Below are 57,617 nucleotides of genomic sequence, written 5' to 3'. Positions count from 1 at the left end.
GGCTCCTACATCTATGGTTACCCCCTTTTCTGCAATACTGTATTTGATGCGTGTTTGGCTTGCTTTCATCTATCCGGCGTCTGAGTGGGGGTGTCGCCCCGCGCCTCGATGAGAATCGATGCCCAACGACCCTAATTAGTTGAACGGCCTTACAGCCGTGTAGGAGCCCAGGGTTGTCGTCAGGCCGGTTGGCCGTTCACGTCATCAGTTATCCAGCATCGCAAAACCAGGTGGGTGGTGCTCGGGTGACAGCGGGGTCAGGCGTTCATCGCGGCTGGCCCCGCATCGAATTCAGTGTGGTGTGCGGCTATCGCCCAGGCGATTCTTGCCAGCTTGTTGGCCAGTGCGCAGACCACGAGATTGGAGTGATGGCGGGAAGCTAATAGTTGGCGGACCCAGTCCGCCAAGGCGCCTTTCTGTCGTTCCAGTTGTATCAAGTACACACGGGCGCACTGGATGAGCAGGCGCCTCTGATTTCGATCGCCGCGTTTACTGATGCCGAGCAACACGGTTTTGTCGCCCGTACCGTGCTGTTTGGGTACCAGCCCGATCGACGCCGCATAGCCTCGGCCGCATTTGAACTGTTTGCCATCGCCCAACTCGGCAGCCAAGGCGCTGGAGGTGATCGGGCCGACACACGGCATGGTCATCAAACGAGCCGCCAGATCATCTTCAGCTGCTTGGCATTCCACCTCCTTGTCCAGCGCTTTGACCTTCCCATCCAGATAGTTGAAGTGCTCATGCAACCCCATCAGAATTTTTTTGATGGAGCCGGAAAATGAACTCATCTCAAGCAATGCTGGAAGCTCTTTGATGGATTTGAAGCCGGGAGCCAGGCTGATACCCACCTCCAGCAGGGCTGCGTGAATCCGATTGACGGTGGCGGTACGGTCTTTGATGAACGACTCACGAACCGAATTGAGCATCGCCAGCGCCTGCTGAGCCTGGGTTTTGGGGTGCACGAAGCGCATTGTGGGCCGGGTCGCCGCCTCGCAGATCGCTTCGGCATCAGCGAAGTCGTTTTTGTTGCTCTTCACGTAAGGGCGTACCAGATGTGGCGCAATAAGCTTGGGCGTATGCCCCAGCTTGGCGACTTCCTGCGCCATGAAATGGGCGCCGCCACAGGCTTCCATCACGACGGTGCAGGGTTCCAGTTTCGCCAGATATTGGGTGAGTGCTGCGCGCGTAAACTTTCTGCGGTGAACCTCGTGGCCGCGATCATCTTGAGCATGAAGATGAAAGGAATGTTTTCCGAGGTCGATGGCGGCAATAGCTACGTTGTTCATGGCAATGATCTCCGATGAGCCCTCTGTGAAAGCTTAGTGGGCGATCACAGGGGGCAGCGGGGGGGTAGCCATTTCATTAGGAGACATACCCAAACCAGTGAAAGCCGCACAAAAAAGCCGACATCGCTGTCGGCTTTTTGTCGGTCACGGCTTGGGCGGTTCACCCGGTTTGGCTGGCTCACCTGGTTTCGGTGCCGGGTCGTCGAACAGGTTCAGACGTTCACGAAGCTCGTGGGCCGGCAGCGGTTCCTTGTCCGCCGGCAACGCGTTCGGGTCGATCGGTGTAGCAGCCGGTGCGGCTCCCGGAGCAGCCGAACCTTGCGGCGCATCAGGAGCAGGCTCCGCGCCTTGCGAACCTTCGATTGCACGCTGTGCTTTCTTGGTCAGTACGACGATGTCGATACGACGGTTCACCGGATTGAACGGATGCTCGCGATCGAACAGGGCCGACGAGGCATAACCGACCACGCGTGCCACCTGCGCATCCGGATAGCTGCCCGCCACCAGCGCACGACGCGCGGCGTTGGCACGGTTGGCCGAAAGTTCCCAGTTACCGAAATCACCGGTGCCGGTGTACGGCTTGGCATCGGTGTGGCCGCTGATGCTGATCTTGTTCGGCACCGCCTTGATGGTGTCGGCCATGGCCAGCAGGATGTCTTCGAAATACGGTTTCAGACGGGCCGAACCCGAGTCGAACATCGGGCGGTTTTCCGCATCCATGATCTGGATACGCAGGCCATCCGGGGTGATTTCGAACAGGATCTGGTCCTTGAATTTCTGCAGTTGCGGGTTCTCGTCAACCTTGCTCTGCAGTTCTTGCAGCAACAGTTCGAGGCGTTCCTTTTCGACCTGCTCGGCCATGCCTTCGACCTGATCGGTATCGACGGTAACCTTGTCCGGCTGCGGCTGGAACTTGACCTCGGGGTTGAGGGTGTTTTCCGGCGCCATGGTCGGCGTACCGCCCAGATCGATGATGTACGGCGTGCCGCTTTCGGAAAAGCCGATCGGGTCCTTGAAGTAACCGGCGATGGCGATCTTCTGTTCCGGCGTGGCGGTGGACAGCAGCCACAACACCAGGAAGAACGCCATCATCGCCGTGGCGAAGTCGGCGAAGGCGATTTTCCATGCGCCCCCGTGATGCCCGCCGGCGTAGCGCTTGACGCGCTTGATGATTATCGGCTGGTTATTTTCCATAACTTAACGACCGCGAACCGCTTGTTCCAGCTCAGAGAAGCTTGGACGGTGCGCCGGGTACAGCACCTTGCGCCCGAACTCCACAGCCAGCGATGGCGGCATGCCGGAAGCCGAAGCCACCAGGGAGGCCTTGATGGCTTCGTAGACGTTCAGCTCTTCCTTGGCATCGTGGGCCAGGGAATGGGCCAGCGGGCCAAAGAAGCCGTAGGCGGCGAGAATACCGAAGAAGGTACCGACCAGCGCCGCACCCACGTGCAGGCCGATGGACTTCTGGTCGCCCTCACCCAGCGAAGCCATGGTCACCACGATACCCAGTACCGCCGCGACGATACCGAAACCGGGCATGGCGTCGGCGATGCCGTTCACCGCGTGTGACGGATGCTCCAGGTCTTCCTTGAGGCTGAACAATTCCATGTCGAACAGGCCTTCCAGCTCGTGCGGGGCCATATTGCCGGAAGACATGATGCGCAGGTAATCGCAGATGAACGCGGTCATGCGCTCGTCCTTGAGGACCGTCGGGTACTTGGCGAAGATCGGGCTCGCGGCGGCATCTTCAATGTCGCCTTCGATGGCCATCATGCCTTCGCGGCGGCTCTTGTTGAGAATCTCGTAGATCAGGCCCAGCACTTCAAGGTAGAAGCCGTGGTTGAAACGCGAACTGAACATGCTCAGGGACTTCTTGAGCACGTGCATCGTCATGTAGCCGGGGTTGGCCTGCAAGAATGCGCCGAGGGCAGCACCGCCGATAATCATGACCTCGAAAGGCTGGATCAGGGCGGCAATCTTGCCGTGAGAAAGCACGTATCCGCCGAGCACGCTCGCGAATACGACGATGATGCCGATAATTTTAGCCATAGGTTAGGAGAACACTTACTGAGTCGGGTTCAAGGTCATATTCGGAAGTTAAAAAATCTCTTCTTCTACTTATCGGCAAAACTGCGCCAGACTATAGCCAGTTCAGGCGAAAAGCTAATTTGACCCAATACGGGCACAGGTAATGTTGACAATGATCGCCTCCCACCATGGTTAACGAAACGAACGCTCCAACACCAAAACCGACGACGCTCGAAGGCTGGGTCAAGCTGCTCGATGGCGTACGCCTTCCCGTTCCGTTAGCCAGCCATGACCGTGTCTGCAAGGCCATCCGCAACAATCGCAGCTCGCTGCGCGATATCGCCGACCTCATGCAAGGCAGCCCCGCCCTGGCCTTGAGCGTGATTCGCGAAGCCAACCGGCACACCCATGGCGGCATGACCGAGCCCGCGGAAAACCTCGAGATCGCGATCAATCGCCTCGGCCTCAAGCGCACAGAAGAATTGCTCGCGCGCCTGCCCGCCGAACCCCAGTCCGAAATACCCAAAGCCCTGCGTCAGCTGCAAATGATCAGCCAGCACGCCACGCAACAGGCCAATGGTTTTTTTGCCAGTCGCCTGGCGCGCCTGTGGCAGGACATCCATTGGGGCAGCCTGCTGTTTCTTTCGCCCTTGTGGCCTTTGGCGCTGACCCATCCAAAATTGCTCGAAGAGTGGGAGCTGCGGGTCATCCATAAAGGTGAGTCGGCACGTAAAGTCGAAAAGCAATTGTTTGGCGTACGCCTGCTGGACATCGGCCAGGCGCTGGTGGAGATCTGGCGCTTGCCGATCTGGGTGCAGCAGGGTTATCGCCTGTTGCTCACCGAGCAGCGTGAGCTGGTGAAAGTCCTGCGCATCGCCCGTGATAGTGAGCACCCGCTGCGCCAGCAGAACCGCCTCGATGACGATCCGACCCTGCGCCGCTGGCTCAATCAACCGGCCAATACGGTGCTGCTGGCCAACGGTCTGGCGCTGTCGGCACAACACGCCTGGGACAGTCCGCACAGTGAACGCTGGCAGTACCTGACCAGCCTTTACCTGCAAATGCCGATGGACGACGTGCAACAACAACTGCACCAGCAAGCCGCCAACAGCGCGCGCCATCACGCCATGCCCGACCTCTGGCACCCGGCCGAATCGCTGATCTGGCCGTGGGGTACGAACCGTATCCACGCCGGACTGCTGCCCGCCGCGGCACCGACCGCCGAAGATCTGGCGAAATGGCGCAAGCAATGTGCCGAGCTGCTGGTCGAGCCGAGCCGTTTCACCAACGCCATGCACTTGACCATCGCTGCCCGTGACGCCCTCGTGGCCTGCGGCATGCGTCGCGTGATGATCCTGATGGCCGACCGCACCCACGCCAACCTGCGCGTGCACCAGACGGCCGGATTGTCGAAGGAAGCGGCCGGGCTAAACTTCGTGGTCAGCCAGAGCAACGTGTTGCAACGGCTACTCGCGCAACAGGCTCAGGTGCGCCTGACGCCTGCCAACAACGCGCAATTCTCGGCCCTGCTGCCCAACAGCCTGCGCTCGCAGTTCAGCGGCGAACACTTGCTGCTGCGCTCGCTGATCAACAACGGCCGGGTGATCATGATCGTCGTGGCGGATCAGGGCGGCGGGCCGTTTTCGGAAATTTCCGTTCAGGCCTTCGGCAAAACCGCGCAATGCATCGAAAAAGCCCTGCACAGCTTTAGCCACCGAGGCCAATAAGCTGCGCTACAATCGCCCTCTTTTGTGCTCTGGAGACCTCACATGTCTGACTTCTCTGGCTTGCCGCTGGTGATCGAGCCGAGCGACTTGCTCCCTCGCCTCGACGCCCGCGAACTGATTCTGGTGGACTTGACCAGCGCCGCCCGCTACACCGAAGGGCACATTCCCGGCGCGCGTTTTGTCGATCCGAAGCGCACGCAACTCGGCCAGCCCCCCGCCCCGGGACTGATGCCCCCGCAGGCAGCACTCGAAACGCTGTTTGGCGAGCTGGGACACACCCCCGATGCGGTCTACGTGGTGTATGACGACGAAGGCGGAGGTTGGGCCGGACGCTTCATCTGGCTTCTGGATGTCATCGGCCACAGCAAATACCACTATATCGACGGCGGCCTGCCGGCCTGGCTGGCAGAAGGCTTGCCCATGTCGATCCAGATCCCGCCATCCGTGGGCGGCCCGGTTTCACTGACCTTGCATGATGAACCGACCGCCACCCGCGAATACCTGCAAAGCCGTCTCGGCGCCGCCGACCTAGCGATCTGGGATGCACGCGGACCGCTGGAGTACTCCGGCGAGAAAGTCCTGGCAGCAAAAGGCGGGCACATCCCCGGCGCGGTCAATTTCGAATGGACCGCCGGCATGGACCAGGCACGCCAGCTGCGCATCCGCACCGACATGCCGCAGATCCTCGAACAACTCGGGATCAGCAAAGACAAAGAAGTAATTACCCACTGCCAGACCCACCATCGTTCTGGCTTCACCTATCTGGTGGCCAAGTCTCTCGGTTATCCGCGGGTCAAAGGCTACGCCGGCTCCTGGGGCGAATGGGGTAACCATCCCGACACGCCCGTAGAGATCTAAGGTTTTTAAGGACAGTTAATGAACAAGCGTCTATTTATCCTCAGCCAGTACCTGCTGCCCCACAATTTGCTCTCGCGACTGGCCGGCTGCATCGCCGAATGCCGCGTGCGCTGGTTCAAGAACGCCTTTACCGCCTGGTTCGCCAAGCGTTATCAGGTGGACATGTCCCAGGCGCTGGTCGAAGACCTGACCGCCTACGAGCACTTCAACGCGTTCTTCACCCGAGCGCTGAAAGACGGTGCCCGTCCGCTGGACGAGACCCCGGGCGCGATCCTCAGCCCGGCCGACGGCGCGATCAGCCAACTCGGCCCGATCGAACACGGCCGCGTGTTCCAGGCCAAGGGGCACAGTTTCAGCGTGCTGGAGTTGTTGGGCGGCGATGCGGCAAACGCTGCGCCGTTCATGGGTGGCGACTTCGCGACCATCTACCTGTCGCCGAAGGACTACCACCGCGTGCACATGCCACTGGCCGGCACCCTGCGCGAGATGGTCTACATTCCGGGTCGTCTGTTCTCCGTCAACCAGACCACTGCTGAAAACGTTCCGGAACTGTTCGCCCGCAACGAGCGCGTGGCGTGCATTTTCGACACCGAGCGCGGGCCGATGGCCGTGGTACTGGTGGGCGCGATGATCGTGGCCTCGATTGAAACTGTCTGGGCCGGCCTGGTGACCCCGCCGAAGCGCGAGCTGAAAACCTTCCGTTACGACGAAGCCGCACGTGCGCCGATCCACCTGGAAAAAGGTGCGGAACTGGGTCGCTTCAAGCTGGGTTCGACCGCTGTCGTGCTGTTCGGGCCGGATCAGGTGAAGTGGGCTGAAGAGATGACTGCCGGTACGGCAGTGCAGATGGGTCAAGGCATGGGCTCACCAAAAGCCTGATAAAGACCGCCACTGTAGGAGCGAGCCCGCTCGCGATGAACCATAGAGCGACGCGGGCATTCAGAAAGCCCGCGTCTTCGTTGACGACCATCGCGAGCGGGCTCGCTCCTACAGTAGTTTTGCGGCGCTACAGCTGCCCGTCGCGATCGCGGAAGCCCAGCAGATACAGCACGCCATCCAGCCCCAGGGTGGAAATCGCTTGCTTGGCCGACTGTTTCACCAGCGGCTTGGCGCGGAATGCCACGCCCAACCCGGCAATCGCCAGCATCGGCAAGTCATTGGCGCCATCGCCGACGGCAATGGTCTGCTCCAGGCGCAAGCCTTCCTTGTGTGCCAGCTCCTTCAGCAAATCAGCCTTTCGCTGCGCATCGACAATCGGCTCAACCGCCACGCCGGTAACTTTGCCGTCGACCACTTCCAGTTCGTTGGCAAACACGTAGTCGATACCCAGCTTGGCCTGCAATTGCTTGGCAAAGTAGGTGAAGCCACCCGACAGAATCGCGGTCTTGTAGCCCAGGCGCTTGAGTTCGGCGAACAGGGTTTCGGCACCTTCGGTCAAGCGCAGCGACGCGCCGATGGAGTCCAGCACATTAACGTCCAGGCCTTTGAGCAAGGCCAAACGCTCTTTGAAACTGGCGCGGAAGTCCAACTCACCGGCCATGGCCCGCTCGGTGATTTCCGAGACCTTGTCACCCACGCCGGCCGCCTTGGCCAGTTCGTCGATCACTTCAGCTTCGATCAGCGTTGAATCCATGTCGAATACCGCCAGACGACGGTTGCGACGGAACAGCGAATCTTCCTGGAAGGCGATGTCGACGTTCAATTCCTGGGCGACGCTGAGGAATTCGGCCCGCAGTGCCTGCGGATCAGCCGCCTCGCCACGCACGGAGAACTCGATGCAACCCTTGCCCTTGTCGGCCGGCGTATCCAGCGGCATGCGCCCGGACAGACGATCGATGTGGTCGATGTTGAGGCCATATTTGGCGGTGATCGAACTCACGGCCTGCAACTGCCCGGCTGTCACCTTGCGGGTCAACAGGGTCACGATGTGGCGTTTTTTGCCCTGGTTGCCGACCCACTGCTGGTAATCCTGTTCGGACACCGGCGTGAAACGCACCTGTTGATCGAGCTCATAGCCCTTGAACAGGATGTCCTTGAGCACGGACTTGCCTTGCTCGGTGTCGGGAATTTCAACCAGGATGCCGAACGACAAGGTGTCGTGGATCACCGCCTGACCGATGTCGAGAATGTTCACACCACCCTGGGCCAGAACGCCGGTAATGGCCGCAGTCAGACCCGGACGGTCGACTCCCGTGATGTTTATCAGGACGATTTCGCGCAAGGCGCACCCCCGCAGGTGGAAAAAAACCGCATTCTACCCACTTTCAGTGACCATCGGGCACCGTGAGCGCTTTGACGGTCTAGGGCCTGTCGCTATACTGCGCGTCAACTTCACGGACAAAAGAGCCGAGCTCAAGTGAACCGGCCCACGCCAGTAAAAACCGATAACTTCTTCCTGCTGATCTTCCGGGCACTGCGCCACCGCCGTGTACCGATTGCATTGCGCATTGCCAGCCATAACGTGATCCTGGTCGCCCTGGCCCTGGTCATCTATGCCGGTGTAATGGGCTTGCAGTTCAAGCAGGCCATGCACGAGCAGGCGGATGCGCTGGGCGAAAGCCTGACCACGCAGACGGCCACCTCGGCCACCGAGCTGTTGGTGTCCAACGACATCCTCAGCCTCAATGTGCTGCTCAATAACCTGACCAAGAACAAGCTGGTGGCCCACGCCGCCATCTACAGCCCGGACAACCGCATCCTCGCCGAATCCGGCCAGCGCCCCAAACATGGCCTGTTGGGTGAAGCCGAGGGTATGTACCAGAGCAAGATCACCTTCCAGGACGTGACGGCCGGGCAATTGCGCATCAGCCTGGACATGGACCAGTTCCAACAGCCGATGACCATCAGCCTGCAAAGCATGGGCATCCTGAGCGCCATCCTGCTGGCCCTGTCCCTGGCTTTGAGCCTGCGCATGGGGCGCTATCTCTCGACGCCGCTGCTGCAATTGCGGGTGTGGCTGCGCAATATCGATGAATACACCCCGGCTACCGACCGCCAGGACGAAATCGGCGACCTGGCGCGTCAACTGCACGCCAACTTCGCCCCGGAACCGGCTCCGGTGCCTGAACCGGAACCGGAATTCGACGACGTCGATGACGAGGCCGATCCGGCCTTCGAAGTCCGCAACCTGCGCGACCCGAGCTTCGACGAGAGCCGCCCGGTAGCAGCGCTCAAGCCAGCGCCTCGACAGATCGTCAGCACCGTCGAAGACGACGATGACGAAGACCCGTTCGCCGACCTGCGCGACGAGTCCCTGGTCAGCAACCCGCAACCGGTCGTTCGCCAGGCCACGCCGAGCGTGCCGCAACACAGTGCAGTGCTGGCGGTGCAACTGGGTTCCCAGGAGCAACTGCGACGCCTGCCACGGGCACGCTTGGAAGAACTGCTCGAACGCTATGGCGACTGCCTCGACCAGGCCGCGTCGCTGTATCAAGGCGAAGTGGAGACCTTGAACGATGGCAGCACGTTGATGCTGTTCCACACCGAAGACTGCGGCGACGATTACCTGACCAACGCCATTTGCTGTGGCGAATTGCTGCGGGCCCTGGGGCACCAGTTGCAGATCGAAGTCGCGGACAGCGGCATCACCCTGCAATTGCAGCTGGGCTTGACTCTGGGCGACGAACTGTTCGGCCTGAGCCAGATCGACCTGCTGCTGACCGACTCCGCCCAGGACGCCCTGGCCTTGTCGCAACACAGCCGCAACCTGCTGCTGGTAGAGCGCAAGATCAGTGACGACGCGTTGATTCGCCAACGCGCGCGTATCCGCCCTATCGCCAGCCCTGAGGGCGCTTGCTGCGTGGAGCGGTTGATGGAGCCGTATCCGTCGATGCTGGAACGGCAACTGGCGCGGATGCATGAGCGTCGCGCTTAAGCCTTGACCCCGATGTGAAGAAGCCCGCAGATGAGTGATCGCCTGCGGGCTTTTTTGTTGCCTGCACGGACGCCTTCGCTGGCAAGCCAGCTCCTACAGTGGATCGGTGTGGACCCGCGATTTTGTGAACAACGCAAAACCTGTAGGAGCTGGCTGGCAGCGAAGAGGCCAGAACAGGCCCTGAATATCTCCCAGCCGCAGAAACAACAAAGCCCACACAAGGCGGGCTTTGTTTGAAATCCATCCAGGCTTAGAAGCGGAACACTTCCATATCCGTACGAATAGGCGCGGCCATCGGGATCTTCGGCTGTTTTTCCTGTTCTACCGCAGGTGCTGCCGCCTTGGCTGCCGGCTTGCGCGGGACTTCGGCGATCGGCGGCTGATTGGCCAGCGGCTTCAGCGCAACCGACAGTTGCTCGGCCAGACGTTGCAGCAACACACCCTGAGCCTGGACCTGAGCCGCCGTAGTACCGGCATGCTGTTCCTGCAGATGGATGATGCGGTTGTCGCGGACCTGCCCGCGACGGTCTATCAAGCGCCATTGCGCATCGAGGATCGCCGGTTGTTTTTCCCCCGAATCCAGGCGCGTGATAGTCAGCAGCACCTGAACGTCCGGGGTGAAACCCACTGTCGCCGGGGCCAACACTACGCGCTGGCTGTCCAGGCGACCTGCGACCTGACGCAGCAGCAGTTGATCGATATCCGACGAAAGGCTACCGGCCCAACGACCGTCGGTCGAGGCTTGCAAGCTGCCGTCCGGCTGACGCTGCAACAGGGTTTCGCGTTGCAGGTAGTCGGCCACGGTGACCGGCCCCAACAATACCGCCATGCCCGCATTCTGTGCAGGTTGAACCGGACTTCCAGCGTCAAGCTGATACAGCGACACCGGCTGGTGAACGCTGCAACCCGCCAGGCCAAGAACGCCAGCGAGCATAAGAATAAAAGGAAGGCGCAGAGCAGTCATCGTCCCATCCAGGTGATCGTTAAAAGGCTGATCACAGTGAAAATACTCAATAAATATGAAGAACGCGCGGCAATGCCGGCGCTTGAAAGGCCATATCATCCGTGAATATGCGTTCCGACTCCAGCGCAAAGCGCCGAACTACGGGTTAAATCGTAGATCGGCACCTCTAACTCACGCTCTTCGGTCAATTGATCGAGTTTTCGACGAGCAGCGCATCGACCCTCTGGAAGCCACGCGGCAATTTGTTGCCCCGACGGCCACGTTCACCCTTGTAGTGTTCGAGGTCGTCCGCTTTCAGTGACAAGGTACGTTTCCCGGCCTGCAACACCAGTGTTGCACCGTCCGGCAATACGGCGATGTCCGTCACATACTCTTCGCGACTGGCCACTCGCTCACCGGGAATCCCGATGATCTTGTTGCCTTTGCCCTTACCTAATTGTGGCAGGTCGCTGATCTTGAATATCAGCAGGCGACCTTCGGTCGTCACCGACGCCAGCCAGTTCTGCTCACGATCGGCCACAGGGCGCGGCAGCATGACCTTGGCGTTGTTCGGCAGGCTCAACAGAGCCTTGCCCGCCTTGTTCTTGGCCTGCAGGTCTTCACCCTTGACCACGAAACCGTAGCCGGCGTCGGAGGCGATCACGTACAGCGCATCGTCTTCGGGCATCAGCACGCATTCGAAACTCGCCCCCGGTGGCGGCGTCAGGCGACCGGTCAACGGTTCGCCCTGGCCACGGGCCGACGGCAAGGTGTGGGCGGCCACCGAATAACTACGGCCAGTGGAGTCGATAAACACGGCAAACTGGTTGGAGCGCCCGGCTGCCAGCGCCTTGAAACCGTCCCCGGCCTTGTAGGAGAGACCGGTGGCATCGATCTCGTGGCCTTTGGCGGAGCGAATCCAGCCTTTTTCCGACAGCACGACCGTCACTTTTTCGTTCGGCAGCAGATCGTGCTCGGTCAGGGCCTTGGCCTCGGCGCGCTCGACGATTGGCGAACGACGGTCATCACCGTAGGTTTCCGCGTCCTTGATCAGCTCGCTGCGCACCAGCTTTTTCAATTTGGCTTCGCTGCTCAGCAAGGCTTGCAGCTTGGCTTGCTCTTTGAGCAGCTCATCCTGCTCAGCTCGCAGTTTCATCTCTTCCAGTCGCGCCAACTGACGCAGACGGGTGTCGAGGATGTAGTCGGCCTGGATTTCGCTGAGGGCGAAGCGCTCGATCAGCGCGGCTTTCGGGTATTCCTCGGTACGGATGATGTGAATCACTTCATCCAGGTTGAGGTAGGCGATCAACAAACCGTCCAACAGGTGCAGGCGACGCTCGACCTTGTCGAGGCGGAATTGCAGGCGACGACGCACGGTCTGCACCCGGAACTCCAGCCATTCGACCAGCAGCGCCCGCAGGTTTTTCAGCTGCGGCTTGCCGTCCAGGCCGATGATGTTGATGTTGACCCGGTAGCTCGATTCCAGCTCGGTGCTGGCGAACAGGTGCTGCATCAGCGCATCGTGGTCGAAATTTTTCCGGGCACCCGGAATGATCACGATCCGGCACGGGTTTTCGTGGTCGGATTCGTCACGCAGGTCGGCAATTTGCGGCGCCTTGGACGGCTTGGCCTGCATCATCGCGGCGATCTGTTCCAGCACCTTGGCGCCCGAAACCTGGTGCGGCAGCGCGGTGACGATGATGTCGCCGTCTTCGATGTGATACACGGCGCGCATGCGCACCGAACCGCGGCCGGTTTCGTAGATTTTCAGCAGGTCGGCGCGCGGCGTGATGATTTCCGCTTCGGTCGGGTAGTCCGGGCCCTGGATGTGTTCACAGAGCTGTTCGACCGTGGCCTTGGGCTCGTCGAGCAAGCGCACGCAGGCGGTGGCGACTTCGCGCAGGTTGTGCGGCGGAACGTCGGTGGCCATGCCCACGGCGATACCGGTGGTGCCGTTGAGCAGAATGTTCGGCAGACGGGCTGGCAAGACCAGCGGCTCGTCCAGTGTGCCGTCGAAGTTCGGCCCCCAGTCCGCCGTGCCCTGGCCCAGCTCGCTGAGCAGCACTTCGGAATAACGCGACAAGCGCGCTTCGGTGTAACGCATGGCGGCGAAGGACTTGGGATCATCCGGCGCACCCCAGTTACCCTGGCCGTCGACCAGCGTGTAGCGATAGCTGAACGGCTGGGCCATCAGCACCATGGCTTCGTAGCAGGCCGAGTCGCCGTGGGGGTGGAATTTACCGAGCACGTCACCGACGGTACGCGCCGATTTCTTGTGCTTGGAATCGGCGTCCAGCCCCAGCTCGCTCATGGCGTAGACGATACGCCGCTGTACCGGCTTCAGACCGTCGCCGATATGCGGCAAGGCACGGTCCATGATCACGTACATGGAGTAGTTGAGGTAGGCATTTTCGGTGAAGTCAACCAGTGACCGGCGTTCTACACCGTCCAGGCTGAGATCAAGGGAGTCGCTCATGCGGGCCTCATCGGTTCGTTGTCTGGCGCAGCAGCATGGTGCCACCGCGCTGGGTAAATTCAAGTTTGTTCAGTGCGCTCATGCCGAGCAACACCTGATCGCCATGCAGCCCCGGGGCCACCAGTGCACGTACGTCGTGCAACACGATGTCGCCCAGTTGCAGGCGTTCGATACGGGTGCGATAGCCCTGGCTCAGGCCATTGGCCGTGCTCAGGGTTACGCCGAAACCTTCTTCGAGCTTCAAGCGCTTGGCCACGTCCGCCGGGATCGACACATCGGTTGCCCCGGTGTCGAGCATGAAGTCCACCGGCTGGCCGTTGATCTGGCCGCTGGCGACGAAATGCCCCTGCACGTTGCTGACCAGCTTCACTTCAATGAAACCTGCGCCTTGCTCCGAACTGACCACCACATTCGGGTTTTGCTGTCGTGCTTCCCACTGGCCGAAAAACCGCGTGGCCAGGAACAACGCGGCACACCAGGCCAGCACCATGAGCACCCGCCCGATGCGCTGACCCGGGGTTTGTTTGCTCACGACTTGGCACTCCAGCCACCTTTCGGCGCGGCAAAACGCCAGACCACCGGACGCAGCTCGCCATCCGCGCGCGCGCCGAAATTATTGTCGACACCGATCCAGGCGCCATCGGCATCTACGATCAATGCTTCTTCCAGCCCGTAATTCTGTGGATAACGACGGTTTTCCTGCAACAACTCGGCGGCGTACGACCAGCAGCGCTCGACCTTGGCCGTCTGTGGATCCCGGCGACAGATCTGGTAGGCGTTACGTTCAAGGGTGAAGAGCTTGCCGTTGAACAGGGACAAATCGGAAAAATCCCGCGAAACGGCTCTTGCATGAGGGAACTGCTCTGGCTGCATCTCCATGCCCGCCTCGCTCAGCAGCACGCAGCCACCGTCGCAATCCCACAACGTCTGCTTGCGCTTGATCATCAGCAGTCCGCGGCCCTGACGCTCGGCGGCGAACCACATCTGATCGCCCGCCGGATTGACCGCCACCCCTTCGAACAACGCATTGAATTGCAATAGCAGGCCTCTGGCCCGTGCCTCGCGAACCAGCATCGGCGAAATTTTCAACCAGGCAGCGGGCCCCGTTGGTGGCACCTGCAAGACAGCAGCATGGCCTTCGCTGACGATGTAGCGATTGCCGGCGCTGTCGCAGGTGATGCCTTCGAAGTCCAGATCGCCGCCACGCACGAACGAAGCCCCCCAGACGCTAGATTTCAGCCCCCAGGGCAAACCGCTGTCGGGCACCGGAGGCACATCAATGTGCACCGTTTCGGCCTGCCAGGCTGGTTCGCGGGTATCGAGGCGATAGATCTGATCATCGTCGCGGTCGGAAACCGCCCACAGATCTTTGCCACACAGCGCCAGCCCGGACAGGTTGCCACCGCGCATGCCGTTGACGACATGCCCGGACAACAGGCGCAACTCTGGCGCCGGCTCGGCGCAAACCGTCATCGACGTCAGCAGCAACCCACAAGCCAGGGCAAAGCCCAGACGCATCAGCCCAACACCTCGGCCAGGTTGCCCTTGGACTCCAGCCAGGTCTTGCGGTCACCGGCGCGTTTCTTCGCCAGCAGCATGTCCATCATTTCCGAGGTAGCCTCGAAATCATCCAGCGTCAGTTGCACCAGGCGCCGGGTGTTCGGGTCCATGGTGGTCTCGCGCAGCTGCGGCGGGTTCATTTCGCCCAGACCCTTGAATCGCGTGACCTGCGGCTTGCCACGCTTCTTCTCGGCCACCAGGCGATCGAGGATGCCATCGCGCTCGGCTTCATCGAGGGCGTAGTAGATTTCCTTGCCCAGGTCGATGCGATACAGCGGCGGCATGGCCACGTAGACGTGACCGGCATCCACCAGCGCGCGGAAATGCTGGACGAACAACGCGCACAACAACGTAGCGATGTGCAGACCGTCGGAGTCGGCGTCGGCGAGGATGCAGATCTTGCCGTAGCGCAGCTGGCTCATGTCCGCCGCGCCCGGATCGACACCGATGGCCACGGCAATGTTGTGCACTTCCTGGCTGGCCAGCACTTCGCTGCCGTCGACTTCCCAGGTATTGAGGATCTTGCCGCGCAACGGCAGGATCGCCTGGAACTCTTTGTCCCGCGCTTGTTTGGCAGAACCGCCGGCGGAATCACCTTCCACCAGGAACAGTTCGGAGCGCATCGGATCCTGCCCGGCGCAATCCGCCAGTTTGCCCGGCAGTGCCGGGCCTTGGGTGACGCGCTTACGCTCGACCTTCTTGCTGGCCTTGAGGCGACGGCCGGCGTTGTTGATCGCCAGTTCCGCCAGCAACATGCCGGTTTCCGGGTTGGCGTTGAGCCACAGGCTGAATGCATCCTTGACCACACCGGAGACGAACGCCGCCGCTTCACGGGACGACAGACGCTCTTTGGTCTGGCCGGAGAATTGCGGCTCCTGCATCTTCATCGACAACACGAAGGCAATGCGTTCCCAGACGTCTTCCGGCGCCAGCTTCACGCCGCGTGGCAACAGGCTGCGGAATTCGCAGAATTCGCGCATGGCGTCGAGCAGGCCCTGACGCAAACCGTTGACGTGAGTACCGCCCTGGGCAGTCGGGATCAGGTTGACGTAGCTTTCCTGCACCGCGTCGCCACCTTCCGGCAGCCACAGCAGCGCCCAGTCGACCGCTTCCTTATTACCGGCGAAGGCGCCGCAGAACGGCTCGTCCGGCAGGCGCTCGAATTCGCTGACCGCATCCACCAGGTAGGAACGCAGGCCGTCTTCGTAATGCCATTCGACTTTCTCGCCGGTGGCCTTGTCTTCAAAGCTGACCAACAACCCAGGGCACAATACGGCCTTGGCCTTGAGCACGTGCTTGAGGCGGCTGATGGAGAATTTCGGGGAGTCGAAGTATTTCGGATCCGGCGCGAAGAATACGCTGGTGCCGGTGTTGCGCTTGCCGACAGTACCGACGATTTCCAGCTCGGTGGCCTTGTAGCCATCCTTGAAGGTCATCTGGTATTCGTTGCCATCACGCTTGACCCGCACCCGCACTTCGGTGGACAAGGCGTTGACCACCGAAATACCCACCCCGTGCAGACCGCCGGAGAACTGGTAGTTCTTGTTGGAAAACTTGCCGCCCGCATGAAGCTTGGTGAGGATCAACTCGACGCCCGACACGCCTTCTTCAGGGTGAATGTCCACCGGCATGCCACGGCCGTCATCGCTGACTTCCAGGGAATGGTCGGCATGCAGGATGACCTGCACCGACTTGGCATGCCCGGCCAAGGCTTCGTCGACGCTGTTGTCGATGACTTCCTGGGCAAGGTGGTTCGGCCGACTGGTGTCGGTGTACATGCCGGGGCGTTTGCGCACCGGGTCGAGGCCCGAGAGGACTTCGATGGCGTCTGCGTTATAAGAGCTAGCGCTGGGAGTGGCCATGGGTTCTCGTCGTCAATGTTCGGTGAAAAAAGAATTCATGGGGCTATCGCTCACAATGCGGTGAAATCGATTGCCTGATACAAATCGGCGCCAATGCCGGCAAAACTCAACATAGCCGGCAGTCGCGAGGCAAAACCCTGGAAGCTGTGGTCGCCGCCGGCCTGGATACGCAAGGCGCATGCCCGGTAATACTGCTGGGCGAGGCGATAGTCCAGCGTTTCGTCAGCTGTCTGCAACCATACCTGATAACGCTGCGGCTCCTGGGGAGCCGGCACTTCCAGTTCAGCCAGGGCCGTCACGTGGTCGTGGGTCATTTCCCAAGTCTCTTCGGTATACAGGTTTTTCTGCGTCCCCAGAAAGCCATCGAACATCCGGTGCGGGCTGACGGCAGGGTTGATCAACAGGGCGTTCAAGCCATGGCGCTCGGCCAGGTGAGTGGCATAGTAGCCGCCGAGTGAGCTGCCGACCAGCAATGGCCGCCCCAGCTCGGCAATCGCCTGCTCAAGCTGCGCGATTGCCTGGCGCGGGTGATGGTGCAATGCCGGAACGCGCAAGTGTTCGCTCAGGCCCAGGCGCTCCATCACCGCGATCAACTGACAGGCCTTCTTCGACAACGGCGAGCTGTTGAAGCCGTGGATATAAAGGATCGAACCGGACATTTGAGCCCCTTGCGCGTCGGCTAAAGAGGCGGAGTTTACTGTAGGAGCGAGCTTGCTCGCGATGGTCGTCAACGATAACGGTGAAAACCTGGCGCCCCGCGGCGCTCTCAGGTTAATCGCGAGCAAGCTCGCGCCTACAAGGGGGGGTGTTTCAGTAACCGTTGGAACCGTAATCCACCGTGAAATCAAACCCGGTAACCCGCTCCACCCCGGTTTCCAGCCGCCCGTCGGGCAGCAGTCGCAACCAGCGATAGCCCGGCGCCTGCTCCCCGACCTTGAAATCTTCGCTGCCCGGTTCGAACTGGATGCAGGTCGAGGGCGATGCAATCAGACGCACGCCGTTACGTAATTGATCGATTTCCTGATGCACATGCCCCCACAACACGGCACGCACCTGTGGAAAACGATCCAGCACTTCAAAAAACGCCTCGGGATTACGCAGGCCGATAGGCTCCATCCACGCACAACCAATCGACACCGGATGATGGTGGAAACACACCAGATGATGGCGTTCCGGCGCTTCACTCAACGAGCGGGCGAGCAACTGCAATTGTTCGTCCTGCAAATACCCCGGCACCGAACCCGGCACCGCCGAATCGAGCAACGTGACCCGCCAGTTGCCGATATCCACCACCGGTTCGAGCAAGGCGCTCTGCACCGCCGCCTCGGCCATGATCTGCGGTTCGTCGTGATTGCCGGGAATCCAGCGCGCCGGCGCATCGAGCTGGCGCGTCATGTCGCGAAATTGCCGGTAGGACTCCAGCGTCCCGTCCTGGGACAAATCACCCGTGGCCAGGATCAAATCGATCCGCGGCTGTTGTGCGTGCACCAGTTCGATGACCTTTTGCAGGCTGTCGCGGGTGTTCATGCCCAGCAACGTGCCGTCCGCTTCGGCAAACAGATGACTGTCGGAGAGTTGCACCAGCAACGCCGGATCGGCGGTGGTCAATGTGGATACGCTCGGCAAGGCGTTCTCCCAGGGCGTGATCACGGGGATAGGTAAGTGCGCCAATTATGCTGGGGGATGATCGAAAGGGGAAACCTGTGAACCTGACGCAGTTCACAACTGCGGTTCACAGTTAACGTACTACTTCGTACTCATGCCCCAGTGCCAGGCAATGGCTCAACCATTCGCCCAGAAACATGTTCAGTTGAGCCTTCTCGTCCGGCTGGTGCATCGAGGCGTTCGGGTAAGGATAGATGCCGCGAAAGCGTCGTGCATGCTCGGCGCTGACCACTTCGGCCATGCGCGCGTCGTGATAGACCTGCACTTCCAGTTGCGGCACCGGCAGCCACGGCAGGCTGTGTTCCTGACGCACTTGCAGGGTCGTGGTGTAAGGACAGGTCAGCAGCACTTCGAGCGCCAGCACGCCGAGCATCTGGTCGCCATGGGTCACGGCGATGCGCCGCGCGGCGGGCTCGCCGCGCATGTCCGGCAGCAGTCGCATCAGGCGCGCGTAGTTCGCCTCGCAAGACGCTTGCAGCCCCACCAGGTCCACCCGATAGCGATCGCGCAGCTTGTTTACGACCATAACCCCCTCACTTCAACGCGGTTCAAAGCCAGCCATTGCAAGGCAATGATGCTCGCCGCGTTGGCAATACGCCCGTCGCGTACGGCTTGCAGGGCATCTTCAAAAGCCCAGACCGTGACGCGGATATCTTCTGCCTCTTCCTCCAGCCCATGCAGGCCGCCAACCCCGGTACTGTTGCAACGCCCCAAGTACAGGTGCACGAATTCGTTGCTGCCGCCCGGCGATGGAAAGTATTTGAGCATCGGCCAGAGCGCCCCGATTTCCAGCCCAGCTTCCTCCTGCGCCTCGCGGTGAGCAACTGCTTCCGGCACTTCTTCCTTGTCGATCAGACCAGCGACCAGTTCGATCAGCCACGGGTTGTCGGTCTTGCCCATGGCACCGACGCGAAACTGCTCGATCAGCACCACTTCATCGCGCTGCGGGTCGTAAGGCAGCATGCAGACCGCGTCATGGCGAACGAACACTTCTCGATTGATCTCACGGCTCATGCCCCCGGCGAACAATTCGTGGCGCAAGTGCACGCGTTCGAGTTTGTAGAAGCCCTCGTAGCACTTTTCGCGCCGCACGATATCAACGGCGGTCGGAATGGCGTTGGCAAAATCCGTCATGACTATCCTCGTTACTGCAAATCCTCAACGAGGCTCCCACCTCGACTTCGCGCCATCCTAACGCGCCCGTGACGTTTGATGCAGCCCCTTTCCCGTCAGCGGGATGGACGGTGAGGGCGAAACCCACTCTAATTAGCTTAGTGGCGAACTGACTGCTTTGTTGAGAGTCGAAGCCGGTAACTTTTTGCCTTCCCCTGTTTCAGAAAGGACGCCCATGTCGCTTTTCAAAATCGCCTCCGTGGCCGCTATTGCCCTGACCCTGGGCGCTTGCGCGAGCCTGTTCCAGCCCAACTACCGGACGCCGCTGGAAACCACCCGCGACGCCTCTGAACAGCTCAAACCCGGTTGCAGCAACCCGGATTGCCCGCTGGTCAACATCGACACGTTGCACTTCCCGGCCGAACCGCAATTGGACGGCATCATCGAAAAACGCCTGCTGCAAATGACCCGCACCTCGCCCGAAGCCCCAGTGGCACCGACCCTGGCGGCCTATCGCGAAGAGTTTTTGCGCACCGCCGGCCCGCGCAACAGCAGCTATCTGCAGGCGAAGGTACGTGAACAGCATGACGGCTTGGTGATCATCGAACTCTCCAGCTACCTGGACACCGGCGGTGCCCATGGCACGCCGGGCCGAGGTTTCATCAACTATTCGCGCCAGCAGCACAAAGTGCTGACACTGTCGGACATGCTGGTGCCGGGCCAGGAAGACGCTTTCTGGAAAGCGGCGCAAGTCGCACATAACAGCTGGCTGATCAGCACCAAGCTCGATCAGGAAGCGGAGTTCGTGAAGAGCTGGCCGTTCCAGAAAACCCAGAACGTGGCGCTGACCTACGGCGGGGTGATCCTCAAGTACGAAACCAGCACCATCGCGCCTTACGCGCTGGGCCATGTCGAACTGAAGATCCCCTACCCTCGCCTGAACGGCATCATCAAACCCGAGCTGTTTCCCGGCCGTAACTGAAGGCCCGGCCCAGCACAAACTGCAGCAGCCCTGCCAGGACCAGCGCCGGCAGGGTGGCGCCGACATCCGGGTACAGATTGGCCAGCAAATGATAGGTGCTGACCCCGCCCAGCCAGGCGAGTAGCGCCGGCCAGCGCAGCGCGGCCGAGGCCACCTGGCCGCTACGTTTGCGCAGGATGAAGTGGTCCACCAGCACCACGCCGAACAACGGCGCGAATACCGAACCGATCAGCAGCAGGAAGTTCTGGTACTGGGCCAGGGGCGCCAGCAGGGCAATCAGCGTGCAGATGACGCCAATGGCCAGGGCCAGGTGCTCGACTTTGGCACGCAACAGAATCCCGCTGGACACCGCCGCCGAGTGAATATCGGCAAAGGCGTTTTCCGATTCATCCAGCAGAATCAGCAGCAGCGGAATCCCCAGGCCGGCACCGGCCAGCGCCAGCAGCAAGGCATTGACTTCCCCGCTCGGCGCAAACGCCAGGGTGTAGGCCACGCCCAGGCTCATCAGCCAGAAATTACCGATAAAGAAACCGATGGCGGTGCCACCGAAGACGTTTTTCGCCCGCTTGCCGAAGCGCGAGTAGTCGGCGATCAGCGGCAGCCACGACAGCGGCATGGCAATGGCGATGTCGAAACCCACGGCAAACGGCATCGAACCGTCACCGGCCTGGGCCCACAATGCAGCCAGATCGGCCTTGGCAAACAGGTTCCAGGTCAGCCAGGTGCAAGCGGCCAGCAGCAGCCAGATACCCCATTTGCGCAGGATCTGTCGCACGAAAGTCAGCGGACCGCTGACCGCCAGCAAGGTCGCCAGGGCGCCGAAAAACAGGGTCCAGAGTACGGGATTGGACATCAGGCTGCCTTCACTGACGGCTTTGGCGCCCAACAGGCTGGCAGCATCGCGCATGACGATGATTTCGAACGACCCCCAGCCGATCAATTGCAGCAGGTTCAGTACCGCCGGCAGGCTCGCACCTTTGGTGCCGAGGCTGAGCTTGAGTGCGGCCATCGACGACAGGCCGGTGTCACTGCCAATCACCCCGACCGCCGCCAGCAGCAGAACGCCGACCAGGGTGCCGAGAAAAATCGCCAGCAACGAACCGGACAGGCCCAGGCCCGGTGCGAGCAATGCACCGGTTTGCAACACCATCAGGCCGATGCCGAGGGAGAACCACAGGGAAAACAGATCACGGCCGCCGAAGACACGTTTGTCGGTCGGCACCGCGATATCGGGGGAGTAAGTGCTGGGTTGAATGCTCAAGGGTGTTATCTCAGAGGGACATTTGTTGTTTTCTTGATTGCCTTCGCGAGCAGGCTCGCTCCCACATTGGGTTTGCGTCGTTCACAAATCCCCTGTGGGAGCGAGCCTGCTCGCGAAGACGGCGGTGCGTACACCGCCGATCTATCAGATCAAACTTTCTGATACAGCTGACTGCCTTCCTGCTTGAAGCGCTCGGCCTGTTCGGCCATGCCCTGGGCGACATCCACGTCGACCGCTTCGATCCGCTGGTTGGCCGCGTACTCGCGGACTTCCTGGGTGATTTTCATCGAGCAGAATTTCGGCCCGCACATCGAGCAGAAATGCGCGACCTTGGCCGAATCCTTCGGCAGGGTTTCGTCGTGATACGAACGCGCGGTATCCGGATCCAGGCCCAGGTTGAACTGGTCTTCCCAACGGAACTCGAAACGCGCCTTGCTCAAGGCATTGTCGCGGATCTGTGCGCCCGGATGACCCTTCGCCAGATCGGCGGCGTGCGCGGCGATCTTGTAGGTGATGATGCCGGTCTTCACGTCATCCTTGTTCGGCAGGCCCAAGTGCTCTTTCGGCGTCACGTAGCAGAGCATGGCGCAACCGAACCAGCCAATCATCGCCGCACCGATACCGGAGGTGATGTGGTCGTAGCCCGGCGCGATGTCGGTGGTCAGCGGGCCGAGGGTATAGAACGGTGCCTCGTCGCAGCACTCCAGCTGCTTGTCCATGTTCTCCTTGATCAACTGCATCGGCACGTGGCCCGGGCCTTCGATCATGCACTGCACGTCGTGTTTCCAGGCAATCTTGGTCAGCTCGCCGAGGGTTTCCAGCTCGCCGAACTGTGCTTCGTCGTTGGCGTCGGCAATCGAGCCCGGACGCAGGCCATCGCCCAGCGAGAAGCTGACGTCGTAGGCCTTCATGATTTCGCAGATGTCTTCGAAATGGGTGTAGAGGAAGTTCTCTTTGTGGTGCGCCAGGCACCACTTGGCCATGATCGAACCACCACGGGAGACAATGCCGGTGACGCGCTTGGCGGTCATCGGCACGTAGCGCAACAGCACGCCGGCGTGGATGGTGAAGTAATCGACGCCCTGCTCGGCCTGTTCGATCAGCGTGTCGCGGAACAACTCCCAAGTCAGGTCTTCGGCCACGCCGCCGACTTTTTCCAGGGCCTGGTAGATCGGCACGGTACCGATCGGCACCGGCGAGTTGCGGATGATCCACTCGCGGGTTTCGTGAATGTGTTTGCCGGTGGACAGGTCCATGACCGTGTCCGAACCCCAGCGAATGCCCCAGGTCAGTTTCGCCACTTCTTCTTCGATGGACGAACCCAGGGCGCTGTTGCCGATGTTGCCGTTGATCTTCACCAAGAAGTTACGGCCGATGATCATCGGTTCCAGTTCGGTGTGGTTGATGTTGGCCGGAATGATCGCGCGGCCACGGGCGATTTCGTCACGGACAAACTCAGGGGTGATGATTTTCGGCACGCTGGCGCCGAAGCTGTGGCCGGCGTGTTGCTGGTCCAGCAAGCCGGCGGCGCGGGCCACTTCCAGTTTCATGTTTTCGCGGATGGCGACGTATTCCATCTCGGCGGTAATGATGCCTTTGCGCGCGTAGTGCATCTGGCTGACGTTGGCACCCGGCTTGGCGCGGCGCGGGTTGTTGACGTGAGCGAAGCGCAGCTTGGTCAGCTCCGGATCGGCAAGGCGCTCCTGGCCAAAATTCGAGCTCAGGCCGCTCAGGCGCTCGGTATCGCCACGGGATTCAATCCACGGCGAACGCACGTCGGCCAGGCCTTTGCGCACGTCGATGATGACATTGGGATCGGTGTACGGGCCCGAGGTGTCGTACACCACCACCGGCGCGTTGATCTCGCCGCCGAAGTCGGTCGGCGTCACGTCGAGGCTGATTTCGCGCATCGGCACGAGGATGTCCGGGCGAGTGCCCTGAACATAGATTTTTTGCGAGCGGGTAAACGGCTGAACCGATTGCTGATCGACCTTGGCCGAGTCACTCAGGTTGGTGGCGATTTTTGCTTTTGTAGTCATCACGGGCTCTCCAGACAGCATCCAGGCAGTGGATTTTTGTCGGAGCGAACCTGTAAACGAATGGACGCACGGGCGCTGGGAAAACCAGCTGTGCTGTGCTCAGTGCTCGAGGGGTGTTCGATTGTCGAACAACATCCCGGACGAAGCACAAGAGGACTCGCCGGGTGACGAGAAATCTTGTTCCCTACGCAGGCGCTAACCTGATCAGGTTCAACGGGATCCGAAATTATTCGATCTCAGCCTCATAGCAAGGCACCCCGACAAGAACCCGGCCAGTCTAGACACAACTGGCAAAGAACGCCAACCCCACTGCAAATACCATGATGAATGGCGTTATTACACGCAGTATCAGGATTGTTGCCACCTGAATGCACAACTACACTCGCTACGCTGAGCCGCGCATTGACGCTGTCAAAGCAGGGCCTTAGCCTTGGCGCTCAAATTACCTGTGTAATATCAATTCTAGGGATCGTCTATGCTGCGCAAACTTTCACTGGCCCTTGCCGTGTCTTGTGCGTCCAACGGAATGGCCTGGGCAGCAGATGCGCCCTTATCGAACAAGACGGACCTCGTCAGCGTTTATCAGGAAGCCGTAAACAACAACTCCGATCTGGCCGCTGCCATCGCCCAATACGGCGCGCAGAAGGAAGTTGTGCCACAGGCCCGCGCCGGGTTGCTGCCGAACCTCTCGGGCGGCGCCAATGTTGCCGAGGTGCGCACGTCGCTCGATCAACCTTCGGGCACGAACAACCGTGATGCTCACTCTTACCAGGCCACGTTGGCGCAGCCACTGTTCCGCGCCGATCGCTGGTTCCAGTTCCAGGCCGCCAAGGAAGTCAACGAACAGGCTGCCCTGCAGCTCTCGGCGACCGAGCAGAACCTGATCCTGCAAACCGCTGACAGCTATTTCAACGTGCTGCGCAGCCAGGACAACCTGGCCTCGACCAAGGCCGAAGAAGCGGCGTTCAAACGCCAGCTCGATCAATCCAACGAGCGTTTCGATGTCGGCCTTTCGGACAAGACGGACGTATTGAACTCACAAGCCAGCTACGACACCGCACGCGCCAACCGCATCGTTGCGCAGCGCCAGGTGGACGACGCCTTTGAAGCTTTGATCACCCTGACCAACCGTCAGTACAACTCGATCTGGGGCATCAGCCATAACCTGCCGATCCTGCCGCCAGTTCCGAACGACGCCAAGGCCTGGGTCGAAACGGCGGGCAGGCAGAACCTCAATCTGTTGGCCAGCAACTATGCCGTCAGCGCCGCCGAGCAAACCCTCAAGCAACGCAAGTCCGGGCACTTGCCAACGGTTGATGCGATCGCCAAGTACGAGAAGGGTGACAACGACGCCCTGGGCTTCAGCAACCCGAACAACCTGCCCCAGGCGTACGGCGGCAACGTCGAGCAAACGACCGTGGGCCTGCAACTGAACATCCCGATCTACAGCGGTGGCTTGATCAACTCCCAAGTGCGCCAGTCGTATGCACAACTGGACCAGACCGAGCAGCAACGCGAATCCCTGCGCCGCAGCATCGTGGAAAACACCCGCGACCTGCACCGCGCGGTGAACACCGATGTCGAGCAGGTACAGGCGCGCAAGCAATCGATCATCTCCAACCAGAGCGCGGTGGAAGCGACTGAAATCGGTTATCAGGTGGGTACGCGAAACATCGTCGACGTGCTGGATGCGCAGCGTCAGCTCTACAGCTCGGTGCGCGACTACAACAACACCCGCTATGACTACATCCTCGACAACCTGCGCTTGAAGCAACAGGCCGGCACGTTGAGTCCGGGGGATCTGCAAAACCTGGCACGCTGGCTCAATCCGAACTACAACCCGGACAAGGACTTCCTGCCACCGGACCTGGCCAAGGCGGCAGAGGAGCAGTTAAAAGCGCGCCCTGATCAGTAAAAGCAAAAGCTTCGCGAGCAGGCTCGCTCCCACAGTGTTTCGAATATGGGAGCGAGCCTGCTCGCGAATGGATACAGCGTGGTCTAGCGGTCGATCAACCGCCCCAACCCATCCAGCAACCGCTGCAACGCCCCCTGATTGGTGCGCATCACTTTCAACCCGGCCTCTGCCATGCGCTGCGCATCACGGGGCAGTTCGAACAGTCTCTGCACCGCCACCGCCAGCCCTTCGGCATCCTCCACTTCCTGCAACGCCCCGGCACTGCGCAACTGCGCGGCGATTTCGAGGAAGTTGAAAAGATGCGGCCCGCTCAGCACCGGTTTCGCCAGGGCCGCCGGCTCCAGCAGGTTATGCCCGCCATTGGGCACCAGGCTACCGCCGACGAATGCACTGTCAGCCAGGGCGTAGAGAAACAGCAACTCGCCCATGGTGTCGCCCAGCAGCACCGACGTATTGGCACTGACCGCATCGCCGCTGGAACGGCGGACCGTGGCAAACCCTTGTTGCTGGCACAACCCGTACACCGAATTGAAGCGCTCCGGATGACGCGGCACCAGAATCAGCAAGGCATCGGGGTGACTGGCCAGTAACTGACGATGGGCCGCCAGCACCACCTCGTCCTCGCCGTCATGGGTACTGGCGGCGATCCACACCGGTCGCTCCAGCGCTTGCCATTGCCCGCGCAATTGGTTGGCGCGCTCAAGCAGTTGCGGGTCGATGGTCAGGTCGAACTTGATCGAACCGGTCACTTCGACGGTTTCCGCCCGTGCGCCGAGATTCCGGAAACGTTGGGCTTCGGCTTCGGTCTGCACCGCGAACAGGCTCATCTCGGCCAGCATCGGCTGGGTCAGCTTGCGGAACCGGCCGTAGCCCCTGGCCGACCGCTCGGACAGTCGCGCATTGGCCAACGCCACGGGGATCCCGCGCTTGGCACATTGATGGATATGGTTGGGCCACAGTTCGGTTTCCATGATCACCGCCAGTTTCGGCTGGACCCGATCGAGGAAGCGCCGTGCCGCGCAAGGCAGGTCGTAAGGCAGATAACAGTGCTGGATGCGCGGCTCATTGGCGAACAGTGCCAGGATGCGTTCCGAACCGGTCGGCGTCATGCAGGTCACGGTGATCGGCAGATTCGGATAACGCGCCAACAAGGCGCGGATCATCGGTGCGGCAGCAATGCTTTCGCCCACCGAGACCGCATGCACCCAGATGCCGCCCGGTTTCATCGCCGGCATTGCGTAGGAAAAGCGCTCGCCGATGCGCCTGGCATACGCCGGCGCCTTGCGCGCGCGCAGCCAAAGCCGAATCGCTACCAATGGCAGCCCCAGATAAAACAGCGCGGTGTAGAGAGTTCTATTCATGGCGGCGGAGTTTATCGGCTTTTTTCGCCTATCGTCTGCAAGTGCACGGCAAAACGTTCGGCGAGCCAGCGCGCGGCCGGACCGAGCGGTTCGTCCCGGCGCCATACCAGTTCCACCACCAGGGCCGGCGGAGTCCATTCGCTGACCAGTTCGACCATCTGATTCTGATACGTCGGGTACTGCACCACGTGGCGCGGCAACCAGGCCCAGCCGAGGCCGCGCACCAGCCATTCGGCCATCACATAGAAACTGTCGGCGCGCCAGACTTGCGGGCTGGCGGGATCACTGCCGGGATAAATGCTCGACTCCGTGGACATCAGCAACTGCCGATGTAGCGCCAGTTGTTGGCCGTCCACCGAGCCTTTGCCCGCCAACGGATGATCCTTGCCACACACCGTGACCATTTCCACGCTGCCCAGCACCCGCCGCTCAAGCGCCTCGGGAATCTGATCGTGAAAGAACAGCAACCCCAGATCAGCACGCCGCTCCACCAGTTTGCGCGCGACATCGCCCTGGGCGGCGCTGGTCAGTTGCACTTCAAGGCTGGGGAATTTTTCCGCCAGGGCCTCGAAGCTTTCGATGATTGGCTGATAAGGCATCGCTTCATCCTGCGCCACACGCAGTCGTGCCTCCTGGCCGCGCATCATCGCCAATGCCCGACCGTTGAGTCGTTCGCATTGGCGCAGCACTTCCCGCGCTTCATCCAGCAAAGCCGTGCCAGCTTCAGTGAGGTTCGGCTGACGGCCGCTGCTGCGGTCGAACAGGCTGACGCCCAAGTCTTCTTCCAGCAACGCGATCGAACTGCTGACCGCCGACTGCGCCTTGCGCTGATCCCGCGCCACGGCAGAAAACGAGCGCTGCTCCGCTACGCTGACAAACAACCGCAACTGCTCCAGATTCCATTGCATGCTCATGGCCAACCCATCTCTAAAACAGATAGGTAATGACTTTACCGCATCTGGCGAATCACTAGAATGCCGACCTCAGAGAGCAACACTTCACACGAGGATTGACCCATGACCGCTTACTACTACCTGGCCATTGCCATCTGCGCCGAAGTGATTGCCACTGTTTCGATGAAAGCGGTCAAAGGCTTTAGCACCCCGCTGCCACTGGTGCTGGTCATCGTCGGTTACGGGATCGCCTTCTGGATGCTGACCCTGGTGGTGCGCAGCGTTCCGGTGGGTGTGGCGTATGCCGTGTGGGCCGGCATGGGCATCGTGATGGTCAGCGTCGCGGCGCTGTTTATCTATGGGCAGAAGCTGGACGTGCCGGCGATGCTGGGGATGGCACTGATTGTGCTGGGCGTTGTGGTCATCCAGCTCTTCTCCAAAACGGCCGGCCATTAAGAACCTGTAGGAGCCGGCTTGCTGGCGATCAAGCCCTCGCGGTGTGCCAGACACACCGCTTTCGCTGGCAAGCCAGCTCCTACAAACATCTAGCTCGCCTCCCTTGTATACTGCGCCCTCGTCTTGAACACAGAGGTCGCTGCATGCCATCCGTTATTTCCACCGACGTTCTGATTGTCGGCGCTGGTGTCGCCGGCCTCTGGCTGAACGCGCGCCTGCGCCGCCAGGGTTTTTCGACCGTGCTGGTGGAAAGCGCCAGCCTCGGCGGCGGGCAAAGCGTGAAGTCCCAGGGCATCATCCACGGCGGTGCCAAATACGCGCTGCACGGCGCCCTGACCGGCGCCTCGGAAGCCATCGCCGACATGCCCCGCCGCTGGCGCGAAGCCCTGGCCGGTGACGGCGAGCTGGACCTGTCCGGCGTGCGCCTGCTGTCCGAAGCCCACTACCTCTGGTCCCCCGGCACCCTCGCCGGCAACCTCACCAGTTTCTTTGCCAGCAAGGCCGTGCGCGGTCGCGTCGATCAGGTCAAGGGCGAGCAATTGCCGCCAGCCCTGCAAGACAAGCGTTTCAAGGGCAAGGTCTATCGCCTGGCGGAACTGGTGATCGATGTGCCGAGCCTGATCCAGCGCCTGGCCGATCTGGCGGGGGATGGCTTGCTCGCCGGGCAGAAGATCGAGCCACTGCTGGAAGGCGGGGTGCTGGTCGGCTTGAAAGTCGATGAACGCGAGATCCGCGCCCAGCGCATCGTACTCAGCGCCGGTGCCGGAACCGCGGCATTGCTTGAAACGCTGGGCCTGAGCCAGCCGGCCATGCAGCGCCGGCCGTTGCACATGATCATCGCCAAAGGGCCGAGCCTCAAACCGCTGTACGCCCACTGCCTGGGCGGCGGCACCAAACCGCGCATCACCGTGACCACGCACCCGGCTGCGGATGGCCAATGGGTCTGGTACCTGGGCGGCGACATCGCGGAATCCGAAGGCGTAGCCCGTGAGCCCGCCGAGCAGATCGCCACCGCCCAGAAAGAGCTCGGCCAATTGCTGCCATGGGTCGACCTGAGCACGGTGCAATGGGCGACCTTGCGCGTGGATCGCGCCGAACCGCTGCAATCAGGCCTGACCCGTCCCGACAACGCCTTTGTCGCCGAGGAAGGCCGATTGCTAGTGGGCTGGCCAACCAAACTCGCTCTGGCGCCAGACTTCGCCGACCGCGTGATCGCCAGCCTGAACCGCGACGGTATCCAGCCAAGCCACCCGGCAGCGCTGCCTGAGCTGCCGAAGCCGCCGATGGGCGTACCTGCCTGGGAGCAACTGCTGCCATGAGCCAACCGACCCTGCACGATCTGCATCGCCCTCTGGGCAGTACCGGCCTGCTGGTTTCACCCCTGGGTCTGGGCACGGTGAAACTGGGCCGCGACCAAGGGGTGAAGTATCCCAACGGCTTCCGGATTCCCGATGACGATGAAGCGCGCATGCTGCTCAAGCTCGCCCGCGACCTGGGCATCAACCTGATCGACACCGCCCCGGCCTATGGTCGCAGCGAAGAGCGCCTCGGTCCGCTGCTGCGCGGCCAGCGTCAGGATTGGGTGATTGTCAGCAAGGTGGGTGAAGAGTTTGCCGACGGCCAGTCCCGTCACGACTTCAGCGCCGCACACACGCGAATGTCGGTGGAACGCAGCCTGCAACGCCTGGAAACGGACTTCATCGATCTGGTGCTGGTGCACTCCGACGGCAACGACCTGGCCATCCTCAATGACTGCGAAGTCTACGACACCCTCGCCGGGCTCAAGGCCGAAGGCAAGATTCGCGGCTTCGGCTTTTCCGGCAAAACCGTCGACGGCGGCCTGAAGGCACTCGAGCAAGGCGACTGCGCAATGGTCACCTACAATCTGAACGAACAAAACGAGAAGGCCGTCATTGACTATGCTGCTGCACACGGCAAAGCCATTCTGGTCAAAAAAGCCCTCGCCAGTGGTCATGTCTGCCTGAGTCCGGGCATGGATCCGGTGCGCGCCAGTTTCGAGTTGTTGTTTGAACATCCGGGTGTTGCCAGTGCTATTGTCGGGACCATCAATCCGCTGCACCTCGCCCACAATGTCGCGACCGTTGCCCAGGTCCTACGTAGCCACTGACGCCGCCCACGCGGCCTTAAGCAGGAGCCGACATGTCGCGTACGCTCATCAGAAAGAACCCGAGCAACTTCAAGACCCTGCCGTTATTCGTCGAAGCGACCCCCGAAGGCCTGGCTTATCAGAGCGTCGGCAGGCCGCTGAATTTCTCCCAGACCCTGCAACGTCGTCGCCCGGTGACGGTCGGCGACAGCGAACGGTTTGCACTCGAACTGGCCAATCTCGGGGTTTCGGTGCGCCTGACCCTGCACTGGCAGAATCGTGACTATTGGGTGCTGGTACGCCAACGTCGGCAGGACCGTGGCGATGTGGTGCTCAAGCTGATCTCCGGCTACGTGCCCGCCCATGAACTGAACCTGCCCTTGCACACGGCGATCCAGGAGATTGCCGAAGAGTGCCTGCTGGAAACTCCCGAAGGCTGGCTCAGTGGGCGCTTCAACGACACCTGGCTGCCAGCGCCCTACTCGGCCGCGCTGCATTACCGCGAAGCCTTGCCGTTTCGCTTGTCGCCATTGTCCGGCTCGGCGCGACCGGTACGCTGCGCCAATCTGATGCTGATGGAGCGCCCGCGGGCTTATGTGCATTTGCCAACGGCGTCACTGCAACTGATTTACGACTTGCGCCTGGACGTTCCCAAGGAAGCCAAGTCCCTGAGCCTGTTCCATGTCGATGAAAGACTGGAAGGCGATCAACTCGTCGCCCGCCTCGACCGCAAACGCCCCGACCTGTACTTGATGCCCTTGCAGGACGGCCATCCGATGGCTGAGCTCTACACCTTGAAAAAGGATCAGCTGTACCCGGCCAGTACGCGCGGCCTGTACCTGGCCGAGAGTTTTGCCCGACAAGAAGGCTGGCTGGTGCGCGATGAGCGAATTCGCTGGAAGGACTGGGTGAGGCAGCAGGGTCTGACCCCGCCGGGGAAGGATTCCGGATTAGCAAGGTTGCGCGGGAAGGCCAAGTTGCTGCTGAAGAAGATCGTGCCGCGCAGGGCAGCACGATAGGAAGGACAAAGAGGGCTTTTGTGGTTATAGGGCTTGTGTGGCGAGGGGGCTTGCCCCCGCTGGATCGCGAAGCGGCCCTAAAACCTGCAACCGTGATGTACCTGATACACCGCAGAGCATGGTTCTACGACTGCTTCGCAGCCGAACGGGGGCAAGCCCCCTCGCCACAGCAAGCCCACGCCTTGATCAGGACTTGCGAATCTTCTCGACAATCGCCGTGGTCGAGCTGTTTTCCACCAGCCCCAGCACTTTCACGGCGCCACCGTAGGCCGTCACGATGTCCGCGCCGACCACCTGGTCGATCCCGTAGTCGCCACCCTTGACCAGCACGTCCGGCTTGACCGCGCTCAGCAGGTTTTCCGGTGTGCCTTCAGAGAAGCTGATCACCCAATCCACCGCGCCCAAGCCGGCCAGTACCGCCATGCGCCGGTCGACGCTGTTGATCGGACGGCCCGGCCCTTTCAGGCGGCTGACCGATGCATCGTCGTTGATCGCCACGATCAGGCGATCGCCTTGGGCCCGCGCCTGTTCCAGATAGGTCACGTGACCGGCGTGCAGGATGTCGAAGCAACCGTTGGTGAACACGATCCGCTCGTTGTGCGCGCGGGCATCATCGACCGCCAGCAACAACTGTTCAAGACCCAGCACACCACGCTCGGAACCCTCTTCGCGCTGAATCGCACGACGCAGTTCCGGCGCGCTGATGGCCGCCGTACCGAGCTTGCCGACCACGATACCGGCCGCCAGGTTGGCCAGGGCCACCGCGTGAGGTAGCTCTTCTCCAGCGGCAATCGCGGCCGCCAGAGTGGAAATCACAGTATCGCCGGCACCGGTCACGTCGAACACTTCACGGGCACGGGCCGGCAAGTGCAGCGCCGGATGATCCGGACGCAGCAAGGTCATGCCGTGCTCGCCACGGGTCACCAGCAAGGCACCGAGGTCCAGGTCGTGCATCAATTGCGCGCCCTTGTTGACCAACTCGTGCTCATCGGCGCAACCACCGACGATGGTTTCGAATTCGTTGAGGTTTGGCGTGATCAGGCTCGCACCGCGGTAGATCGAGAAGTCCTTGCCCTTGGGATCGGCCAACACTGGAATGCCACGGGCACGGGCAGCCTGGATCAGCGCCTGATGGTTTTTCAGCGCGCCTTTGCCGTAGTCGGACAGCACCAGCACCTTGATGCCTTCGAGCAACTCATCGACCTGCGCGGCCAGCGCCAGCGCGTCAGTGGCAAAGGGTTCTTCGAAGTCAATACGCAGCAATTGCTGGTGACGGCTCATGACCCGCAGCTTGACGATGGTCGGCTGGTGCGCAATGCGCTGGAAAATGGCCTGCACGCCGGCGCCCTTGAGGCTGTTGACCAGGCTGTTGGCGGCTTCATCGTCACCTGTTACACCGACCAGCGAGGCGGGAGCCCCCAGGGCGGCAATGTTCAAGGCAACGTTGGCAGCGCCGCCCGGGCGGTCCTCGATGTGATCGACCTTGACCACCGGCACCGGAGCCTCAGGAGAAATCCGTGAGGTACCACCATGCCAGTAACGGTCGAGCATGACATCGCCGACCACCAAGACAGGGGCTTGATCGAATCGCGGCATGGACAACTTCATGGTGCAACCCACATACAGAATGAACAGGGGCGCGATATTAACACAGGCTTGGTGTCGGCTTGTGCGGTGGCTGCAACAGGATGATTTACCGGGTTTTATTGCTCATTTTTTGAGCAGAAAAGCCCGTTGCCACCGGGCGCATTGCACGCCGGGTGTGCGAAAGGGCGAGCCTGGCTCGCCCTTTCCGGGTCAGGCGATGTCTTCGGCCGGGGCGTCGAGGCCCATCGCGTTGAGGCGCGCGTAGTAGCCGTTTTGCGCCAGCAGTTGCTCGTGAGTGCCGCGCTCGACGATTTTCCCTTGATCCATGACCAGGATCAGATCGGCCTTCTCGATGGTCGACAGGCGGTGCGCGATCACCAGTGTGGTGCGACCTTTCATGACCTGATCCAGGGCTGCCTGAATGTGCCGCTCGGACTCGGTATCGAGTGCCGAAGTCGCCTCGTCGAGAATCAACAGCGGAGCATTCTTCAACAGCGCCCGGGCAATCGCCAGGCGCTGGCGCTGACCACCGGACAGCAGCACGCCGTTTTCCCCGACCTGGGTGTCCAGGCCTTCAGGCAATTGAGCAATGAAGTCCATCGCATAGGCGTCTTTGGCCGCTTTTTCAATGTCTTCACGGGGTGCGCCGGCCAGGTCGCCATAGGCGATGTTGTTGGCCACGGTGTCGCTGAACAGGGTCACGTGCTGAGTCACCTGGGCGATGTGCTTGCGCAGATTCAACAGTTTGTACTGTTCCACTTCGACGCCATCGATGAGGATCTCGCCCTTGTCGTGGTGATAGAAGCGTGGAATGAGGTTCGCCAGGGTCGACTTGCCGCTACCCGAACGCCCCACCAATGCCACCATTTGCCCGGGCTCAACCGAGAAACTGATGTCATTGAGCACCTGACGTTCGGTGTCAGGATAGGTGAAGCTAAGATTGCGCACGTCCAGGCGGCCGCTGACGACGTCACGCTCAACGGTACCGGTATCGACTTCGGGCTGGACATCCAGTTGCTCGAAGATACTTTCGGCACCGGCCACACCCTTCTGGATGGTCGAACTGACTTCGGACAGCTGGCGAATCGGCTTGGGCAGCAGGCCGGCCAGGGTGATGTAGGCCACCATGTCGCCGGCGGACGCATCGCCACGCAGGAACAGCACGAGGAACATCAGCACGGCCATGGCGGTGTAGATCACCAGTTGCAGCAGCGGTGTGTAGATGGCGCCGGTGCGAGTCATGCGCAGTTGTTTGTCGGTGTTGCCCTGGCTGGCATCGAAAAAGCGTTTCTCTTCGTACTTTTCACCGCCGAAGCTGCGCACCACGCGATAGCCCTGGATCGTTTCGGACGCCACATGCGTCACGTCCCCCATGGCCAGCTGGATTTTCTTGCTCTGCTTGCGGAATTTCTTGCTGGCCGTGCGCACCATGATGGCAATCAGCGGCAGGATGGCGACCATGACCAGCGTCAGGCGCCAGTTCATGAACAACAGCGAGGCAAACAGGAAGATCACTGTCATGCCTTCACGAATTACGACCTTGATCGCATCTGTTGCCGCCCCCGTGACCATGGTCACGTTGAAGGTGATACGTGAAATCAGGTGCCCCGAGTTATGCTTGTCGAAATACCGGTTCGGCAACACCAGCAAGTTGTTGAACAACTGAACCCGCAAGTCATGGACCAGACCAAGGGAAACCTTGGCCAGGAAATAGTTGCCCAGGTACGACCCCAAGCCCTGCCACGCGGCGATCAGGATGATCAACAACGGCACCGCCTGCAGCAGTTGCAGGTCCCGCAGGTAGGGCACTGTTGGAAACAGCGCCGCTTCAGGGTTGGATAGACCGTCGACAAAGTACTTGAGGATGTAGCCCAGCATTGGCTGCGTCGAAGCGAAAATCAGAAATCCGACGATGCTGATCAGGAACAGACTGATGTACGGCCGGACATAGCCGAGCAGACGGAAATAGATTTTCAAGCTCGATGGGCTTGCGGAGAGACTGGAGTCGGTCATATCACGCGAATGTCGATGAAAAGGACGCTGACTTTATCACAGCTTCCCCCAGGGTTCTGGCAATCGCATACAGTCTGTGTATTGTGGCGCGTCAAAAATAGCCACCAGATGTCCCTGCCTTGGTACGGTCGCTCAATTCAGGAATAAGTTACTCAGCATGCAATTAAACGCTTTGAACAGCACGTCCAATAGAATCTTCGACTTCATTTGCTTGTGGATCCTTCCGCTCGGTTACTTATTGTTGCTTTGCGCACTGTTTTTCCTGCCGGGGCGCAGTGTGCATCACAAGCTTTACTATGGCCTGTTCAGCATTCCGGCACTGATTGCACTGTGCTTGCGTCCGCGGCTCGCCAAGGAACTGTTACACGAACCGATCGTCGTTGCAGTCCTGCTGTTTTTGGCGTGGGCGTTGCTCAGCCTGAACTGGGGGCCGGAAAATGATGTCCCGACCGGTCAGTTCAAACCGCCACTGCATACCCTGATGCTGTTCGTTGGCTGCTACCTGCTGGTGCGCTATCGCAGCGAAATCATTCAGCCCCTGCTGTTCTGCGCCGCGACGGTGGCGTTGATCATCTCTGCCTACAACCTGTACAGGTTCGGCCTGATTTACCAGCCGGAAATGCGTCTGATCGGTGTCGGCGCGTTCGACAATCCACTGCTCAGCTCCCACGTCTTCGGCTTTTTCTGTACCTATTGGCTGAGCCTGAGCATGACCTGCAAACGACGCCAGGTCCTTTGGTTGAGCATACCGGCGATGGCGATCATGTTCGCCACGGTGCTGGCCACCGGTTCCAGGACTCCACTGGTGGCTCTGACGATCGCTGCGCTGTGGCTGTGCTTCATCTGCCGGAATCGTCGCTCGGTCCTCCTGCTTGCCTCGATGTTTATCGCCGGAGCGGCGACTTTCGCGCTATTTGCCGACAAGATCCTCGAAAGAGGCAGCTCCTTCCGTATCGAGCTCTGGCAATTGGCCCTGGACAGGATCGCTGATCATCCGTGGATCGGGCACGGCTACAACGCCGAACTGAGCCTGGACCCAGGCGTCGGCTACCCCCTTTCGGAGCCCCATAGCTTTGCCCTTGGCGTGCTCTTCTACGTCGGCATTATCGGTTTTCTGCCATGGCTGTTCTTCCTCGCGTGGAGCTTCATCAGTAGTCAGCGCCATCGCGTGCAACCACTGTTCATCATTGCCTCGGCCTGGCTGGCCTTCGGTATCGGCGCGGGTCTGACCGAAGGTGGCGGGATTATCTCTCGCCCCAAGGAGCACTGGTTCCTGCTGTGGATCCCCTTGGCGCTGATTGCCGCATTGAGCATCAATCAACGGGCCAGACGCCTGCTGGACAGGCCGGTCAAGACCGCGTCGCCAAGCGCCCTGCAACAGCTGACTGCCGATGCCCGGATCATCGAGGAAGACGGCTTGGGCCCCAAAGTCCTGCGCCTGACCGACGGCAGCTTTCTCAAGCTGTTCCGCCGCCGCCGCTGGTATACCTCGGGCAGTTTCACCCCCTACTCCGATCGTTTTGCCGTCAACAGCGTGCAATTGCGCAGCATGGGCATTCCGACACCGCACATCCTCGACCTTTACCGGTTCGAAGACGGCAGTACCGCCGTGCACTACTCTCCGTTGCCGGGCAACACCCTGCGCCAGATCCTGCAAGGCATCACCGCCCCGGCGGTACGCCAGGCACTGGTGGAGCGTTTCGGCAAGTTCATGGCTCAACTGCATCAGCAAGGGGTCTATTTCCGCTCCCTGCACCTGGGCAATGTGCTGGTGCTGGAAGACGGCGAGTTCGGCCTGATCGACCTGGCCGACCTGCGAATTTACCCGTCGTCACTGAGCCCTTCCCTGCGTCGGCGCAATCTGCGCCATATGCAACGCTACGCAGAAGATCGGCACTGGCTGTTCGAGGATCACTTCGAAGCGCTGCTGCAGGGATACGCCGTGGCAGCTTCGAAAAACGACGTGGATAACTTGCACAGGCAAGTGCTGGCCGGGCGTACTCCGGCTCAGACTCGTTGATGACAGAAACCAAAGCGCTGATCGCGATGCCGGCCTGGCTGCCGGCGATCGCGATTGCTGCGTAGCTTGTCGGGATTCGCGCTATCGCGGCTGTTTCGGCTCTACCCGCATTTGCTGCATGGTTTCGCGTCTCCCCGCACCCTTGAATCCAGCCGTTGGCTCAGTCTTTCTCCAGCGGTGAGAAATACATCCGGCCCAGCCCACGCCAGGTTTTCTTGTTCCAGGCCTTGAACGGAATCTGCGCCAGCAACTCACGCGCCAGCTTGCGATCACGGTTGGCGGTCTTGAGGAACATGGAGTTGAGAAACTTGTAGCGCACCTCGTCATACAGCGGGTGATCGCTGAAGAGCGCGTAGGTACGCAGGATGCTGTCGATCATGAAGCGGTGGTTCTTGTAGGAGTTGGTGGCGTGCTTGCGATAGCGCGCCATCAGCACATTCAGACCATCGATGAAGTAGCCGGCATGGGTTACCTTCAACTCGATCAGCAAGTCTTCCAGGCGAATGGTCGGGTCGAAACCGCCCACCTTCTCCAGCGCTTCGCGACGGATCATCAGGGTCGGTGCCGGAGGATAGGGCTTGCGCTCCAGGAACATGTCATCGAAGTCCAGGCGACGGAACGGCACATCCCGGCGCTGGCGCTTCTCGGGGTAGAGATTGCCGTCGGCATCGATCAGTTCGATGTTACCGGCGCAGATTCCGACCTCGGGCTTGCCGTCCATATGCGCGACCTGGGTGGCAATTCGCTCTGGCAACATGATGTCATCCGAACCGAACGGCACGATCAGACTGCCCTTTGCCCGGGCAATCGCACCATTGAGGGTATTGGTCAGCCCCTGGTTTTCCTGAACCCGGAAGTCGAAACCATGGATGGCCTGCAACGCCTTGATCCGCTCGACGCTGTCATCCTTCGAGCCATCGTCGATCACCAGCAACTCAATGTTCTGATAGGTCTGGTTGAGGACGCTGAGAATGCTTTCCTCGATGTAAGGGGCGTGGTTGTACGACGCGATAATGACCGTGACGATGGGTTGCGCGTCGTTCATGGTTGTTCCTTGCGGGCCTGTTCCAGGCCGGAGTCGATCAGATTGAGGTATTCGCGACGGAACTCCTCGATGTCATGGTGTTGTTGCAGATAACGGAAGGCCTGCTCGCCCTTGGCCTTGAGCTCGTCATCCGACAGCCCGAGGTAAGTGTCCAGCGCAGCCTGCAGCGTCGGCACATCCTTTGGCGTAATCGCCAGACCACCGGCCCCTTCGATGAGCGGCAACATGGCCGGCACGTTCGAGGCAATCACCGGCAAATGCCCGCTCATGCCTTCAAGCAGCGCCAGCCCGAGACCTTCGGCCAGGGATGGCATGGTCCAGATATCGAAAGCGCGAATGTACTGCAGGGCAATTTCCTTGAACCCCAGCAAATGGGCGCGACCGCTGAGGCCGAGGCGGTCGATTTCCGCCGCCAGGCGCGACTCTTCGCGGCCGGCACCAATGATCGCCAGCTGGGTATTGGGGTATTTGTCCTTGAGTGCGGCAAAGGCCTGCAGCAAATAGATATGGCCCTTGACTGGGACCAGTCTCCCTAACGCACCGATCAGCCGTACCGACGGATCGATGCCCAGCATTTCACGGGCCTTTTCACGACTGTGTTGCAGACTTTCAGCTTGCTCGATGTCGATGGCGTTGGTGATGGCGTAGGTATTCTGGTCAGTGAAGCCGCAGTCACAGTCCAACAGATACTGTTTCACCGCTGGCGACACACCGACGAAGCGCCAGTGACGATCGATCAGGCGCTGGGTCTGGCGGCGCCGGTAAAAACGGTCGTACTCGCCAAAGCCGTGGGAAATGCCGATGCACAACGGCACTTTCAACCAGCGGTTGAGGGCCAGCATCATGTTCACCGGCTTGAAGCGATTGCAGATCACCACATCAAACTTTTCCCGACGGCAGAACTTGTACAGCTGCCACATCGCCCGCAGGCGCATGCCCTTGAGGGACTTGTCGGAAAACTCGAAATACACCGAACGGTCGGCTCGGCTCACCGCTTCGCCCGGCCCGGGTTGGCCGCGCAAAAACGCGGCGGTCACTTCATAGCGATCACTGGGCAGGGCCTTGACGATCTGCTCCGCGAGGTCGGCGAAATCATGGGCTTTGACGTTGTAGTCAGGCTGCAGTTGCAGGACCTTTGACCGCTGACTCATAACTCTCCCCGCTGAGAAACATTGCCTGGTGTGTGCTTGAGGGACCACAAAAGCTCGTGGCGCCGGACTGCCTTGCGAAAGAATTCGTTCTCGCCATAGGTTGGCGGTAACCGGCCGGCCAACATCCGTTGAATCAGCCGACGCAAGCGGCGCTTGAACGGCATCGCCGGTTGCAGGTCGTGCATCATGCCCAACGCCATGGCCTTGTCTCGCTGTTGCTCCAGCGGCATAGGCAGGCAGTAAGGCTGCATCGGTTGGGCCGAATCAAAGGCCGGCGGCAAGGCAATGCCATCGCCGGTATCGCCCATCGGCCAACGATCGTTGTCGTGCAAGTGGTTGGCATAGCCCAATAGCGTGGTCGGTTGCCAGTCCAGGCCCTGCAAGGCCTCGAGGACTGCCGCCTGCGCACAGATATGATCGGGATGCGGATCCAGGGTCGGATGCGGCAGGACGATGACTTCGGGCCTGGCCCGCAGCAACAGCTCACGCAGATCCGCCAGCAGATTGTTCCAGGTCGGCGCGCCATCGGCATCGCTGGGCAGTGCGAAAGGATTCAACTGGCGGAACAACCGGGTATCACTCATATCCGCTTCCCGCGAACCCGCCGGTACGCCAGGCGCGGCCTGCATGTTCGCCAGTTGCAGGCAGAAGTAACCCAGCTGCACGCAGTGAGCCTCGGGTACACCGGCCCAACGCGGCACGGCAATACTGTCCCAGGTGCGCAGACGGCCTTTCAAGCGAGCCGCATCAGCCTTGTTCAGGCCCATTTGCTGATAGTGTTCGGCTTCGATTTCACCGGCGGTCAACGTGACGATCCAGGTGTCGTCGGCCTGACTGTACAAACCATAGGCCGCCAGTTCGGCGTCGTCGGCATGAGGCGCGATGACCATCACCCGCTGACGCCGGTAATCCGGATGCTCGAACGCCCACAGCACCGGCTCGCCGAGCACGCGGCAGAAGCGCCCGCGCAAGCGCAGGTCACCGCGGGACAACGCCTGAGCCTGACCGCTGAGATTGAGGTAACGCAGGCCGTTTACGCCCCGTTCAAAGGTTTGTCGGTCAGGGTTTTCGCCGCCCGCCAACTCGACCAGCGGATCGATAAATCGTCCCAGCCAGGTGCTTTTTACCCGCAGGGCCAACACCAGCGTCGCGTCGTCGACCAGCATCACGCCTTCGTCCAAGCGCAAGTGTTCACCGCGCAGGTGCACCTTGGGCTGTGGTGTGTACGGGGGAAAGCTGTACTGGTAATCGTCTTTCGGTGAGTAGAACAGATGGTCGGCAAACCAGGCCTCGTGGGCAATCCAGCCGAGAACCGCCAGCACCAGCGGCAACCACCAGGCCACCAGCACACCCATGACGATCAACAGCACCAGCACAATCAACAGGCCGATGCGTTTATTGCGCCGATGGCGCTTGAGCAGTTGCTGTTTGCGGCTCATGGGTTGGCTCATACGGTGAAGACCGGCACAGGATTGCACCAGCGATCCTTGTATTCACGGTCGGCGCGACCGAAGGAAAAGCGCAACGGTTTATCCTGCGCCCGGGCGTGCTCCCAGGCGCTTTGCGTATTGAGGAAACTCAACACACTGCCAGGGCTGAACTCGCGAGTCTCGGGATCGACCCCGCCGTTGATGTACTCGACGCTGATCCACTGCGGGGTTTCGACGCGGTACACCAATTGAATCGCAATCGGCGCATCGTTGAGGAAAATCACCGAACCGATCAGCAACTCGCGCAGCAACTCGATGACGTCGGCCATGCGTTCGGCCCCCGTCGCCGGGAAACCCCAGCGGCGCTGGAACAGGTCGCAGTAAATCGCCGCCAGCTCCGCACTGGAAAAATCGGATACCGGTCGCACCACGCCACCGGCCTCTTCGAGCAAGCGCAACTCGCGGCGCTGGTTATAGCGAAACTTTTTCGACAGTTCTTCGGGTGTGCGAGCCATGGCCAGTTGTTCGGTTTGCAACCTGATGCCAGTGAAACGGCCTTCGTTCAATGCCGATAGATACCGCGCGCGATGGCGCAAAGGCACTTGGGCATCGGCAGCGGCGGGCAGGATGATCTCGGCATTGCCCAGGTCGAAAAGGCCTTTCTTGCCGCGACGCTTGAGCACGTCCTTGGACAAAGCCAGGTCGCGGCCCCAGGTCGGGATCGCCGCCTTGACCTCGTCACCCTGCACCCAGGCCAGGTAACGCACCGGGATGTCGGCCAGTCTGGCCAGCCGTTCGACCACCGTCGGATGAGTCGCGACGCTGCCGCCATATCGCTGCCAGGTTTCGGCGTAAGTCGAAGCGTCGACTACCGCCCAGCCACGCTCGCGCCAGCCTTGAAATCGGTTGAGCATCAGCCCCTCTGTGCCAGTTCGGTAACGTGTGGCAAGTGCCAGAAAGCATCGCGCACCGCGCGATCGGAGAAGCGTTCGCGCAAGCGCTCGAGCATCAACTCGGCACACTGGCGGCGTTGCTGATCATCCATGCCAGCCAGGTGTTGCAGCCCCTGGGCCAGACGCCCGGAATCGCCCAACGGGAACAGGATGCCCACGCCTTCGACCACTTCCTTCGCTCCGCCGCACGCCGTGGCGAGCAAGGGTACGCCGGCGGCCATGGCCTCGAGCAGCACCATGCCGAACGGTTCGTGATCGGAGCTCAGGGCGAATACATCAAAGGCCCGGAAGTAGTTGCGCGCATCCGGTACCTGGCCGAGGAACAGCACCCGGTCACCGATCCCCAGTTCGCGGGCTTGAGCCTTGAGGTTTTCCTCCAGGCGTCCTTTACCGAGAATCACCAATTGGCTGTTGGCCGGCAACCCCGGCAACGCCTCGGCGAAACCCTGCAACAGCGTAGCCTGGTCCTTGTCCGGATGCAGCCGTCCGACGTTGCCGACGATCCAGGCATCCGCCGCCAACCCGAGGGTTTCCCGGGCCTCGAGAGCCGACACCTGGGTCGCCTGCAAGGCGTCCACGTCGATACGGTTGTACAAGGTTTGAATTCGCGAAGCCGGCCACTTCGGCAGGCAATGGCGCATGTCGTCGCGCACCGCGTCGGACACGCCGAGCAAACTCAAGCGCTTGCGGAAAATATGCGCAAAGAGTTTGCGACTGCCGCGCTTGTAGTCTTCAAACCCGTGATGCACGCCAATGACCGGCAACGACGTACCGAGCAAGGCGATATAGATGGGTTTGAAGCGGTGAGCGATGCAGAAACTGAAGTTGCGCGACGCGGCGATCTTGCGCAGATCGCCGATGGCTCCCAGCTTCAGGCCGCGAATGGCCTTGGAGCTGTACTCCATGAACAGCACTTCGTCCGAAGCGCAGCCCGCGGCAACCTCAGCATCGGCAACCCCGGTGAGAAACACCGTGGTCACGCGATAACCGGTCCCCGCGAACAGGCTGGCGTACTGCCGTGCGCAGTCCAGGAACGGCCCGTCATAGCCGTGGCAGAACTGCAACACATGGCGTTCAGCCGAACGTGTCATAGGCGTTTGCGCCCTCTTTGACCACCAGGATGTCTTCCATGATCAGATACTGTAGATCCGAACCGAAGAACATGTTCAGCGCATCGGTCGGCGAGCAGATCATCGGTTCGCCGCGACGGTTGAGCGAGGTGTTGAGCGACACACCGTTACCGGTGAGCACTTCCAGCGCCTTCATCATGTCGTAGTAGCGCGGGTTGTATTCGCGCTTGAGCACCTGGGCGCGGGAAGTGCCGTCTTCGTGGACGACTTCCGGCACGCGGGTTTTCCATTCTTCCGCCACTTCGAAAGTGAAGGTCATGAACGGCGCCGGGTGATCGATCTTGATCATCTGCGGAGCGACGGTGTCGAGCATCGACGGGCAGAAAGGCCTCCAGCGCTCGCGGAACTTGATCTGGTGGTTGATGCGATCGGCCACGCCGGGAATGCTCGGGCAACCGATGATCGAACGACCGCCCAGCGCACGCGGACCGAACTCCATGCGGCCCTGGAACCAGGCAACCGGGTTGCCGTCGACCATGATCTTGGCGATCTGCTCCGGCATGTTGTCGAGCTTGCGCCAGGTTGGCTTGTTCTCGTGACGGGCGCAGGCCGCGATCACGTCCTCGTTGCTGTACGACGGGCCGAGGTAGACGTGTTCCATCTTCTCGACCGGTACGCCACGCGCGTGAGACACATAGGCAGCAGCGCCGACGGCGGTGCCGGCATCACCGGACGCAGGCTGTACGAACAGCTCCTTGACGTCGTCGCGGGCAATGATTTTCTGGTTGAGCTTGACGTTCAGCGCACAGCCACCGGCGTAGGCCAACTTGCCGGTTTGCTTGAGCACGTCACCCAGGTAGTAGTCGATCATCTGCAGCGCAATTTTTTCGAACAGCGCTTGAATGCTCGCGGCGTAGTGGATGTACGGCTCGTCGGCGATGTCGCCTTCGCGCTTCGGACCCAGCCACTCGATCAGCTTCGGCGAAAAGTAGTAACCCTTGCCCTTCTCTTTGTAGCGACGCAGGCCGATGACGTTGGCGTAGTCGGTGTTAATCACCAGCTCGCCGTTTTCGAACGAAGCCAGGCGCGAGAAATCGTATTTGCTGGCGTCGCCGTACGGCGCCATGCCCATGACCTTGAACTCACCGTCGAGCATGTCGAAACCGAGGAACTCGGTGATTGCGCCGTAAAGGCCACCGAGGGAGTCCGGATCGAAGAATTCCTTGATCTTGTGGATCTTGCCGTTCTCGCCATAACCAAAGAAGGTCGTGGCGTACTCGCCCTTGCCGTCGATGCCCAGGATCGCGGTTTTCTCTTTGAAACCGGAGCAGTGGTAAGCGCTGGAGGCGTGGGCCAGGTGGTGCTCAACCGGCTCGATCTTGATCTTCTTCGGATCAAAACCCAATTGCTCCAGGCACCAGACGATCTTGTTGCGATAGCGCTTGTAGCGACGGTTGCCCATCAGGATCGCGTCGAGGGCGCGGTCCGGGGCGTACCAGTAACGCTTGGCGTACTGCCAGCGGGCCTTGCCGAACAGGCTGATCGGAGCGAACGGGATCGCTACCACATCGACATCGGATGGCTTGATGCCAGCCTGTTCCAGGCAGAATTTCGCCGATTCGTAGGGCATGCGGTTCTTTGCATGTTTATCGCGTACGAAGCGCTCTTCCTCAGCCGCCGCGACCAGCTTGCCGTCGATGTACAGGGCTGCGGAAGGATCATGGCTAAGGGCGCCGGACAGGCCAAGAATCGTCAATGCCACAGGGGTCTAGCCTCTTTAGTCTGCATGCAGGCGCAAGCGCCTCAAAAATTAATGTGCCCTCGCAATGGGCGAGAGACAGCTAAAGGGCGGGATTATAGCGTAAAAGCAGCGGCTAGCCTCTAGCTACAAGCGGCAAGCAACCACGGTGGTGACCTTGCGATTACTTTTAACTGCGCGAGGGCCGCCAGTAGACAAGGATGTTGCCGTCCATGCTTTGCCGGTAAATCGTGTAGGGCAAGGCGGCGGTGTCCAGTGCGCCGGACAGGGCCAGGTCGAGCAAAATGAGCGGTACGAGGACACCCGTGGGATCGGGCGGTGCGTTCAATACGCAGAAGTCGTAAGCAAGACCGCTATAGATCCGGGGAATGGACTGGCAGTAGGTCTTTTGCCTGCGCAGCCCTTGAGCAGCTTCAGCTTCATCCTGCAGAACCGTAGCGGCAGTCCCGCAGCCCATTAGAGACACACATAAAACACCCACTGAAACCGCCATTTTGATCGTCACAGCCTGCCCTCCGAGAACGTCAGGCAAGCTAGCATCGGGGCGATTTCGGCCACAGTTCATGGCTTCCCAAGATCGCGTAGGACGGTTCACAAGAACTTGTCTGGTTTCTCGGTTGGCCTTGCGGGCCTCTTCGCGAGCAGGCTCGCTCCCACATTTGGACTGAGGTGTTCACAGGTCTTGCGCTCACCACCAATCCTTGTGGGAGCGAGCCTGCTCGCAAAAAGGATTCAGCCAGCGCTGGAAATAATATCCTTGGGCAAACGCTGATCAATCACCTGATAAAGGGCACTGCCTTCAGGCCAGTTGCGCATAAACCGCGCGCGATCCCTGGCGTACGCCGGGGCGAAACTGCCGAGGGAGCCGTGCTGGCACATCGAGTCGAGGTCGATCAACGCCCAGCGATCCTGCTGCCAGAACAGGTTATGACCCTTGAAGTCGCCATGACTGACGCGCTCACGAATCAGTTCGGCAAACAGATGATCCAGCGCCGCCAGTTCGGACTCCGGTGCATCACCGCTTTCAATATATGGCGCAAAACGCTCAATGATGTCCGGCCCCGGCAGGTACTCGGTGATCAAGTAGGCACGGCTGCGCAGCCACAAAAAACGCGTCTCGAGCAACGCCAGCGGCTTGGGCGTGGCAATCCCGAGGAACGCCAGGCGATTGCCTTCGCGCCATGAATGCCAGGCCCGGCTCGGACGCCAGAAGCGCTTGAGCCAATGGGCAAAACCCTTGATGTTGTAGCGCTTGATGACCAGCGTGCGACCATCCACCTCGACCTTGCCGACGCTCGCCGCACCACCGGTCTTGTACAGATGCCCCTGGTCGAGCAAGGCATCGGCCTGCTCCAGCACCGGCAACATGGCGGCCTCTTCCTCGCGACGAATCGCCTGCAAGCCGAAGGCTCCGCGCTGCACGCTGAACAGCGTGCATTCGCGGCCGACCTTGATCAGATAGTCCTTGAGGCGCCAGCTGCGGACCTTGTCGATCTGCTTCTGCAACGCTTCCATGGGCAGGGCGTGCTCGCCGTTGCTGAGCAGGTAATACACCAGCAACTCTTCGATGAAGGGCTCAAGCGATTTGGGCAACTGGGCGAAAAACACCCCGAGGTTTTCCAGGACCTTCTGCCGCGACAGCGGCTGCCCCGGCGTTTCGGAGCAAATCCCGGCGCCGTCGATCAAGTACAGACGACCACGTTGACGCAGCAGGTTGTCCAGATGCAGGTCTTCCTGCCACAGGCCCTTGCGATGCATCTGACCGATGGCGCCCAACGCCTCGGCCAGCACCGCCCCTTGTCCATCGGACAATACGGGCTGCTGCTCAACCTGTTTCCAGGTTTCACCCAGGCTTTCGGCGCCCTCCAGGAACTCGAACAGGAGCCAGCCACCCTCGCCTTCCTTCAGCCCATCGGCCAACAGCTGCGGCGTGGTCAGCCCCTGAGCAGAGAGCAGGCGCACGCCGTCCAGTTCACGCTGAAAATGCCGCGCGGCCTTGCTGCCGACCAGCAACTTGGCCAACACCGGCCGCCCACGCCAGACGCCGGCACCGACATAACGCTGCCCCGGCAACACCCGCAACAGGCTTAGCAGTTGCAGATCGGCGGGGCCGGCGGCGTCGGCCAGCGATACACTCAGCGGCAAAACCGGATTGCGGCCAGCGGCTTTCAGTTCAGACAAACGCATCAGCGCGGCCCCTTCTGGCTGCGCCGCGCCGTCAACCGCTGCAGCCAGCTGTCGATCAGCGAGCTGTCCTGCGGTTGATCCAGATAGGCGGCCAGCAATTGCCGCAGTTGCGACTCGCCCCACTCGGGCGCGCGACGCGTCAGCGGTTCCAGGTCCTTGATTCGATCACGCTGCCCGTACAGCAGCGGCCGGGTCTTTTCCAGATCGATCAACTGCGCCTGATAGCCGTTGCCGGTGGCGCGCATGAAAATGTGCTTGGGATAGAAGCACCCGTGCACCTGGCGCGCAGCGTGCAGTTGCCGGGCCAGTTCGCCACTGGCCTTGAGGATCTCCGAGTGCTGCTCGGGGCTCAATTGAGCCCAGCGCTGCAACAGCGAGTCGAGGTCGTCCCAACCATCCAGGGCACGGGTCAGCAGGATCGCACGGACTTCGCCATTGACCTTGCGCTCCCCGTAGAACACCGCCTCCAGCGCCGGAATGCCCATCTTCCGGTAACGGGAGATGTTGCGAAACTCACGCGCGAAGCTCGGCTCGCCGAAGGGTGCGCGTAACGTGCGGGTCAGGTAGTTGCTTTGACGCTTGAGGTAGTAGCCATGACCTTCCAGATCCAGCCGAAACACACTGCTCCAGCCGCCGCGACCGGTGTTGGGTTCGTCCACCGCATCGAGCTGCTTGGCCCAGAGCGCCTCGAACGTGCCGAGGCCATGGCGCTCAAGCAGCGCACGGTCCTCAGCGGCCAGGAAATCAGTCATTCGCGTCCCTCGAAAAATCTCACCACGTGCCGGATGCGTTTTTTATCCGCGGCGTTAAGCCGGGTCCGGTTGCGGTATTGCAGGTAAAAGCGCAGGCGCTGGGTAGCCGACAGTTGATACTTGGCAACCTTGTCCAGGCACGCCAGATCCTTGGTAATGCGGTACTTGAGCCAGAAACCGCGCCAAAAATCACCGTTGGGGCAATCGATCAAAAACAGGCGAGCCTCATCGTCGATCAACAGATTGCGCCACTTCAGATCATTATGGGTGAAGCGGTGGTCGTGCATGGTCCGGGTGTACTGCGCCAACTGACGACTGACGGCATCGACCCAGGCGCGATCCGACAATTTCGGATCGTGTCGCTCGGCCAGTGCCGACAAGTCTTCGGTGCGCGGCAGTTCCCGGGTAATCATCGCGCCGCGAGCGTAAGCCGCACCGCGCCGCTCCAGCCCCCAGGCCACCACTTCGGCGGTGGGAATGCCCCACTTGGCAAAGCGCTTGAGGTTCTGCCACTCCATCTTCACCCGAGGCTTGCCGAGATAACGGCGCAAGCCTTTTCCGGCGCCCACGTAGCGTTTGACGTAATAGTTGACGCCATTGCGCTGCACACGAATGACCTCCGACAGCAGGTCCTTGGTCAAACGCTCGCCTTGCAGCGCAAACACGGCCTCAAGGCTGCCGAAGTCATCGGCCAGTTCGCTGTAGGCCGGCTCCAGTTTCCAACCCGACATCAGAGCGCATCCCCGTATCGCTGTTTACGCTCGTAGAGCTTGTTGGCCTTGCCATCGAGCCAGCTCAACAGCCCGGCCTCTTCGCTCAAGATCTGCCGCAACGGTTGCTGGAAGTAGCCCTTGAGAAAACGCAATTTGTCGCGGCGGGTCAGGCCGATGTCCAGCGCGGAAAAATACAGCGCGGCCAGATCCTTGTTGCGCCAGCGCGAGGTAATAGCCGGGCGGGTCTGGGCGCGGTGCAGGTCGATCACCGAGAGCTTGAAGTCATCAAAGGTCACCGGTTTGTCGGTGTGCAGCAGGAAATGGCAGATGTAGCAGTCGCGGTGGTTGACCCCGGCGCGGTGCATCATGCCGGTCATGCGTGCGACCTCGGCGATCAGCGCGCGCTTGAGTTTTGGCTCGGGCGCCTGCTTGGTCCAGTTAATGCTGAAGTCTTCGAGGCTGACGGTGGGCGCCAACTCTTCGGTGACGATGAACGAGTGCTGGTCGGCCGGGTTGCTGCCCTTCTCGCCGTACGCGACGGCGGTCATGGTCGGCACGCCGGCTTCCTGCAGGCGCTGAATCGCCTTCCACTCCTGGCCCGCGCCGAGTACCGGCAATTTGGCGGTGAGCAGGTTCTTGAAGATTTCGCCCCAGCCGATGCCGCGGTGGATTTTCACGAAAAATCCGTTGCCGTCGACTTCCGTGCGCAATGTCCGGCGTGCTTCCAGCTCGCGGTACACCTCGCCCTTAAGCCCCTCGACTTCGGCGAACGGGTCGCGTCCGGCCCAAAGGCTCTTGAACGGTTCAGCCAGCATCAACTTCATTTAAGCGTGCTCCGCCAGAATCACATCGGCCGCGTGCTGCGGCATGCTGTAGAGGTCGGCCGTCTCGGCGAAGGCCAGACCATTGCGGCTCCAGGCCGCCCTTGCTTGAGCGTCGTTCAACATGCCGGTCAGGTATTGCGTCAGTTGCGCCTGATCGAACGGTTCGTCCAGCACCAGGCCAGCGTCGGCCTCGGCAATGTAATGGGCGTAACCGCACACCGCGCTCACCAGCACCGGCAAACCGGCCACCAGTGCTTCGAGCAGCACGGTACCGGTATTTTCGTTGTACGCAGGGTGGATCAACAGATCGGCACCCAACAGGAAACGCGGGATATCGCTGCGCCCCTTGAGGAACGTGACGTTGTCGCCAAGCCCCAATGTTGCGCTCTGCATCTGGAATAACTTGGGGTCATCCTGGCCAATTACAAACAGTCGGGTGCGTTTCCTCAACTCGGCAGGCAATGCCGCGAGCGCCTTGAGGCTGCGGTCCACGCCCTTGGTCTTGAACCCGGAGCCGATCTGCACCAGCAGCAGTTCGTCGTCCTTGAGATCGAATTCCGCGCGGAACCCGGCGCGAATGTCATCGGCATCGGCCGGTCGGCGACGGTCTTGGGCGATACCCGGTGGCAGCAAGTGGAAACGCTCCAGCGGCGTGTCGTAATGCTTGATGAACAGCGGCTGCTGGACTTCGGAAATCATCAGCACTTCGGTCTTGGCGTCCTTTGCGAACACCGCTCGCTCGTACTCGGCGAAGTGGCGATAGCGGCCCCAGCGGCGGTACAGCGAGTTGCGCAGGTTCTGCGCCTTGTCTTCGAAGCAGCCGTCGGCGGCGTAGTAGACGTCCAGGCCCGGCATCTTGTTGAAACCGATCAGACGGTCGACCGGGCGCTTGGCCAGGTCCGCCTCCATCCATTCACTAAGCTTTTCGTTGCGGCGATGGTTAAAGAATGCCTTGACCGGCGCCACCAGCACTTCGAAACCCGGCGGCACGTCGCCTTCCCAGATCAGCGTGTAGACGCGAATCTGATGACCGCGCTTCTGGCACTCCAGAGCGATTCGCATGAAATCGCGCTGCAAGCCGCCAAACGGAAAATATTTGTACAGGACAAATGCCAATTGCATCAGCGCAGCTCCTCAGCCATTAACAACGTGCTCAGTCGGCTGGCGACACGCTCAGGGTTCAGACGCGTGAAGCACAATGGCCACTCGCGCTTCAGGTCAAATTGACGGGCATCGTCGGCCGTCGGTTGATAGGTGCATTTCTTTTGCAGGCACGGCGCACAAGGGAAGTCGCTGGCCAGGTGAATCTGCACCTTGCCATAGGCACCGGTCAGGCCCGGATTGGTCGGGCCGAACAGCGACAGCGTCGGCACATCCAGCGCGGCGGCCAAATGGCCCAGACCGGTGTCCACCGCCACGCAGGCCTGGGCGCCGGCCAGCACCTTGCCGACTCCGGCCAGGTTCAGTTTTGGCAGAACTTCGGCGTGTTTGAATCCTGCGGCGATGCGCTCGGCGCGGACCTTTTCCACGGCATTGCCCCATGGCAGTTTCACACCAACGCCAAGATAGCCAACCCGCTCGGTCAGCTCGCGCCAGTAGGCTTCGGGCCAGTGCTTGGTGTCCCAGGTGGTCCCGTGCAGAAACACCACGTACGGGTTCTTGCGCGGCAGCTCCACCAGACGCTCGACGCTCAAGCCGTAGTCGCCCAGCCCCTTGGGCAAGTCATAGCCCAGCGCGATGGCGAACAACTGACGCACTCGCTCCACCGCATGCTGCCCACGGGCAACGGCCAGACGTCGATCGTAAAAGCGCGCAGCGATGGGCTCGCGCGCCGAGTTTTTATCGAGGCCAGCCACCGGAGCCTTGACGTAACGGGTCAGCCAGGCGCTTTTCAACAAGCCCTGGGCGTCGATCACCAAGTCATATTGGGTGGAGCGCACACTTTGCTTGAAGCGCTTCCACTCACCGCTCTTGATGGTCTGCCAGATGTTTTTTCGCCAGCGACGGATCGCCACCGGAATCACCTTGCCCACCGCCGGATGCCAGGTCGGGATCTCGGCAAAGCCTTCTTCCACCACCCAGTCGAATTTGATGCCGGGAATCGCCCGCGCCGCGTCGGTCAACGCCGGCAACGCGTGAATGACGTCGCCCAGCGAAGATGTCTTGATCAACAGAACCCGCAAGCTATTTGACCTCGACCACAGTGCCTTGCAACCGCTGCAAGGCTTCGTTCACCGCCTGCGGCATGAGCTGGCGCAGGCAGTTGTAATGACCGAAACGGCAGGTGCGGTCGAAGCACGGACTGCACTCGATGCCCAGGCGTACGATTTCCACATGCTCGGCCAACGGTGGCGTGAAACCCGGCGAAGTTGAACCGTAGACCGCGACCAGCGGACGATTCAGCGCGGCGGCGACGTGCATCAGGCCGGAGTCGTTGGACACCACAGAATCGGCACAGGACAGCAGGTCAATGGCTTCGGCCAGGGAGGTGCCGCCGCTGAGGTTGACAGACTCTTCACGCAGGCCGGGAATCAGCCGCGCGCGGATGTCTTCACCCACGGCGTGGTCGTTTTTCGAACCGAACAGCCAGACTTGCCAGCCTTCGCGGATCTTCGCTTCGGCGACCTTGGCGTAATGCTCGGACGGCCAGCGCTTGGACTCGCCAAACTCGGCGCCGGGGCACAGGGCCAACACGGGACGGTCGAGGGTCAGGCCGAACTTCGCCAGCGCCGCTTCACGGGTTACCGGGTCGATCTGTAGCGTCGGACGCGGATAGGGTTTTGGCAACTCGACGCCCGGCTCGTAAGCCAGGGCCATGAAGCGCTCGATCATCAGCGGATAACGATCTTTATCCAGCGTGCGCACGTCATTGAGCAAGCCATAGCGGAATTCGCCACGCCAGCCCGTGCGCTTCGGGATACCGGCAAAGAACGGCACCAGCGCCGACTTCAGGGAATTGGGCAACAGGATCGCCTGGTCGTACTGGCCAGTCAGGGATTTACCGATGCGCCGACGCGTCGCCAGTTCCAGGACACCGTGACCGAGCGGAAAGCTCAAGGCCTGGCGAACTTCGGGCATGCGCTCAAGAATCGGCCGGCTCCACTCGGGGGCCAGCACGTCGATTTCGCATTGCGGGTGGCGTTGTTTCAGACACTGGAAAAGTGTCTGCGCCATCACCATGTCACCGACCCAACTGGGCCCAACGATCAGAATTTTCATGTGGTTTCCATAAACGAACCGGGGAGGCCTACGCCTCCCCGCCTCGAGAATTCTACAAAACACCGTAGATCTACCGTGGGAGCGAGCTTGTGGCGAGGGGGCTTGCCCCCGTTGGGCTGCAAAGCAGCCCCAAAAACTCTGATGTACCAAAGATCTTGTGAGTGCTACGCACTCAAACGGGGGCAAGCCCCCTCGCCACAGGCTCGCTCCTACAGGGAATATTGGCGTATCGAATATCCCGTTTCAGCCTAGCCCCAGCTCACGCCAGATCCGCATGACCTGCCGCCGTTCGTCCGCGAACTGGTCAGCCGGTATCACCCCCGGGTTCTTCTGCAGAGCCTGCCGGTGGGCGGCGGAGCGGTAAGCTTTATACGCTTCACGCAACAGGCCGGCATCTTCGACGGGCATCAGCCCTTCATGCTCCAGCTCTTCCAGAATGCGGATGTTGTCCGTCCAGCGCAGCAATGGCGGGTGTGTTTCGGACCACGCCAGGGCCGCGTATTGCACCATAAATTCAATATCGACGATACCTCCGGCGTCCTGCTTGATATCGAACGGCGCCGTGGCTTCGAAGGCATTTGCCCCGGTGCCGGCCGCCGTGCTCTTGCTGCCGAGGTTATCGCGCATCTTGGCGCGCATCTCGCTGACCTCTTGGCGCAGGGTCGGCAGATCTCGCGTCTTGCCCAATATCGCGGCACGGACTTTCTCGAAGGCCTGGCCGACATCCTGACTGCCCACCAGCACTCGCGCCCGCACCAGCGCCTGGTGTTCCCAGGTCCAGGCTTCGTTCTCCTGATAACGGGCAAACGCCCCCAGGGAACTCACCAGCAACCCCGACGCACCGGACGGCCGCAGACGCATGTCCACTTCATACAACTGCCCGGAGTTGGTCTGTGCCGTCAGCAAGTGAATGATCCGTTGCCCCAGACGAGTGAAAAACTGCGCGCCATCGATGGGCTTCGGTCCATCGGTCTCAGCCTGCGGATCGCCGTCGTGGATGAACACCAGGTCCAGGTCCGAACCATGCCCGAGTTCCAGGCCGCCGACTTTCCCATAACCGACAATGATGAAGCCGGGATCGCACAAGGTGCCATCGGTGCGCAGCGGCGTACCGTACTTGGCCACGGTCTGGCGCCAGGCCAGTGCCAGCACCTGTTCAAGAATCGCTTCGGCGAGCCAGGTCAGGTAGTCGCTGACTTTCATCAGCGGCAGGCTGCCGGCGATTTCCGATGCGGCTACTCGCAAGCGATGCGCCAGCTTGAAGTGGCGCAGGGCTTCCATTTGCTGTTCGAGGTCGTCCTCGGGAATCCGCGTCAGGCGTTCGCGCAGTTCGGCGGCCAATTCAGGCGCCAGTGGCGGTTTGAACAGCCGGCCTTCGTTGAGCAATTCGTCGAGCAGCAGCGGAAAACGGGTGATTTGCTCGGCAATCCACGGGCTCGCCGCGCACAGCGTCAGCAAACGCCGCAGCGCACCGGGGTTCTCGGTCAACAGCACCAGGTACGCGGAACGACGGGCCACGGCTTCAACCAGCGGCAGCACTCGTTCCAACACCAGATCCGGATTGGCATGCTCCACGGCCTGCGCGAGCAAACGCGGTATGAACGCATCGAGACGTTCGCGCCCCAGTCGCTGCATCGCCCTCAATTGCGGGCTGCTGCGCAAGCCGGCCAAGGCATTCAAGGCCTTGGGGGCATCCTTGAAACCACCCTCTTCCAGTTGGCGGCAGGCGGCCTCATCGTCCTGAGCCTCTTCCCACAGCGGCAGCCACTCACCGCCGACCACCACCTCACTTTCGGCGCCCTGCTCTTCGTCGGGATCGGCGATCACCTGCCCGAAGTGCCAGGCCACGCGCCCACGCCAATACATCAGTTGTTCGTGGAAAGCGGTCCAGTTGGCGAAACCCAGCATAAAGGCAATGCGCGCCTGATCCTGCTCGCCATCGGGCAACATTTGCGTCTGGCGATCGGCAATCGCCTGAATCGCGTGTTCGGTGTAACGCAGGAATTCGTAACCTTCACGCAACTCGCTGATCACAGCGGGCGGCAGGTAACCTTGGCCTTCCAGTGTGCTCAGCACCTTTAATAGTGGGCGCTGCTGCAAGCTCAAATCGCGGCCGCCGTGAATCAACTGGAACGCCTGGGCAATAAACTCGACCTCGCGAATACCGCCGGAACCCAGCTTGATGTTGTCGGCCATGCCCTTGCGCCGCACTTCCTGCTGGATCAACTGCTTCATGGTGCGCAGCGCTTCGATGGCCGAGAAGTCCAGGTAACGCCGGTAAACGAACGGTCGCAGCATGTCTTGCAGTTGCGCGCCGGCCACTTGATCGCCGGCCACCACCCGCGACTTGATCATCGCGTAGCGTTCCCAGTCGCGCCCCTGATCCTGGTAATACTGCTCCAGTGCATTGAAGCTCAGCACCAGGGCACCCGCCGAACCGTAGGGACGCAAGCGCATGTCTACGCGGAATACAAAGCCGTCGACGGTCATCGGGTCCAGGGCCTTGATCAGACGCTGGCCCAGACGAATGAAGAACTCCTGGTTATCCAGCGCGCGCTTCACACCGACGGTTTCGCCGCCCTCGGGGTAGGCAAAAATCAGGTCGATGTCCGAGGACAGGTTCAGCTCTACGGCACCGAGCTTGCCCATGCCGAGAATGACCATCTGCTGCGGCTCGCCGCTGCGCCGGCCGGTCGGCACGCCGAACTGCTGACAATGCCGCACGTACAACCACTGATAGGCCTGATCGATGCTGGCATCGGCCATGTCCGAGAGGTCGCGGCAGGTCTGGACGAGGTCGGCCTGGCGGGCCAGGTCGCGCCAGATGATCCGCACCTGGTGGCGCGCACGTTGACGACGCAAGGCGCGGCCGAGTTGATCTTCAGTCTCGGCCACACTCACGGCGGTCGCGATCTGAGCGCACAACTCACCGGAAGCGAAGCTGCGGTCCAGTTCGCCGGACTGCACCAACTCCAGCAACATCAAAGGGTCACGAACACACTGTTCAATCACGAAATCGCTGGCGGCGGTGACGCGGGCAAATTGTGCCCAGCGTTCCGGCGTCCAGGCAGACAGCCCGTGGTCATCGTCCAGGGAGGCGACGGCAGCCCGGAACGACTGCTCGGCGCGGGTGACCAACGGCAGGAGAATGGCGGGCAGTTCAGCAAGCGAAGGGAGGCTCATGGTCTATCCTTGATCGGCGTACAAACGACTGCATGTAGTGGTTTTCGAAAACCCACTACCTGAGGGAGTGTCGAACAAAAGTTAGAAATAGCTGAAATTTCTTTTATTTTGGCAGCCAGCATCAAGCTTTTACCTTTTGTAGTTGGAAAAAGACCAACCTTAACGATTATTCTCACAACGCAGCCGGGGGCCACAAGCCGCTCATCTGTAGTTTTACTACTCGTATATACATTAGACGGGCTGAAATGCCGGAAGATTTGTAGTAAAACTACACGCCGCCGGAACAACCTGTCGGCAATCCAAGAATTCATAACGTCTGCCCACAAGGCCAGTCGCTAACTCAGGCAACCGATTCTGGTAGCCTTTCCGCCCTGGAGCAAGCCATGCAAGACCTCGATCCCGTCGAAACCCAGGAATGGCTGGACGCCCTGGAATCGGTTCTCGACAAAGAAGGCGAAGACCGTGCTCACTATCTGATGACCCGTATGGGTGAACTCGCGACCCGCAGCGGTTCGCAGTTGCCTTACGCCATCACCACGCCTTACCGCAACACGATCCCCGTTACCCACGAAGCACGCATGCCTGGCGACCTGTTCATGGAACGCCGCATTCGCTCGTTGGTACGCTGGAACGCGATGGCCATGGTAATGCGTACGAACCTGAAAGATTCTGACCTCGGCGGTCACATCTCCAGCTTCGCTTCCAGTGCGACCCTGTATGACATCGGCTTCAACTACTTCTTCCAGGCCCCGACCGACGAACACGGCGGCGACCTGATCTACTTCCAGGGCCACACCTCGCCAGGCGTTTACGCCCGCGCGTTCATGGAAGGCCGCATCACCGAAGACCAGATGAACAACTTCCGCCAGGAAGTCGACGGTCAGGGCCTGTCGTCCTACCCGCACCCTTGGCTGATGCCTGACTTCTGGCAGTTCCCGACCGTATCGATGGGTCTGGGCCCGATCCAGGCGATCTACCAGGCACGCTTCATGAAGTACCTGGAACACCGTGGCTTCATCCAGCCAGGCAAACAGAAAGTCTGGTGCTTCCTGGGCGACGGCGAGTGCGACGAGCCGGAATCCCTGGGCGCGATCTCCCTGGCCGGCCGCGAGAAGCTGGACAACCTGATCTTCGTCATCAACTGCAACCTGCAGCGCCTCGACGGCCCGGTTCGCGGCAATGGCAAGATCATCCAGGAACTCGAAGGCGTGTTCCGCGGTGCCCAGTGGAACGTGACCAAAGTCATCTGGGGCCGTTTCTGGGACCCACTGCTGGCCAAGGACGTCGACGGCATCCTGCAACGCCGCATGGACGAAGTCATCGACGGCGAGTACCAGAACTACAAAGCCAAAGACGGCGCGTTCGTGCGTGAACACTTCTTCAACACGCCAGAACTCAAGGCGATGGTTGAAGACCTGTCCGACGACGAGATCTGGAAACTCAACCGTGGCGGCCACGACCCGTACAAGGTCTACGCGGCGTACCACGAAGCGGTCAACCACAAAGAACAACCGACCGTTATCCTGGCCAAGACCATCAAGGGTTATGGCACCGGTGCCGGCGAAGCGAAAAACACCGCGCACAACACCAAGAAGGTCGATGTCGAAAGCCTGAAGTTGTTCCGCGATCGTTTCGACATCCCGGTCAAAGACGACGAACTCGAAAACCTGCCGTTCTTCAAACCGGAAGAAGGCAGCGCCGAAGCCCGTTACCTGAGCGAGCGCCGTACCGCACTGGGCGGTTTCGTACCACAGCGCCGCGCGCAAAGCTTCAACATTCCGACCCCGCCACTGGACACCCTCAAGGCGATCCTGGACGGCTCGGGCGACCGTGAAATCTCCACCACCATGGCCTTCGTGCGGATCCTCGCGCAACTGGTCAAGGACAAGGAAATCGGCCCGCGCATCGTACCGATCATCCCGGACGAAGCCCGTACCTTCGGTATGGAAGGCATGTTCCGTCAGTTGGGCATCTACTCCTCCGTCGGCCAGCTCTACGAGCCAGTCGATAAAGACCAGGTGATGTTCTACAAGGAAGACCAGAAGGGCCAGATCCTCGAAGAAGGCATTAACGAAGCAGGCGCCATGAGCTCCTTCATCGCTGCCGGTACTTCGTACTCCAGCCACAACCAGCCGATGCTGCCGTTCTACATCTTCTACTCGATGTTCGGCTTCCAGCGTATCGGCGACCTGGCCTGGGCCGCTGGCGACAGCCGCACCCGTGGCTTCCTGATCGGCGGCACCGCCGGCCGTACCACCCTGAACGGTGAAGGCCTGCAACACGAAG

Annotated in this window: 46 protein-coding genes, 1 pseudogene and 1 riboswitch (1 of these 48 cut by a window edge); of the genes and pseudogenes, 13 read left to right on the top strand and 34 right to left on the bottom strand. The window is 60.9% G+C overall.

Features of this window, described 5'->3' with window-relative positions; genetic code table 11:
• Window positions 1–257: 257 nt before the first annotated feature.
• The 3 genes from B0D71_RS26650 to motA all read right to left on the bottom strand — a co-directional run bounded on the left by B0D71_RS26650 (window position 258) and on the right by motA (window position 3,335).
• Window positions 258–1,286: an IS110 family RNA-guided transposase gene (locus B0D71_RS26650; protein ID WP_103392895.1), complete on the bottom strand. Its 1,029-nt coding sequence runs from the start codon at window positions 1,284–1,286 to the stop codon at window positions 258–260.
• Between the two features lie 144 nt (window positions 1,287–1,430).
• Window positions 1,431–2,480 (bottom strand): flagellar motor protein MotB, encoded by a 1,050-nt coding sequence (gene motB, locus B0D71_RS26645; RefSeq protein WP_103397372.1) that lies wholly within the window; start codon window positions 2,478–2,480, stop codon window positions 1,431–1,433.
• A gap of 3 nt (window positions 2,481–2,483) precedes the next feature.
• Window positions 2,484–3,335: a flagellar motor stator protein MotA gene (gene motA / locus B0D71_RS26640; protein WP_103397371.1), complete on the bottom strand. Its 852-nt coding sequence runs from the start codon at window positions 3,333–3,335 to the stop codon at window positions 2,484–2,486.
• A gap of 167 nt (window positions 3,336–3,502) precedes the next feature.
• On the opposite strand from motA, the gene B0D71_RS26635 reads away from it, so the two are divergent.
• Genes B0D71_RS26635 through asd form a run of 3 tightly spaced genes read left to right on the top strand, consistent with a single transcriptional unit; the run spans window position 3,503 to window position 6,778 of the window.
• A complete protein-coding gene (locus B0D71_RS26635) occupies window positions 3,503–5,041 on the top strand; it encodes an HDOD domain-containing protein (RefSeq protein ID WP_103397370.1) in 1,539 nt (512 codons plus the stop codon).
• 42 nt (window positions 5,042–5,083) lie between these two features.
• On the top strand, window positions 5,084–5,899 hold the full coding sequence (locus B0D71_RS26630; RefSeq protein WP_103397369.1) for a rhodanese-like domain-containing protein: 816 nt from the start codon (window positions 5,084–5,086) through the stop codon (window positions 5,897–5,899).
• A gap of 18 nt (window positions 5,900–5,917) precedes the next feature.
• Window positions 5,918–6,778 carry an archaetidylserine decarboxylase gene (gene asd / locus B0D71_RS26625; protein WP_103397368.1) on the top strand — a complete coding sequence of 287 codons (861 nt, stop codon included), beginning with the start codon at window positions 5,918–5,920 and terminating at the stop codon, window positions 6,776–6,778.
• A 127-nt stretch (window positions 6,779–6,905) separates the two neighbouring features.
• Here the strand turns inward: asd and serB are convergent, their stop codons facing one another.
• On the bottom strand, window positions 6,906–8,120 hold the full coding sequence (gene serB / locus B0D71_RS26620) for a phosphoserine phosphatase SerB (RefSeq protein ID WP_057395688.1): 1,215 nt from the start codon (window positions 8,118–8,120) through the stop codon (window positions 6,906–6,908).
• A gap of 135 nt (window positions 8,121–8,255) precedes the next feature.
• On the opposite strand from serB, the gene B0D71_RS26615 reads away from it, so the two are divergent.
• The gene (locus B0D71_RS26615; protein ID WP_103397367.1) at window positions 8,256–9,773 is read left to right on the top strand and encodes an AhpA/YtjB family protein; all 1,518 of its coding nucleotides are present in this window, start codon (window positions 8,256–8,258) and stop codon (window positions 9,771–9,773) included.
• A gap of 250 nt (window positions 9,774–10,023) precedes the next feature.
• Here the strand turns inward: B0D71_RS26615 and B0D71_RS26610 are convergent, their stop codons facing one another.
• From B0D71_RS26610 to B0D71_RS26585, 6 genes are all read right to left on the bottom strand, one after another.
• Window positions 10,024–10,737 (bottom strand): PqiC family protein, encoded by a 714-nt coding sequence (locus B0D71_RS26610; RefSeq protein ID WP_103397366.1) that lies wholly within the window; start codon window positions 10,735–10,737, stop codon window positions 10,024–10,026.
• Window positions 10,738–10,921: 184 nt separating this feature from the next.
• Window positions 10,922–13,192 (bottom strand): DNA topoisomerase IV subunit A, encoded by a 2,271-nt coding sequence (gene parC, locus B0D71_RS26605; protein WP_103397365.1) that lies wholly within the window; start codon window positions 13,190–13,192, stop codon window positions 10,922–10,924.
• A gap of 7 nt (window positions 13,193–13,199) precedes the next feature.
• A complete protein-coding gene (locus tag B0D71_RS26600; RefSeq protein ID WP_103397364.1) occupies window positions 13,200–13,724 on the bottom strand; it encodes a retropepsin-like aspartic protease family protein in 525 nt (174 codons plus the stop codon).
• On the bottom strand, window positions 13,721–14,710 hold the full coding sequence (locus tag B0D71_RS26595) for an esterase-like activity of phytase family protein (RefSeq protein WP_103397363.1): 990 nt from the start codon (window positions 14,708–14,710) through the stop codon (window positions 13,721–13,723). Before B0D71_RS26595 ends, B0D71_RS26600 begins: the two co-directional genes overlap by 4 nt.
• Window positions 14,710–16,614, bottom strand: coding sequence for a DNA topoisomerase IV subunit B (parE, locus tag B0D71_RS26590; RefSeq protein WP_103397362.1), 1,905 nt, complete (start codon window positions 16,612–16,614; stop codon window positions 14,710–14,712). The genes B0D71_RS26595 and parE overlap by 1 nt, the downstream gene beginning before the upstream one ends.
• 50 nt (window positions 16,615–16,664) lie before the next feature.
• Window positions 16,665–17,273 carry a YqiA/YcfP family alpha/beta fold hydrolase gene (locus tag B0D71_RS26585; protein ID WP_103397361.1) on the bottom strand — a complete coding sequence of 203 codons (609 nt, stop codon included), beginning with the start codon at window positions 17,271–17,273 and terminating at the stop codon, window positions 16,665–16,667.
• A gap of 61 nt (window positions 17,274–17,334) precedes the next feature.
• On the opposite strand from B0D71_RS26585, the pseudogene B0D71_RS31940 reads away from it, so the two are divergent.
• A pseudogene (locus B0D71_RS31940) lies at window positions 17,335–17,412 on the top strand (outer membrane lipoprotein carrier protein LolA); the annotation flags it as partial.
• 12 nt (window positions 17,413–17,424) lie between these two features.
• Here B0D71_RS31940 and cpdA read toward each other — a convergent pair.
• The 3 genes from cpdA to B0D71_RS26570 form a co-directional block, all read right to left on the bottom strand.
• Window positions 17,425–18,240, bottom strand: a complete 816-nt coding sequence (cpdA, locus tag B0D71_RS26580; RefSeq protein ID WP_103397377.1) for a 3',5'-cyclic-AMP phosphodiesterase — start codon at window positions 18,238–18,240, stop codon at window positions 17,425–17,427.
• A 112-nt stretch (window positions 18,241–18,352) separates the two neighbouring features.
• Window positions 18,353–18,805: a DUF1249 domain-containing protein gene (locus B0D71_RS26575; protein WP_103397360.1), complete on the bottom strand. Its 453-nt coding sequence runs from the start codon at window positions 18,803–18,805 to the stop codon at window positions 18,353–18,355.
• Entirely contained in the window at window positions 18,796–19,413 is a 618-nt protein-coding gene (locus tag B0D71_RS26570; protein ID WP_103397359.1) for an NUDIX domain-containing protein, read from the bottom strand. The genes B0D71_RS26575 and B0D71_RS26570 overlap by 10 nt, the downstream gene beginning before the upstream one ends.
• A 214-nt stretch (window positions 19,414–19,627) precedes the next feature.
• Here B0D71_RS26570 and B0D71_RS26565 point away from each other — a divergent pair, with 214 nt between their 5' ends.
• The gene (locus B0D71_RS26565) at window positions 19,628–20,374 is read left to right on the top strand and encodes an RsiV family protein (protein WP_103397358.1); all 747 of its coding nucleotides are present in this window, start codon (window positions 19,628–19,630) and stop codon (window positions 20,372–20,374) included.
• Here B0D71_RS26565 and cytX read toward each other — a convergent pair.
• Both cytX and thiC read right to left on the bottom strand, forming a co-directional pair.
• A complete protein-coding gene (cytX, locus tag B0D71_RS26560) occupies window positions 20,343–21,635 on the bottom strand; it encodes a putative hydroxymethylpyrimidine transporter CytX (RefSeq protein ID WP_103397357.1) in 1,293 nt (430 codons plus the stop codon). The two genes, B0D71_RS26565 and cytX, sit on opposite strands and share 32 nt — an antisense overlap.
• A gap of 149 nt (window positions 21,636–21,784) precedes the next feature.
• A complete protein-coding gene (gene thiC / locus B0D71_RS26555; protein WP_103397356.1) occupies window positions 21,785–23,674 on the bottom strand; it encodes a phosphomethylpyrimidine synthase ThiC in 1,890 nt (629 codons plus the stop codon).
• A gap of 164 nt (window positions 23,675–23,838) precedes the next feature.
• A riboswitch (TPP riboswitch) is annotated at window positions 23,839–23,944 on the bottom strand.
• Between the two features lie 205 nt (window positions 23,945–24,149).
• On the opposite strand from thiC, the gene B0D71_RS26550 reads away from it, so the two are divergent.
• Window positions 24,150–25,589 (top strand): TolC family outer membrane protein, encoded by a 1,440-nt coding sequence (locus tag B0D71_RS26550; protein WP_103397355.1) that lies wholly within the window; start codon window positions 24,150–24,152, stop codon window positions 25,587–25,589.
• A gap of 83 nt (window positions 25,590–25,672) precedes the next feature.
• On the opposite strand, the gene waaA is transcribed toward B0D71_RS26550, so the two are convergent.
• Both waaA and B0D71_RS26540 read right to left on the bottom strand, forming a co-directional pair.
• Window positions 25,673–26,950 (bottom strand): lipid IV(A) 3-deoxy-D-manno-octulosonic acid transferase, encoded by a 1,278-nt coding sequence (gene waaA, locus B0D71_RS26545; protein WP_103397354.1) that lies wholly within the window; start codon window positions 26,948–26,950, stop codon window positions 25,673–25,675.
• 11 nt (window positions 26,951–26,961) lie between these two features.
• Window positions 26,962–27,864: a LysR family transcriptional regulator gene (locus tag B0D71_RS26540; protein ID WP_205886047.1), complete on the bottom strand. Its 903-nt coding sequence runs from the start codon at window positions 27,862–27,864 to the stop codon at window positions 26,962–26,964.
• A gap of 102 nt (window positions 27,865–27,966) precedes the next feature.
• Here B0D71_RS26540 and B0D71_RS26535 point away from each other — a divergent pair, with 102 nt between their 5' ends.
• The 4 genes from B0D71_RS26535 to B0D71_RS26520 all read left to right on the top strand — a co-directional run bounded on the left by B0D71_RS26535 (window position 27,967) and on the right by B0D71_RS26520 (window position 31,425).
• Window positions 27,967–28,299, top strand: coding sequence for a DMT family transporter (locus B0D71_RS26535; RefSeq protein WP_015093202.1), 333 nt, complete (start codon window positions 27,967–27,969; stop codon window positions 28,297–28,299).
• Window positions 28,300–28,442: 143 nt separating this feature from the next.
• Window positions 28,443–29,618, top strand: a complete 1,176-nt coding sequence (locus B0D71_RS26530) for an NAD(P)/FAD-dependent oxidoreductase (RefSeq protein ID WP_103397353.1) — start codon at window positions 28,443–28,445, stop codon at window positions 29,616–29,618.
• Entirely contained in the window at window positions 29,615–30,427 is an 813-nt protein-coding gene (locus B0D71_RS26525; protein WP_103397352.1) for an aldo/keto reductase, read from the top strand. The genes B0D71_RS26530 and B0D71_RS26525 overlap by 4 nt, the downstream gene beginning before the upstream one ends.
• 32 nt (window positions 30,428–30,459) lie before the next feature.
• Window positions 30,460–31,425 (top strand): metal ABC transporter ATPase, encoded by a 966-nt coding sequence (locus tag B0D71_RS26520; RefSeq protein ID WP_103397351.1) that lies wholly within the window; start codon window positions 30,460–30,462, stop codon window positions 31,423–31,425.
• A gap of 186 nt (window positions 31,426–31,611) precedes the next feature.
• Here the strand turns inward: B0D71_RS26520 and hldE are convergent, their stop codons facing one another.
• Window positions 31,612–33,033, bottom strand: a complete 1,422-nt coding sequence (gene hldE / locus B0D71_RS26515) for a bifunctional D-glycero-beta-D-manno-heptose-7-phosphate kinase/D-glycero-beta-D-manno-heptose 1-phosphate adenylyltransferase HldE (protein ID WP_103397375.1) — start codon at window positions 33,031–33,033, stop codon at window positions 31,612–31,614.
• A 189-nt stretch (window positions 33,034–33,222) separates the two neighbouring features.
• Window positions 33,223–35,025, bottom strand: coding sequence for a lipid A export permease/ATP-binding protein MsbA (gene msbA / locus B0D71_RS26505; RefSeq protein ID WP_103397349.1), 1,803 nt, complete (start codon window positions 35,023–35,025; stop codon window positions 33,223–33,225).
• A 157-nt stretch (window positions 35,026–35,182) separates the two neighbouring features.
• On the opposite strand from msbA, the gene B0D71_RS26500 reads away from it, so the two are divergent.
• Window positions 35,183–37,045 carry a bifunctional O-antigen ligase/aminoglycoside phosphotransferase family protein gene (locus B0D71_RS26500; RefSeq protein ID WP_103397348.1) on the top strand — a complete coding sequence of 621 codons (1,863 nt, stop codon included), beginning with the start codon at window positions 35,183–35,185 and terminating at the stop codon, window positions 37,043–37,045.
• Window positions 37,046–37,205: 160 nt separating this feature from the next.
• Here B0D71_RS26500 and B0D71_RS26495 read toward each other — a convergent pair whose 3' ends face one another.
• The 15 genes from B0D71_RS26495 to glnE all read right to left on the bottom strand — a co-directional run bounded on the left by B0D71_RS26495 (window position 37,206) and on the right by glnE (window position 55,331).
• Window positions 37,206–38,090: a glycosyltransferase gene (locus B0D71_RS26495; protein ID WP_103397347.1), complete on the bottom strand. Its 885-nt coding sequence runs from the start codon at window positions 38,088–38,090 to the stop codon at window positions 37,206–37,208.
• Entirely contained in the window at window positions 38,087–39,241 is a 1,155-nt protein-coding gene (locus B0D71_RS26490) for a glycosyltransferase family 4 protein (RefSeq protein WP_103397346.1), read from the bottom strand. The genes B0D71_RS26495 and B0D71_RS26490 overlap by 4 nt, the downstream gene beginning before the upstream one ends.
• Window positions 39,238–40,680 (bottom strand): PIG-L deacetylase family protein, encoded by a 1,443-nt coding sequence (locus B0D71_RS26485; RefSeq protein WP_103397345.1) that lies wholly within the window; start codon window positions 40,678–40,680, stop codon window positions 39,238–39,240. The genes B0D71_RS26490 and B0D71_RS26485 overlap by 4 nt, the downstream gene beginning before the upstream one ends.
• Window positions 40,681–40,688: 8 nt before the next feature.
• Window positions 40,689–41,585, bottom strand: coding sequence for an antimicrobial resistance protein Mig-14 (locus tag B0D71_RS26480; protein WP_103397344.1), 897 nt, complete (start codon window positions 41,583–41,585; stop codon window positions 40,689–40,691).
• Window positions 41,585–42,715 carry a glycosyltransferase gene (locus B0D71_RS26475; protein WP_103397343.1) on the bottom strand — a complete coding sequence of 377 codons (1,131 nt, stop codon included), beginning with the start codon at window positions 42,713–42,715 and terminating at the stop codon, window positions 41,585–41,587. The genes B0D71_RS26480 and B0D71_RS26475 overlap by 1 nt, the downstream gene beginning before the upstream one ends.
• Complete coding sequence (locus B0D71_RS26470; RefSeq protein ID WP_103397342.1) at window positions 42,699–44,456, bottom strand: carbamoyltransferase family protein; 1,758 nt, start codon at window positions 44,454–44,456, stop codon at window positions 42,699–42,701. Before B0D71_RS26470 ends, B0D71_RS26475 begins: the two co-directional genes overlap by 17 nt.
• Before the next feature lie 166 nt (window positions 44,457–44,622).
• Window positions 44,623–44,958 (bottom strand): YceK/YidQ family lipoprotein, encoded by a 336-nt coding sequence (locus B0D71_RS26465; RefSeq protein ID WP_103397341.1) that lies wholly within the window; start codon window positions 44,956–44,958, stop codon window positions 44,623–44,625.
• A 227-nt stretch (window positions 44,959–45,185) separates the two neighbouring features.
• On the bottom strand, window positions 45,186–46,640 hold the full coding sequence (locus B0D71_RS26460; protein WP_103397340.1) for a lipopolysaccharide kinase InaA family protein: 1,455 nt from the start codon (window positions 46,638–46,640) through the stop codon (window positions 45,186–45,188).
• Window positions 46,640–47,392, bottom strand: coding sequence for a lipopolysaccharide kinase InaA family protein (locus B0D71_RS26455; protein WP_103397339.1), 753 nt, complete (start codon window positions 47,390–47,392; stop codon window positions 46,640–46,642). Before B0D71_RS26455 ends, B0D71_RS26460 begins: the two co-directional genes overlap by 1 nt.
• On the bottom strand, window positions 47,389–48,123 hold the full coding sequence (locus B0D71_RS26450; protein ID WP_103397338.1) for a lipopolysaccharide kinase InaA family protein: 735 nt from the start codon (window positions 48,121–48,123) through the stop codon (window positions 47,389–47,391). The genes B0D71_RS26455 and B0D71_RS26450 overlap by 4 nt, the downstream gene beginning before the upstream one ends.
• On the bottom strand, window positions 48,123–48,929 hold the full coding sequence (gene rfaP, locus B0D71_RS26445) for a lipopolysaccharide core heptose(I) kinase RfaP (protein WP_103397337.1): 807 nt from the start codon (window positions 48,927–48,929) through the stop codon (window positions 48,123–48,125). Before rfaP ends, B0D71_RS26450 begins: the two co-directional genes overlap by 1 nt.
• Complete coding sequence (locus B0D71_RS26440) at window positions 48,930–50,051, bottom strand: glycosyltransferase family 4 protein (RefSeq protein ID WP_103397336.1); 1,122 nt, start codon at window positions 50,049–50,051, stop codon at window positions 48,930–48,932.
• Window positions 50,051–51,112, bottom strand: coding sequence for a lipopolysaccharide heptosyltransferase I (waaC, locus tag B0D71_RS26435; RefSeq protein ID WP_103397335.1), 1,062 nt, complete (start codon window positions 51,110–51,112; stop codon window positions 50,051–50,053). Before waaC ends, B0D71_RS26440 begins: the two co-directional genes overlap by 1 nt.
• Window position 51,113: 1 nt before the next feature.
• Window positions 51,114–52,148 carry a lipopolysaccharide heptosyltransferase II gene (gene waaF / locus B0D71_RS26430; RefSeq protein WP_103397334.1) on the bottom strand — a complete coding sequence of 345 codons (1,035 nt, stop codon included), beginning with the start codon at window positions 52,146–52,148 and terminating at the stop codon, window positions 51,114–51,116.
• A gap of 243 nt (window positions 52,149–52,391) precedes the next feature.
• On the bottom strand, window positions 52,392–55,331 hold the full coding sequence (gene glnE, locus B0D71_RS26425; RefSeq protein WP_103397333.1) for a bifunctional [glutamate--ammonia ligase]-adenylyl-L-tyrosine phosphorylase/[glutamate--ammonia-ligase] adenylyltransferase: 2,940 nt from the start codon (window positions 55,329–55,331) through the stop codon (window positions 52,392–52,394).
• Between the two features lie 383 nt (window positions 55,332–55,714).
• Here glnE and aceE point away from each other — a divergent pair, with 383 nt between their 5' ends.
• On the top strand, window positions 55,715–57,617 hold the 5' portion of the coding sequence (aceE, locus tag B0D71_RS26420) for a pyruvate dehydrogenase (acetyl-transferring), homodimeric type (protein ID WP_103397332.1). It continues 743 nt past the right edge of the window; 1,903 of the gene's 2,646 nt are visible here — the first part of the coding sequence; it begins with the start codon at window positions 55,715–55,717; the stop codon falls past the right edge of the window.

Source organism: Pseudomonas laurylsulfativorans (assembly GCF_002906155.1).
GTDB lineage: Bacteria > Pseudomonadota > Gammaproteobacteria > Pseudomonadales > Pseudomonadaceae > Aquipseudomonas > Aquipseudomonas laurylsulfativorans.
Note: the sequence above shows the minus strand (reverse complement) of the source record. Positions and strands in the feature narration are given on the sequence as shown.

Coding starts and splice junctions, on each gene's coding strand:
- B0D71_RS26495 (WP_103397347.1), bottom strand. CDS start 38,090: ATGAACGACGCGCAACCCATCGTCACGGTCATTATCGCGTCGTACAAC.
- B0D71_RS26575 (WP_103397360.1), bottom strand. CDS start 18,805: ATGGTCGTAAACAAGCTGCGCGATCGCTATCGGGTGGACCTGGTGGGG.
- B0D71_RS26565 (WP_103397358.1), top strand. CDS start 19,628: ATGTCGCTTTTCAAAATCGCCTCCGTGGCCGCTATTGCCCTGACCCTG.
- B0D71_RS26460 (WP_103397340.1), bottom strand. CDS start 46,640: ATGCGTTTGTCTGAACTGAAAGCCGCTGGCCGCAATCCGGTTTTGCCG.
- B0D71_RS26595 (WP_103397363.1), bottom strand. CDS start 14,710: ATGCGTCTGGGCTTTGCCCTGGCTTGTGGGTTGCTGCTGACGTCGATG.
- thiC (WP_103397356.1), bottom strand. CDS start 23,674: ATGACTACAAAAGCAAAAATCGCCACCAACCTGAGTGACTCGGCCAAG.
- B0D71_RS26485 (WP_103397345.1), bottom strand. CDS start 40,680: ATGAGCCGCAAACAGCAACTGCTCAAGCGCCATCGGCGCAATAAACGC.
- B0D71_RS26440 (WP_103397336.1), bottom strand. CDS start 50,051: ATGCAATTGGCATTTGTCCTGTACAAATATTTTCCGTTTGGCGGCTTG.
- motA (WP_103397371.1), bottom strand. CDS start 3,335: ATGGCTAAAATTATCGGCATCATCGTCGTATTCGCGAGCGTGCTCGGC.
- B0D71_RS26500 (WP_103397348.1), top strand. CDS start 35,183: ATGCAATTAAACGCTTTGAACAGCACGTCCAATAGAATCTTCGACTTC.
- B0D71_RS26585 (WP_103397361.1), bottom strand. CDS start 17,273: ATGTCCGGTTCGATCCTTTATATCCACGGCTTCAACAGCTCGCCGTTG.
- waaA (WP_103397354.1), bottom strand. CDS start 26,950: ATGAATAGAACTCTCTACACCGCGCTGTTTTATCTGGGGCTGCCATTG.
- B0D71_RS26630 (WP_103397369.1), top strand. CDS start 5,084: ATGTCTGACTTCTCTGGCTTGCCGCTGGTGATCGAGCCGAGCGACTTG.
- B0D71_RS26635 (WP_103397370.1), top strand. CDS start 3,503: ATGGTTAACGAAACGAACGCTCCAACACCAAAACCGACGACGCTCGAA.
- parC (WP_103397365.1), bottom strand. CDS start 13,192: ATGAGCGACTCCCTTGATCTCAGCCTGGACGGTGTAGAACGCCGGTCA.
- B0D71_RS26525 (WP_103397352.1), top strand. CDS start 29,615: ATGAGCCAACCGACCCTGCACGATCTGCATCGCCCTCTGGGCAGTACC.
- motB (WP_103397372.1), bottom strand. CDS start 2,480: ATGGAAAATAACCAGCCGATAATCATCAAGCGCGTCAAGCGCTACGCC.
- B0D71_RS26610 (WP_103397366.1), bottom strand. CDS start 10,737: ATGACTGCTCTGCGCCTTCCTTTTATTCTTATGCTCGCTGGCGTTCTT.
- B0D71_RS26535 (WP_015093202.1), top strand. CDS start 27,967: ATGACCGCTTACTACTACCTGGCCATTGCCATCTGCGCCGAAGTGATT.
- glnE (WP_103397333.1), bottom strand. CDS start 55,331: ATGAGCCTCCCTTCGCTTGCTGAACTGCCCGCCATTCTCCTGCCGTTG.
- msbA (WP_103397349.1), bottom strand. CDS start 35,025: ATGACCGACTCCAGTCTCTCCGCAAGCCCATCGAGCTTGAAAATCTAT.
- parE (WP_103397362.1), bottom strand. CDS start 16,614: ATGGCCACTCCCAGCGCTAGCTCTTATAACGCAGACGCCATCGAAGTC.
- B0D71_RS26455 (WP_103397339.1), bottom strand. CDS start 47,392: ATGACTGATTTCCTGGCCGCTGAGGACCGTGCGCTGCTTGAGCGCCAT.
- B0D71_RS26550 (WP_103397355.1), top strand. CDS start 24,150: ATGCTGCGCAAACTTTCACTGGCCCTTGCCGTGTCTTGTGCGTCCAAC.
- B0D71_RS26475 (WP_103397343.1), bottom strand. CDS start 42,715: ATGACACGTTCGGCTGAACGCCATGTGTTGCAGTTCTGCCACGGCTAT.
- B0D71_RS26650 (WP_103392895.1), bottom strand. CDS start 1,286: ATGAACAACGTAGCTATTGCCGCCATCGACCTCGGAAAACATTCCTTT.
- B0D71_RS26520 (WP_103397351.1), top strand. CDS start 30,460: ATGTCGCGTACGCTCATCAGAAAGAACCCGAGCAACTTCAAGACCCTG.
- rfaP (WP_103397337.1), bottom strand. CDS start 48,929: ATGAAGTTGATGCTGGCTGAACCGTTCAAGAGCCTTTGGGCCGGACGC.
- asd (WP_103397368.1), top strand. CDS start 5,918: ATGAACAAGCGTCTATTTATCCTCAGCCAGTACCTGCTGCCCCACAAT.
- B0D71_RS26490 (WP_103397346.1), bottom strand. CDS start 39,241: ATGAGTCAGCGGTCAAAGGTCCTGCAACTGCAGCCTGACTACAACGTC.
- B0D71_RS26450 (WP_103397338.1), bottom strand. CDS start 48,123: ATGTCGGGTTGGAAACTGGAGCCGGCCTACAGCGAACTGGCCGATGAC.
- B0D71_RS26570 (WP_103397359.1), bottom strand. CDS start 19,413: ATGACGGATTTTGCCAACGCCATTCCGACCGCCGTTGATATCGTGCGG.
- B0D71_RS26480 (WP_103397344.1), bottom strand. CDS start 41,585: ATGCTCAACCGATTTCAAGGCTGGCGCGAGCGTGGCTGGGCGGTAGTC.
- waaF (WP_103397334.1), bottom strand. CDS start 52,148: ATGAAAATTCTGATCGTTGGGCCCAGTTGGGTCGGTGACATGGTGATG.
- B0D71_RS26530 (WP_103397353.1), top strand. CDS start 28,443: ATGCCATCCGTTATTTCCACCGACGTTCTGATTGTCGGCGCTGGTGTC.
- B0D71_RS26540 (WP_205886047.1), bottom strand. CDS start 27,864: ATGAGCATGCAATGGAATCTGGAGCAGTTGCGGTTGTTTGTCAGCGTA.
- hldE (WP_103397375.1), bottom strand. CDS start 33,033: ATGAAGTTGTCCATGCCGCGATTCGATCAAGCCCCTGTCTTGGTGGTC.